The sequence below is a fragment of the Pseudomonas sp. Pseusp15 genome (assembly GCF_059492165.1).
In genome coordinates, this window is record NZ_CP168523.1 from 566768 (window position 1) to 624438 (window position 57671).

At 59.2% G+C, this 57671-nt stretch carries 48 protein-coding genes (2 of these 48 running past the window's edge); 26 read left to right on the forward strand and 22 right to left on the reverse strand.

What is annotated here, in order from left to right:
- The 4 genes from hrpA to ACEN8R_RS02775 all read left to right on the forward strand — a co-directional run.
- Positions 1 to 2444: the 3' portion of an ATP-dependent RNA helicase HrpA gene (hrpA, locus tag ACEN8R_RS02760; RefSeq protein ID WP_018926739.1), read on the forward strand. It extends 1468 nt beyond the left edge of the window; only the last 2444 of its 3912 coding nucleotides appear in the window; its start codon lies beyond the left edge, outside the window; its stop codon occupies positions 2442 to 2444.
- Between the two features lie 228 nt (positions 2445 to 2672).
- Positions 2673 to 3794 (forward strand): beta-ketoacyl-ACP synthase III, encoded by a 1122-nt coding sequence (locus ACEN8R_RS02765; RefSeq protein ID WP_018926738.1) that lies wholly within the window; start codon positions 2673 to 2675, stop codon positions 3792 to 3794.
- A 155-nt stretch (positions 3795 to 3949) separates the two neighbouring features.
- Entirely contained in the window at positions 3950 to 4561 is a 612-nt protein-coding gene (locus tag ACEN8R_RS02770; protein WP_018926737.1) for an RNA polymerase sigma factor, read from the forward strand.
- Complete coding sequence (locus ACEN8R_RS02775) at positions 4555 to 4791, forward strand: anti-sigma factor family protein (protein WP_007934080.1); 237 nt, start codon at positions 4555 to 4557, stop codon at positions 4789 to 4791. Before ACEN8R_RS02770 ends, ACEN8R_RS02775 begins: the two co-directional genes overlap by 7 nt.
- 131 nt (positions 4792 to 4922) lie before the next feature.
- Here ACEN8R_RS02775 and ACEN8R_RS02780 read toward each other — a convergent pair whose 3' ends face one another.
- A complete protein-coding gene (locus tag ACEN8R_RS02780; RefSeq protein ID WP_018926736.1) occupies positions 4923 to 6245 on the reverse strand; it encodes a putative porin in 1323 nt (440 codons plus the stop codon).
- A 278-nt stretch (positions 6246 to 6523) separates the two neighbouring features.
- Here ACEN8R_RS02780 and ACEN8R_RS02785 point away from each other — a divergent pair, with 278 nt between their 5' ends.
- A complete protein-coding gene (locus ACEN8R_RS02785; RefSeq protein WP_018926735.1) occupies positions 6524 to 7648 on the forward strand; it encodes a GNAT family N-acetyltransferase in 1125 nt (374 codons plus the stop codon).
- A 34-nt stretch (positions 7649 to 7682) separates the two neighbouring features.
- On the opposite strand, the gene aqpZ is transcribed toward ACEN8R_RS02785, so the two are convergent.
- The 5 genes from aqpZ to ACEN8R_RS02810 form a co-directional block, all read right to left on the reverse strand.
- Complete coding sequence (aqpZ, locus tag ACEN8R_RS02790; RefSeq protein ID WP_018926734.1) at positions 7683 to 8381, reverse strand: aquaporin Z; 699 nt, start codon at positions 8379 to 8381, stop codon at positions 7683 to 7685.
- A gap of 196 nt (positions 8382 to 8577) precedes the next feature.
- Positions 8578 to 10410: an ABC transporter ATP-binding protein gene (locus tag ACEN8R_RS02795; RefSeq protein WP_018926733.1), complete on the reverse strand. Its 1833-nt coding sequence runs from the start codon at positions 10408 to 10410 to the stop codon at positions 8578 to 8580.
- Positions 10411 to 10498: 88 nt separating this feature from the next.
- Positions 10499 to 11062 carry a peptidylprolyl isomerase A gene (locus tag ACEN8R_RS02800; protein WP_007934039.1) on the reverse strand — a complete coding sequence of 188 codons (564 nt, stop codon included), beginning with the start codon at positions 11060 to 11062 and terminating at the stop codon, positions 10499 to 10501.
- A gap of 3 nt (positions 11063 to 11065) precedes the next feature.
- Positions 11066 to 11869: an alpha/beta fold hydrolase gene (locus ACEN8R_RS02805; protein WP_018926732.1), complete on the reverse strand. Its 804-nt coding sequence runs from the start codon at positions 11867 to 11869 to the stop codon at positions 11066 to 11068.
- A 14-nt stretch (positions 11870 to 11883) separates the two neighbouring features.
- Positions 11884 to 12807, reverse strand: coding sequence for a PA3225 family LysR-type transcriptional regulator (locus ACEN8R_RS02810; protein ID WP_018926731.1), 924 nt, complete (start codon positions 12805 to 12807; stop codon positions 11884 to 11886).
- 49 nt (positions 12808 to 12856) lie between these two features.
- Between ACEN8R_RS02810 and ACEN8R_RS02815 the strand changes: the two genes are divergently transcribed.
- From ACEN8R_RS02815 to ACEN8R_RS02825, 3 genes are all read left to right on the forward strand, one after another.
- Entirely contained in the window at positions 12857 to 13186 is a 330-nt protein-coding gene (locus tag ACEN8R_RS02815; protein ID WP_007934049.1) for a hypothetical protein, read from the forward strand.
- 150 nt (positions 13187 to 13336) lie between these two features.
- A complete protein-coding gene (locus tag ACEN8R_RS02820; RefSeq protein ID WP_018926730.1) occupies positions 13337 to 13936 on the forward strand; it encodes an FMN-dependent NADH-azoreductase in 600 nt (199 codons plus the stop codon).
- 260 nt (positions 13937 to 14196) lie between these two features.
- The gene (locus ACEN8R_RS02825; RefSeq protein ID WP_018926729.1) at positions 14197 to 15063 is read left to right on the forward strand and encodes a carboxylate/amino acid/amine transporter; all 867 of its coding nucleotides are present in this window, start codon (positions 14197 to 14199) and stop codon (positions 15061 to 15063) included.
- Positions 15064 to 15069: 6 nt separating this feature from the next.
- Here the strand turns inward: ACEN8R_RS02825 and ACEN8R_RS02830 are convergent, their stop codons facing one another.
- Positions 15070 to 15957: a LysR family transcriptional regulator gene (locus ACEN8R_RS02830; protein WP_026286472.1), complete on the reverse strand. Its 888-nt coding sequence runs from the start codon at positions 15955 to 15957 to the stop codon at positions 15070 to 15072.
- Between the two features lie 157 nt (positions 15958 to 16114).
- On the opposite strand from ACEN8R_RS02830, the gene ACEN8R_RS02835 reads away from it, so the two are divergent.
- The gene (locus ACEN8R_RS02835) at positions 16115 to 16759 is read left to right on the forward strand and encodes a hydrolase (RefSeq protein ID WP_007934054.1); all 645 of its coding nucleotides are present in this window, start codon (positions 16115 to 16117) and stop codon (positions 16757 to 16759) included.
- A gap of 125 nt (positions 16760 to 16884) precedes the next feature.
- Here ACEN8R_RS02835 and ACEN8R_RS02840 read toward each other — a convergent pair whose 3' ends face one another.
- Positions 16885 to 18183: a mechanosensitive ion channel family protein gene (locus tag ACEN8R_RS02840; RefSeq protein WP_018926727.1), complete on the reverse strand. Its 1299-nt coding sequence runs from the start codon at positions 18181 to 18183 to the stop codon at positions 16885 to 16887.
- A 193-nt stretch (positions 18184 to 18376) separates the two neighbouring features.
- On the opposite strand from ACEN8R_RS02840, the gene ACEN8R_RS02845 reads away from it, so the two are divergent.
- A complete protein-coding gene (locus tag ACEN8R_RS02845; protein WP_007934066.1) occupies positions 18377 to 19723 on the forward strand; it encodes a DEAD/DEAH box helicase in 1347 nt (448 codons plus the stop codon).
- 68 nt (positions 19724 to 19791) lie between these two features.
- On the opposite strand, the gene ACEN8R_RS02850 is transcribed toward ACEN8R_RS02845, so the two are convergent.
- Positions 19792 to 20067, reverse strand: coding sequence for a hypothetical protein (locus tag ACEN8R_RS02850; protein WP_018926726.1), 276 nt, complete (start codon positions 20065 to 20067; stop codon positions 19792 to 19794).
- Between the two features lie 246 nt (positions 20068 to 20313).
- Between ACEN8R_RS02850 and ACEN8R_RS02855 the strand changes: the two genes are divergently transcribed.
- The 8 genes from ACEN8R_RS02855 to ACEN8R_RS02890 all read left to right on the forward strand — a co-directional run bounded on the left by ACEN8R_RS02855 (position 20314) and on the right by ACEN8R_RS02890 (position 36616).
- Entirely contained in the window at positions 20314 to 22020 is a 1707-nt protein-coding gene (locus ACEN8R_RS02855) for a ShlB/FhaC/HecB family hemolysin secretion/activation protein (protein ID WP_495624566.1), read from the forward strand.
- Positions 22021 to 22044: 24 nt separating this feature from the next.
- Positions 22045 to 33174 (forward strand): two-partner secretion domain-containing protein, encoded by an 11130-nt coding sequence (locus tag ACEN8R_RS02860; RefSeq protein ID WP_495624567.1) that lies wholly within the window; start codon positions 22045 to 22047, stop codon positions 33172 to 33174.
- Positions 33175 to 33181: 7 nt separating this feature from the next.
- Positions 33182 to 33586 carry a hypothetical protein gene (locus tag ACEN8R_RS02865; protein ID WP_018929889.1) on the forward strand — a complete coding sequence of 135 codons (405 nt, stop codon included), beginning with the start codon at positions 33182 to 33184 and terminating at the stop codon, positions 33584 to 33586.
- Positions 33587 to 34118: 532 nt separating this feature from the next.
- A complete protein-coding gene (locus ACEN8R_RS02870) occupies positions 34119 to 34502 on the forward strand; it encodes a hypothetical protein (RefSeq protein WP_495624568.1) in 384 nt (127 codons plus the stop codon).
- A gap of 13 nt (positions 34503 to 34515) precedes the next feature.
- Positions 34516 to 34995: a Cdi1I family immunity protein gene (locus tag ACEN8R_RS02875; RefSeq protein WP_018929891.1), complete on the forward strand. Its 480-nt coding sequence runs from the start codon at positions 34516 to 34518 to the stop codon at positions 34993 to 34995.
- Positions 34996 to 35081: 86 nt separating this feature from the next.
- Positions 35082 to 35510, forward strand: coding sequence for an Sbal_3080 family lipoprotein (locus ACEN8R_RS02880; RefSeq protein WP_018929892.1), 429 nt, complete (start codon positions 35082 to 35084; stop codon positions 35508 to 35510).
- Positions 35511 to 35518: 8 nt separating this feature from the next.
- Positions 35519 to 35938 carry a DUF2846 domain-containing protein gene (locus ACEN8R_RS02885; RefSeq protein ID WP_018929893.1) on the forward strand — a complete coding sequence of 140 codons (420 nt, stop codon included), beginning with the start codon at positions 35519 to 35521 and terminating at the stop codon, positions 35936 to 35938.
- A gap of 117 nt (positions 35939 to 36055) precedes the next feature.
- Complete coding sequence (locus ACEN8R_RS02890; protein ID WP_018929894.1) at positions 36056 to 36616, forward strand: hypothetical protein; 561 nt, start codon at positions 36056 to 36058, stop codon at positions 36614 to 36616.
- Positions 36617 to 36769: 153 nt separating this feature from the next.
- Here ACEN8R_RS02890 and ACEN8R_RS02895 read toward each other — a convergent pair whose 3' ends face one another.
- On the reverse strand, positions 36770 to 37510 hold the full coding sequence (locus tag ACEN8R_RS02895) for a DUF899 domain-containing protein (RefSeq protein WP_018929895.1): 741 nt from the start codon (positions 37508 to 37510) through the stop codon (positions 36770 to 36772).
- A 201-nt stretch (positions 37511 to 37711) separates the two neighbouring features.
- Here ACEN8R_RS02895 and ACEN8R_RS02900 point away from each other — a divergent pair, with 201 nt between their 5' ends.
- Positions 37712 to 38104: a hypothetical protein gene (locus ACEN8R_RS02900; RefSeq protein WP_018929896.1), complete on the forward strand. Its 393-nt coding sequence runs from the start codon at positions 37712 to 37714 to the stop codon at positions 38102 to 38104.
- Positions 38105 to 38122: 18 nt separating this feature from the next.
- Here ACEN8R_RS02900 and ACEN8R_RS02905 read toward each other — a convergent pair whose 3' ends face one another.
- The 3 genes from ACEN8R_RS02905 to ACEN8R_RS02915 all read right to left on the reverse strand — a co-directional run bounded on the left by ACEN8R_RS02905 (position 38123) and on the right by ACEN8R_RS02915 (position 40184).
- Positions 38123 to 38992 (reverse strand): DUF6279 family lipoprotein, encoded by an 870-nt coding sequence (locus ACEN8R_RS02905; protein WP_018929897.1) that lies wholly within the window; start codon positions 38990 to 38992, stop codon positions 38123 to 38125.
- A 77-nt stretch (positions 38993 to 39069) separates the two neighbouring features.
- Entirely contained in the window at positions 39070 to 39786 is a 717-nt protein-coding gene (locus ACEN8R_RS02910; protein WP_018929898.1) for a TorF family putative porin, read from the reverse strand.
- A gap of 209 nt (positions 39787 to 39995) precedes the next feature.
- On the reverse strand, positions 39996 to 40184 hold the full coding sequence (locus ACEN8R_RS02915; protein WP_017337097.1) for a PFL_1563 family small protein: 189 nt from the start codon (positions 40182 to 40184) through the stop codon (positions 39996 to 39998).
- A gap of 351 nt (positions 40185 to 40535) precedes the next feature.
- Here ACEN8R_RS02915 and ACEN8R_RS02920 point away from each other — a divergent pair, with 351 nt between their 5' ends.
- From ACEN8R_RS02920 to ACEN8R_RS02930, 3 genes are all read left to right on the forward strand, one after another.
- Positions 40536 to 41372, forward strand: coding sequence for a CvfB family protein (locus ACEN8R_RS02920; RefSeq protein ID WP_007942143.1), 837 nt, complete (start codon positions 40536 to 40538; stop codon positions 41370 to 41372).
- Positions 41373 to 41706: 334 nt separating this feature from the next.
- Entirely contained in the window at positions 41707 to 43152 is a 1446-nt protein-coding gene (locus ACEN8R_RS02925; RefSeq protein WP_018929899.1) for an NCS1 family nucleobase:cation symporter-1, read from the forward strand.
- A 165-nt stretch (positions 43153 to 43317) separates the two neighbouring features.
- Positions 43318 to 44250: a DMT family transporter gene (locus ACEN8R_RS02930; RefSeq protein WP_018929900.1), complete on the forward strand. Its 933-nt coding sequence runs from the start codon at positions 43318 to 43320 to the stop codon at positions 44248 to 44250.
- Here ACEN8R_RS02930 and ACEN8R_RS02935 read toward each other — a convergent pair.
- A complete protein-coding gene (locus tag ACEN8R_RS02935; protein ID WP_018929901.1) occupies positions 44186 to 45376 on the reverse strand; it encodes an MFS transporter in 1191 nt (396 codons plus the stop codon). The two genes, ACEN8R_RS02930 and ACEN8R_RS02935, sit on opposite strands and share 65 nt — an antisense overlap.
- Positions 45377 to 45480: 104 nt before the next feature.
- Between ACEN8R_RS02935 and ptrR the strand changes: the two genes are divergently transcribed.
- Both ptrR and ACEN8R_RS02945 read left to right on the forward strand, forming a co-directional pair.
- The gene (gene ptrR, locus ACEN8R_RS02940) at positions 45481 to 46374 is read left to right on the forward strand and encodes a putrescine utilization regulator PtrR (RefSeq protein WP_018929902.1); all 894 of its coding nucleotides are present in this window, start codon (positions 45481 to 45483) and stop codon (positions 46372 to 46374) included.
- Positions 46375 to 46514: 140 nt separating this feature from the next.
- A complete protein-coding gene (locus ACEN8R_RS02945) occupies positions 46515 to 46643 on the forward strand; it encodes a PA1414 family protein (protein ID WP_007914492.1) in 129 nt (42 codons plus the stop codon).
- A gap of 186 nt (positions 46644 to 46829) precedes the next feature.
- Here ACEN8R_RS02945 and ACEN8R_RS02950 read toward each other — a convergent pair whose 3' ends face one another.
- The 5 genes from ACEN8R_RS02950 to speB form a co-directional block, all read right to left on the reverse strand.
- Positions 46830 to 47081: an acyl carrier protein gene (locus ACEN8R_RS02950; RefSeq protein ID WP_026286702.1), complete on the reverse strand. Its 252-nt coding sequence runs from the start codon at positions 47079 to 47081 to the stop codon at positions 46830 to 46832.
- A gap of 247 nt (positions 47082 to 47328) precedes the next feature.
- A complete protein-coding gene (locus ACEN8R_RS02955; RefSeq protein ID WP_018929904.1) occupies positions 47329 to 48708 on the reverse strand; it encodes a sodium:solute symporter family protein in 1380 nt (459 codons plus the stop codon).
- A gap of 227 nt (positions 48709 to 48935) precedes the next feature.
- Positions 48936 to 50447: a purine-cytosine permease family protein gene (locus tag ACEN8R_RS02960; protein WP_018929905.1), complete on the reverse strand. Its 1512-nt coding sequence runs from the start codon at positions 50445 to 50447 to the stop codon at positions 48936 to 48938.
- A 54-nt stretch (positions 50448 to 50501) separates the two neighbouring features.
- Entirely contained in the window at positions 50502 to 50924 is a 423-nt protein-coding gene (locus ACEN8R_RS02965; protein WP_018929906.1) for a YybH family protein, read from the reverse strand.
- A gap of 9 nt (positions 50925 to 50933) precedes the next feature.
- Complete coding sequence (gene speB / locus ACEN8R_RS02970; protein ID WP_007942156.1) at positions 50934 to 51884, reverse strand: agmatinase; 951 nt, start codon at positions 51882 to 51884, stop codon at positions 50934 to 50936.
- 357 nt (positions 51885 to 52241) lie between these two features.
- Here speB and ACEN8R_RS02975 point away from each other — a divergent pair, with 357 nt between their 5' ends.
- Both ACEN8R_RS02975 and ACEN8R_RS02980 read left to right on the forward strand, forming a co-directional pair.
- Positions 52242 to 53135 (forward strand): LysR family transcriptional regulator, encoded by an 894-nt coding sequence (locus tag ACEN8R_RS02975; protein ID WP_007938472.1) that lies wholly within the window; start codon positions 52242 to 52244, stop codon positions 53133 to 53135.
- Positions 53136 to 53139: 4 nt separating this feature from the next.
- Positions 53140 to 53733, forward strand: a complete 594-nt coding sequence (locus tag ACEN8R_RS02980) for a tRNA-uridine aminocarboxypropyltransferase (protein WP_026286703.1) — start codon at positions 53140 to 53142, stop codon at positions 53731 to 53733.
- A gap of 152 nt (positions 53734 to 53885) precedes the next feature.
- On the opposite strand, the gene ACEN8R_RS02985 is transcribed toward ACEN8R_RS02980, so the two are convergent.
- The 3 genes in view from ACEN8R_RS02985 to ACEN8R_RS02995 are tightly spaced (at most 26 nt apart) and all read right to left on the reverse strand, a layout consistent with a single transcriptional unit that may run on beyond the window.
- A complete protein-coding gene (locus ACEN8R_RS02985) occupies positions 53886 to 55253 on the reverse strand; it encodes an HlyD family type I secretion periplasmic adaptor subunit (protein WP_018929909.1) in 1368 nt (455 codons plus the stop codon).
- A gap of 9 nt (positions 55254 to 55262) precedes the next feature.
- Positions 55263 to 57422, reverse strand: a complete 2160-nt coding sequence (locus tag ACEN8R_RS02990; RefSeq protein WP_018929910.1) for a type I secretion system permease/ATPase — start codon at positions 57420 to 57422, stop codon at positions 55263 to 55265.
- Between the two features lie 26 nt (positions 57423 to 57448).
- Positions 57449 to 57671, reverse strand: the 3' end of a protein-coding gene (locus ACEN8R_RS02995) for a TolC family outer membrane protein (protein WP_019648053.1). The gene runs 1136 nt beyond the window's last position; 223 of the gene's 1359 nt are visible here — the last part of the coding sequence; the start codon falls outside the window, past its right edge; its stop codon occupies positions 57449 to 57451.

The window sequence follows — 57671 nt, forward strand, 5'->3', positions numbered from 1 at the left end:
CGCTCGGCCGGCAACTGGCGCGGCTGCCGGTGGACCCGCGCATGGGCCGAATGCTGCTGGAAGCGGCCAAACTCGGCAGCTTGCAGGAAGTGCTGATTGTCGCCAGCGCCATGTCGATCCAGGACCCGCGCGAGCGTCCGCCGGAGCGTCAGCAAGCCGCCGATCAGGCCCACGCCCAGTGGAAAGACGTGGACTCGGACTTCGCCGGGCTGGTCAATCTGTGGCGGGGTTTTGAAGAACAGCGCCAGGCACTGACGGCCAGTCCGCTGCGTAACTGGTGCCGCAAGAACTTCCTCAATTACCTGCGCCTGCGCGAGTGGCGCGATTCCCATCGCCAGTTGAGCCTGATCTGCCGCGACATGCAGCTGAGCCTCAACAAAGAGCCGGCGGATTACCCGAAGCTGCACAAAGCCGTGCTGTCGGGGTTGCTCAGCCAGATCGGCCAGAAAACCGAAGACGGCGATTACCTCGGCGCCCGTCAGCGACGCTTCTGGATTCACCCGTCGTCGGGCCTGGGCAAGAAACGCCCGCAATGGCTGATGACCGCCGAACTGGTGGAAACCACCAAGCTGTACGCGCGGATGGTCGCCAAGATCGACGCCGACTGGATCGAGCCGCTGGCCGGGCACCTGATCAAGAAAAACCACTTCGAACCTCATTGGGAGAAGAGGCGTGGGCAGGTCGTGGCCTTCGAGCAAATCACCCTGTTCGGGCTGATCGTAGTCGGACGCCGGCCGGTGCATTACGGGCCGGTCGACCCGGTGGTGTCCCGCGAATTGTTTATTCGCGAAGCCTTGGTGCGTGGCGAGATTCAATCCAAAGCCAAGTGCCTGACGGCCAACAAGCAACTGCTGGAACAGCTCGACGAACTGGAAGCCAAGGCGCGTCGCCGAGACATTCTGGCCGACGAAGAAACCCTGTTCGCCTTCTACGATGCGCGCTTGCCGGCGGAGATCCACCAGACCGCGACCTTCGACAGTTGGTACCGGATCAACAGCCAGAAAGACCCGCAGCTGCTGATCATGCGCGAAGAAGACGTGCTGGCCCGCGAAGCCAGTGAAGTCACCGCCGCGCATTACCCCGACACCCTGCACATCGGCGACCTGGAACTGGCGCTGAGTTATCACTTCGAGCCCAACCATCCGCGTGACGGCGTGACCTTGCGCGTGCCAGCACCGCTGTTGCCGATGCTGCCGCCGGAACGCCTGGAATGGCTAGTGCCAGGCGTGATCGAGGCCAAGTGCATTGCGCTGGTGCGCAACCTGCCCAAGGCCCTGCGCAAGAATTTCGTGCCGGTGCCGGATTTCGTCAAAGCCGCGATGCAGCGCATGACTTTCGGCGAGGGCTCATTGCCTCTGGCGCTGGGCCGCGAGTTATTGCGCATGACCGGCGCACGGGTCAGCGATGAGGCCTGGGCCGAAGCGTCGCAGCAGGTCGAAAGCCATTTGCGGATGAATCTGGAAATCGTCGACGGCCAGGGCAAGTTCCTTGGCGAAGGGCGTGATTTGGCAGAGTTGACCGCACGCTTTGCCGAGGCCAGCCAGGCCGCCTTGGCCGTGCCGCAAACCGCGAAAAGCCAGCAACCGGTGGAGGCGAAAGTCTTTGCCGCCGTCGCCGAGAAAACCCAACAGAAGATCGCCGGGCTGTCGATGACGGTGTATCCGGCGCTGGTGGAAGAGGCCGGGACGGTCAAGGAAGGACGTTTCTCGACCCCGGCCGAAGCCGAGTTCCAGCATCGCCGGGCCTTGCAGCGCTTGCTGATGCAACAACTGGCGGAGCCGGCGAAGTTCTTGCGCGGCAAGTTGCCGGGGCTGACCGAGTTGGGCCTGATGTACCGCGAGCTGGGGCGCATCGACAGCCTGGTGGAAGACATTCTGCTGGCCAGTCTGGACAGTTGCATCCTCGACGGCGAAGACCCGTTGCCACGCGATGGTGCCGCACTGGCGTCCCTGGCCGAACGTAAACGCGGTGCCTGGACCGAGCACGCCGAGCGTCTGGCCAGGCTGACCCTGGAGATTCTCAAGCACTGGCACGGCCTGCAAAAACGCTTCAAGGGCAAGATCGACCTGGCGCAAGCCGTGGCCTTGAACGACATCAAGCAGCAGCTCAGCCATCTGGTGTACCCGGGGTTCGTGCGGGAAACGCCGATGCCGTGGCTCAAGGAACTGCCGCGTTACCTGAAAGCAGTCGAGCAGCGTTTCGAGAAACTCGGTGCTCAGGTGCAGAAGGACCGGGTCTGGAGCGGAGAATTGTCTGGCCTTTGGACCCAATACCAGACCCGCGCCAACAAACACGCCCAGGAAGGCAAGCGCGATCCGCAGCTGGAGCTTTATCGCTGGTGGCTGGAGGAATACCGGGTTTCGCTGTTCGCACAGCAATTGGGAACCAAGGTGCCGATCTCCGACAAGCGCTTGAGCAAGCAATGGACACAAGTCGAGCCCTGAACCCTGTGGGAGCGGGTATGAGTTCGACTCAGCAAAAGGCGCCAAAAGCCAGCGTTTATGGCAAACTTCGCGCCTATAAACGCCGGCCCCGCGGTTTTCAGCCTCCACGGGCCCAGGCGGATCGGAATAAAGCGATGCCAGGTTTGCGTCCGGAACCTGGAATAGACCCTTTGTGTGTTGGTACGTCGGTGCCAGCGCTTTCTGCCTGAACGGATTAGAGAAACGACCATGCATAACGTCGTCATCAGCGGCACCGGCTTGTACACCCCGGCCAACAGCATCTCCAACGAAGAGCTGGTGCAGTCTTTCAACGCTTACGTCGCGCAGTTCAACGCCGACAACGCCGAGGCCATTGAGCGCGGCGAAATCCAGGCATTGACCGAATCCAGCGCAGCGTTTATCGAAAAAGCCTCCGGCATCAAAAGCCGCTTTGTCATGGACAAAGAGGGTATCCTCGACCCGCAACGCATGACGCCACGCTTGCCCGAGCGCTCCAACGACGAGTGGTCGGTGCTGTGCCAGATGGCCATTGGCGCGGCCGAGCAAGCCTTGCAGCGTGCCGGCAAGACCGCCGCTGACATCGACGGTGTGATCGTCGCCTGCTCCAACCTGCAACGCGCCTACCCGGCCATCGCCATCGAAGTTCAGGAAGCGCTGGGTATCCAGGGTTTCGGTTACGACATGAACGTGGCGTGCTCCTCGGCTACCTTCGGTATCCAGGCCGCCGCCAACAGTGTGCAACTGGGCCAGGCCCGGGCGATCCTGATGGTTAACCCGGAAGTCTGCACCGGTCACCTGAATTTCCGTGACCGCGACAGCCACTTCATCTTCGGCGACGCCGCCACCGCGGTGATCATCGAGCGCGCCGATCTGGCGACCTCCAAGTACCAGTTCGACGTGGTCAGCACCAAACTGCTGACCAAGTTCTCCAACAACATCCGCAACAACTTCGGCTTCCTCAACCGCGCCGCGGAAGAGGGCATCGGTGCCCCCGACAAGCTGTTCGTCCAGGAAGGCCGCAAGGTGTTCCGCGATGTCTGCCCGATGGTTGCCGAGCTGATCGCCACGCACCTGGAAGAAAACCAGCTCAACGTCAGTGACGTGAAGCGTTTCTGGCTGCACCAGGCCAACCTCAGCATGAACCACCTGATCGTCAAGAAGCTGCTGGGCCGCGAAGCCACTGAAGCAGAAGCCCCGGTGATTCTCGACACCTACGCCAACACCAGCTCCGCCGGTTCGGTGATTTCGTTCCACAAGAATCAGGACGATCTGGTCAGCGGTTCGCTGGCTGTGCTCAGTTCGTTCGGCGCCGGTTATTCGATTGGCAGCGTGATATTGCGCAAACGTTGATCGAAGGGGTTGTTGTTCTTTCCTCTGGCTTGTGATGACTTTTCCTACATTCGAAATAGTCGGAAGGCTGTAATTTTCGGAAATTCCAGCAGGACGATGCCTACAGGCGAAGTCCTGCTGTTTTCATTTTCGAGGTCAGAACAAGGGGGTTGTTAATGGCGGCTGACGACGCGCAACTGCTTGAGCGCTTGCTGGCAGGTGAACAAAAGGCTTTCAAAGAGTTGGTCAGCACTTATCAGAGCGCCATGCGTGCGGTGGCCTACGCTATTGTGGGCAACCGGCATGCCGACGAAATCGTTCAGGATGCCTGGCTATCGGTTGTGCGTAACCTGAGCGGATTCGAGGGACGTTCGAGCCTCAAGACCTGGCTGCTGACTATCACCGCCAACTCGGCCAAGAGCCGCTACAAGCAAAACCGCCGGGAAGTGTTGCTCGATGACCTGCCGTCGCCCCATGGCACGATCGATGATGATCGTTTTTCATCGAGCGATGGTCATTGGCTGGTGGCGCCGTTTGCCTGGCATCAGGACACGCCAGAGGCGCTGTTGACTGAAAACGAACTGCGCGAATGCCTGGAGCACACGCTGCTCAGCCTGTCGGAACTGCAAAGCAGTGTTTTACTGTTGCGCGAGCGACAGGGGCTGGAGTTGGAGGAGATCTGTAATCTTCTGGAAATCTCGCTCTCCAATGTTCGTGTGCTGCTGCATCGGGCACGGTTGAAGGTCTTTGCGACCGTAGAACATTTTGAGGAAACCGGCGAATGCTGACCTGTAAGGAACAAGTGGCGCGCTCCAGTGATTATCTCGATGGCCAGTTGAGTTTTCGCGAGCGTCTGATGATGCGGCATCACTTGATGTTTTGCCCCAATTGTCGGCGATTCATTCGGCAGATGCGGTTGATGCAGGCGACCTTGCGGGTGATGCCGCAGAAGCCGGTCGAGGATGTGGAGGCGCTGGCCGAGCGGCTGGCGGCGCAGCGGCGTAAAGATCGTTCCTGAAGGAAAGCACAGGCCGGCGCGGGTGAAACGAACGGATGATGGGGGTCGTTGCCCCGCGCCAGACTGTTGAACCTCTTCAAACGACACGACCGTATGTAAACCGCATCGTTTGAAGTGTGTGGCTTCGCAGCTTAGAACTTCGCTTCCGCGTCCAGTTGCAGCGTGTTGGTGTTGGCATCACGCTGGGTACGGCTGGAGAAGTCGGCTTTAGTCAGGAAGTAAGTGGCACCGAGGGCGAAGTTCTTGTCGATGTCGTAACCGACTTTGAACTTGTGACCGCGAGAACCGGTGGTGCCGTTGGCGAAGTCCGAGTCGGTGAAGGCGCCGACCACGGCGTTACGCTGCACGTCGCGGTAGTTGTAGTCGAGGTTGAAACCGAAGACTTTCGACTTGGCACCGACCAGCCAGGCAGTGTCCTGATCGGTCACGGCATCGTTGTTCTTCACGTATTGGCCGTAGAACGACAGCGGCATCGGCAGGCCGCCGATATCGATCTGGCTGAAGCCTTCGTACAGGCGGAACTCGTTGTTGGCCGAGTTGCCGTTGACGGCCAGGGCGCAAGGTGTGGATGTGCCGGTGCAACGGCTGTCTTCGTCGTTCTGGTAGGCATAGACGCTGCCGCCGACGGTCAGTTTCAGGTTGTCGGTGATGGCGAAACGGCTGCCCAACTGGCCGGCGGTCAGACGCAGGTCGTGACGAAATTGCACGCCTTCGCCGTCGACGTTGTCCTTGAGGTTGTAGTTGCCCAGGCTACCGAACAGTTCGGCACTGCTGCCCAGCGGGTATTTGTAGGTCACTGCCAGACCTTCCGGGTTGATATCACTGTCCCAGATCACATCACCCATGCTGACCCACGGTTGCAGCATCTTGCCGCCGATCACATGCAGGTTTTTGATGGCGTCCGGGTGGTAGTCGATGTAGCCCAGATCCAGCCAGATCTGCTTCTTGTCGAAGTAGTTGTCCATGTCCTGGTTGGTCGAGCGAGCATCGTCACCGCCGCCGGTGGCAATGCGGATGCCGGTGTCCACTTGCGGGTTGATTTCGCTGTAGGCACCCAGACGGGCGCGGATGCGTTGACGATCCTTGTCACGGCCACCGTTGTTGGGTTCGCCGTCGATCTTGACCGTTTCCTGGCGTACGCGAACGTCGCCCTTGAACTGGGTCTTGGCGGCCCAGGCCAGCTTCTGGTCGAAGGCACTCAGCTCGTTGGCTTTCTTCGCGGCGACCGCTATTTGTTCGTTGGTCTCTTGCTGCGCCTGCTGCGCGATTTGCTGAGCCTTCTGATCCTTGGCCAGTTCGGCTTGCAGTTCAACGTACTGCGCCTGGGAAATAGAACCGTTAGCCTTGAGCATGTCGAGCAGTTTGGCGTCGACTGCGGCACTGGCTGGAACACTCATGGCCAGCAGCAGGCCACCACACAAGGCCGCCGCAGTTTTCGTGGAAGCAAGACGCATAGCAATCTCCGAAGATGAGAGGGATGGCTGAACCATCCTGGACACAACCGACAGTTGAAGGTCGGAAAACAGTGGCCGGGTAGAACCCGGCGCTCTAAAAACAGGCGCCAGTATCGCGATGGTTTATGACAGGTCAGTGGCGAAGTGATGGCAGGTCGATGACGATACAAACGTTTCCGAAATGCCCGATTCAGAGCCTTGTATCGGATTGACGCGTGTGGATCGCCCTGCGATCGGCGATACTCGCGGAGCTGTCACGCCAAGATGTGGAGAGGAAAATGCCGCTGCAACGTCTGCATACACTGTCGCAAATCGCAGCCCGTACCTGGGATGCCCTGGTGCCGGAGAATCAGCCGTTTCTGCGCCACGCGTTCCTCGGTTCACTGGAAGACAGCGGCAGCCTGGGCCCGCATTCCGGCTGGCAGCCCGAGCATCTGCTGCATGTCGAAGGCGAGCGCCTGATCGCCGCGCTGCCCAGTTACCGTAAATGGCACTCCTACGGCGAATACGTGTTCGACCATGCCTGGGCCGATGCCTGTGAGCGTGCGGGCATCGACTACTACCCCAAACTGTTGACGGCGGTGCCGTTCAGTCCGGTCAGCGGGCCGCGATTGCTGGCGGCGACGATCGAGGACGGTTTCGAACTCTTGCAGAGCCTGCCGGGTTATCTGGAGATAGAAAAACTTTCCAGTGCCCACATCAATTTCACCGATCCGTTCACCGACGCTGCATTGGCCGAACAGCCAGGCTGGTTGCAGCGCATTGGCTGTCAGTACCACTGGCAGAATCGTGATTACCGGGATTTTCAGGACTTTCTCGACGCCCTCAGTTCGCGTAAGCGCAAGCAAATGCGCAAGGAGCGTGAGCAAGTGGCGGGGCAGGGCATCGACTTCGAATGGCTGGAAGGCCGGCAGCTGACCCAGGCGCAGTGGGACTTTGTGTACGCCTGCTACGCCAATACCTACGCGGTGCGTCGGCAGACGCCTTACCTGACGCGGGAATTTTTCAGTCTGCTGGCCGAGCGCATGCCGGAGTCGATTCGCGTGGTGCTGGCCAAACAAGGTTCACGGCCGGTGGCCATGGCCTTCAGCCTGGTCGGCGGCGACAGCTTTTATGGCCGTTACTGGGGTTGCCTGGCGGAGTTCGATCGCCTGCACTTCGAGACCTGTTTCTATCAGGGTATGGATTACGCCATTGCCAACGGCTTTCAGCGTTTCGACGCCGGCGCCCAGGGCGAACACAAACTGATTCGTGGCTTTGAACCGGTGATCACCCATTCCTGGCATTACCTGCGCCATCCGGGCTTGAAGTCGGCGGTGAAAGACTTCCTCGAGCGCGAACGCGTCGGGGTGCTGGGGTATGCAGAAGAGGCGAAGACCGCCTTGCCTTACCGACAAGGTTGATCTTCGCCGTTGATTGCAGGCTCAGTCGCGCAGATTAACTGTCTTCTTTGCCCAGCCAGCGGTACATCACACCACCGATGACCGCCCCCAGAATCGGCGCCAGCCAGAATAGCCATAGCTGTTGAATCGCCCAGCCCCCGACAATAAGCGCCGGTCCGGTACTGCGGGCCGGGTTGACCGAGGTGTTGGTGACCGGAATCGAGATCAGATGGATCAGGGTCAGCGCCAGGCCGATGGCGATGGGCGCCAGCCCGGCCGGGGCGCGTTTATCGGTGGCGCCGAGAATGATCAGGATGAACATGGCGGTCATCACCAGTTCACTGACAAACCCCGCCGCCATCGAGTAGCCGCCTGGCGAGTGTTCGCCATAGCCATTGGACGCCAGGCCGCTGGCCAGTTCGAAGCCGGGTTTGCCACTGGCGATGAAGTACAGCAAGGCCGCTGCGATGATCCCGCCAATCACCTGGGCGATGATGTAGGCGGGCAGTTCTTTGGCAGGGAAGCGTCCGCCGACGACCAGTCCGACTGAAACCGCAGGGTTGAGATGACAACCCGAGATGTGGCCGATGGCGAAGGCCATCGTCAGTACCGTCAAACCGAATGCCAGGGACACCCCCAGTAAACCGATCCCCACGTTTGGAAACGCTGCCGCCAGGACCGCACTGCCGCACCCTCCCAATACCAGCCAGAACGTACCTACCAATTCTGTAGCCGAACGTTTGAACAAAGACATAGCGAGTTTCCCTATCGAGATAACACTGTCGTTGTGCATCCAGCAGATGGACTACGGAACCTCCAGTACCTTGGCTGAGTACAGCAGGATTTTTACGGAATTCCAGTGACTATAAAAAACCGCCAGAGCCCGTGGTTAGCGGGCTCTGGCGGTTTCTGGTGTTCTTCTGTGTGGCTGATGGCGCCAAGATCGCGGCTCAATCGATCCCGACAAACCCGCCGGTCTGGTGTTGCCATAACCGTGCATACAAACCGCCATGGGCCAGCAGTTCGGCGTGGCTGCCGGTTTCGGCGATCTTGCCGTTTTCCAGCACCACCAACCGGTCCATCCGGGCAATGGTCGAGAGACGGTGAGCGATGGCGATCACGGTTTTGCCCTGCATCAGGGTTTCGAGGCTTTCCTGGATTGCTGCTTCGACTTCCGAGTCCAGTGCCGAGGTCGCTTCGTCCATGATCAGGATCGGCGCGTCCTTGAGCAGCACCCGGGCGATGGCAATCCGCTGACGCTGGCCACCGGAGAGTTTCACCCCGCGCTCACCGACATGGGCATCGAATCCGGTGCGGCCTTCGGAGTCCGACAGCAGCGGGATGAACTCGTCGGCACGGGCCTTGCGCACCGCTTCCCAGAGTTCGGCGTCGGTGGCGTCGGGTTTGCCATACAGCAGATTGTCGCGGATCGAGCGGTGCAGCAGTGAGGTGTCCTGGGTGATCATGCCGATGCGTTCGCGCAGGCTTTCCTGCCCGACTTCGGCGATGTTCTGGCCGTCGATGAGGATCCGCCCGCCCTGCACGTCATACAGGCGCAGCAGCAGGTTGACCAACGTCGATTTGCCGGCGCCGGAGGGGCCGATCAGGCCGATTTTTTCGCCGGGCTTAATGGTCAGGTTGAGGCCGCCGATGATCCCGCTCTTCTTGCCGTAGTGGAAATCGACGTGTTCGAAACGCACCTCGCCACGGGCCACCGCCAAGGGTTTTGCCTGTTCGCGGTCGGTGACGCTGACCGGTTGGGCGATGGTCTGCAAACCGTCCTGGACCATGCCGATGTTTTCGAAAATGCCGTTGACCACCCACATGATCCAGCCGGACATGTTGACGATGCGGATCACCAGCCCGGTGGCCAAGGCAATCGCGCCCACGCTGATCAGTGACTGCGTCCACAGCCACAGGGCCAGCCCGGTGGTGCCGACGATCAAGAGGCCGTTCATGCTGGTGATGACCACGTCCATGCTGGTGACCACACGGCCGGCCAGTTGGGCTTTTTCGGTCTGTTCCGCAATGGCTTCGCGGGCGTACTGCTGTTCGAAGTTGGTGTGGGCGAACAGCTTGAGGGTAGTGATGTTGGTGTAGCCGTCGACGATCCGCCCCATGAGTTTGGAGCGCGCATCGGAGGACACCACCGAACGCTCTTTCACCCGCGGCACGAAGTAGTAGAGCGCGCCGATGTAGGCGGCGATCCAGATCAGCAGCGGGATCATCAGTCGCCAGTCGGCTTCGGCGAACAGCACCAGCGAGCTGATCGCATAGATCAGCACGTGCCACAGCGCATCCACCGCTTGCACGGCAGAGTCGCGCAGGGAGTTGCCGGTTTGCATGATGCGTTGGGCGATGCGCCCGGCGAAGTCGTTCTGGAAGAAATTCAGGCTCTGTTTGAGCACGTAACTGTGGTTCTGCCAGCGGATCAGGCTGGTCATGCCCGGACTCAAGGTCTGGTGCACCAGCATGTCATGCAGGGCGAGGAACAAGGGGCGCAGAATCAGCGCCACCGCTGCCATCCAGGCCAATTCCACGCCGTGGACCTTGAAGAAGTCGACGTTGGATGTGCTCTGGGTCAGGTCGATGATGCGACTCAGGTAGCTGAACAGCGCCACTTCGATCAGCGCGCCGAACAGGCCGACGACCAACAAAACGGCGAAGATTGGCCAGACCTGCTTGAGGTAGTAGGTATAGAAGGAGAGAACCCGACTCGGTGGAGCCGCCGTCGGGGCGTCGCGGAAAATGTCGATCAGTTTTTCGAAACGGCGATAAAGCATCGGTTCTCCGCCCGTGTACGGGCTCTCCTTTAAACGATATGAGCGGCGCCGGATATCGACCGGCAACCGCTCAAGACTGCCGGTGTACTCAGTCGATGCGCTTGGCCGACTTGATCAGCACCGGGTCGACAGGCACGTTCTGCATGCCTTGTTTGGTGGTGGTCTGAGAGTTGACGATGATGTCCACCACGTCCATGCCCTTGACCACTTTGGCGAAGACGGCGTAACCGGCGTCGCGACCCGGATCGAGGAAGGCGTTGTCGGCCACGTTGATGAAGAACTGGCTGGTGGCCGAATCCGGGTTTGAAGTACGCGCCATCGACAGCGTGCCACGCACGTTATGCAGGCCGTTGCTGGCTTCGTTTTTGATCGGTGCCTTGGTTTCCTTCTGTTGCATCTGTGCAGTGAAACCACCGCCCTGAGCCATGAAACCTGGAATCACACGGTGAAAAATCGTGTTGTTGTAGAAGCCACTGTCGACGTACTCAAGGAAGTTCTTGGTACTGATCGGCGCCTTGACCGGGTCCAGTTCGATTTCGATCTGGCCGTTGGTGGTCTCCAGCAGCACGTGGGGTGCCTTGGCCGGCGTAGCGGCCATCAGGTTGGCGGCAAACAGAACGGAGCCGGCGACGAGGGCGATTTTTTTCAGCATGGGTCAGTGATCCTGAGTGGTGGTGTCGACTGCGGTGAGAAACTCGAGCAGCGTTTGGTTGAAGCGTTCGGGTTGATCCAGCGGGGTGGCGTGGCGCGAATCGGCGATCACCACCAGCCGCGCATCGGGCAGCAGTTTTACATAGGTTTCTTTCAGCGCGACCGGGGTGTAGTCACGGTCGGCGCTGACGACGAGGGTTGGACAGGAAACCCTGGAAAGTCGTTCCTGAACCCCCCAGCCAACGATGGCATCGAAGCTGGCGAGATAAGCATGTTTGTCGTTTCTTGCCCAGCGCGCCGCTATTTTTTGTCGTAACGAAGCTTGTTCCGGCTTGGGAAACAGTTTGGCGCCCAGGGCCTTGCCGATGGTGCCCATGCTCAGCACGCGCATCAGGCTCCAGCGTTTGAACCACTGCCAATAGTCGTTGCGGCTGCGCCGTTTGACCTCGGGCGCGCTGTTGACGATGCACAGACTCTTGAGCAGTTGCGGCTGGTCCACTGCCAGTTGAAAAGCGATCATGCCGCCCATCGAAAGCCCCACAAGATGAGCAGGGCCAAGGTTCAAGTGTTCGATCAGCGCGATCAGGTCGGCGCTGAACCCGGCGATGCTGTAACGCTCGCGGGGCTTGTCGGAGCGCCCGTGGCCGCGCACATCCGGCACGATCACCCGATGGTGGGCGGCGAGCGCCGGGATCTGCATTTCCCAGTCCTGGGTGCTGGAGCCCAACCCGTGAACCAGCAGCAACGGAGTGCCGTGGCCATATTCCTCATAGTGCAGGTTGCAACCTTCATGTTCGAAATAGGCCATGGGTACACTCCGTGTCAGGCTTGTTCGGGCGCGGCGAAGGGCGCATCCAGCGGCGCGGTGTCAAAGGTGCGCAGCAGTTCGATGAGAATCTGCGTGGCCGGGCCCAAGGGTTTGTCCTTGTTCGAATACAGATAGAAACTCGGGTTGCGGCTTCCGCCCTGATCCAACGGTAGCACTTTGAGCGTGCCTTCTTTGAGTTCGCGCTCGATCATGTGCCGGGGTAGCCAGGCGAAGCCCAGACCGCTGCTGACGAAGGTCGCGGCAGTGGCCAGGCTGCCGACGGTCCAGCGCTGTTCGGCACCGAGCCAGCCGACATCTCGCGGTTGCTGACGGCCGGAGTCGCGGATCACCACTTGCATCTGGCTTTCCAGGTCCTGGAAGCTCAGCTCGCGATTCAGACGATGCAGGGCATGTTCGGGGTGGGCGACCGCGATGAATTCGACATCGCTCAGCTCCGCGCCCAGGTAGCCGGGAATACTGAAACTGGTAATGGCCAGATCGGCCACGCCTTCGAGCAATACTTCTTCCACCCCCGATAACACTTCTTCACGCAGCCGCACCCGGCAACCGCGACTTTGCGGCATGAACGCGGTCAAGGCGCGGACGAGGCGGGCGCTCGGGTATGCGGCGTCGACCACCAGCCGTACTTCCGCTTCCCAGCCTTGTTCCATGTGGTGGGCCAGGTCTTCAAGTTGGCTGGCCTGTTTCACCAGTTGCCGGGAGCGGCGCAGCAGCACGCCGCCGGCCTCGGTGAGCACCGCTTTGCGGCCATCGATGCGCAACAGCGGTACGCCGAGTTGGTCCTGCATGCGCGCTACGGTGTAGCTGACCGACGATTGCGAACGGTGCAGCACTTCGGCGGCCTGGGCGAAACCGCCGTGATCGACCACGGCCTGCAACGTTCGCCATTGATCAAGGGTCACGCGGGGCGCTTTCATGTTGAGCTCCTCTTGTCCTAAGCTGGCAGCTCTTATTGGAGACTGCCGAATGAAAAAAATCTGTTGTGTGATGGCGGGGTGTGCGGTGTTGGCGATGTTGCCTCTGACTGCGTTTGCCTATCCGATCGATGTCAATAAACAGCTCAACGGTTTGAAGGTCGACTACAACGCCTATGACACGGACGCCGACATCGGCTCCATTCAGGTCAACAACTACGGCGACACCGACGTCACTTGCAAAGTGGTTTTCAATAACGGTCCGGAAGCGCCACGCACCCGCAAGATCGACGTACCCGCCGGCAAACACAAAAACGCCACGGCCAAGTTCACCCGCACCATCATCAAGCTGCGTATCGACCTGACTTGCACCCCGAAATGACCTCAAGCGGAGCATGTCGCCTGGGCATGCTTCGCTTATAAACGAATTTATCGATGCTTTATAGCAGTTATTTGCGCTTTTTCATCGATATGACTCTGTTTAACCTTCACTCCATCGACCTACAGCATTCTCAGATGGAGGCTACATCCCATGTCCCGCGTTCTGATCATCGAAAGCAGCGCCCGTCAGCAAGACTCGGTTTCCCGCCAGCTGACCCAGACCTTCATCAGTCAGTGGAAAGCCGCACACCCGGCCGACCAGATCACCGTCCGTGACCTGGCCGTCAACCCGGTGCCGCACCTGGACATCAACCTGCTGGGCGGCTGGATGAAACCTGTCGATCAACGCAACGAGATCGAACAGGCCTCGCTGGAACGCTCCAACCAATTGACCGACGAACTGCTGGCCGCCGACGTGCTGGTGATGGCAGCGCCCATGTACAACTTCGCGATTCCGAGCACCCTGAAAGCCTGGCTTGACCACGTGCTGCGTGCCGGCGTGACTTTCAAATACACCGAGACCGGTCCGCAAGGTTTGCTCAGCGGCAAGCGCGCCTACGTGCTGACCGCTCGCGGCGGGATCTACGCCGGCAGCACCGCGGATCACCAGGAACCCTACCTGCGTCAGGTCATGGGCTTCATCGGCATCCACGACGTCACGTTCATTCACGCCGAAGGCATGAACCTGGGCGGCGACTTCCAGGAGAAAGGCCTGAACCAGGCCAACGCCAAACTGGCCCAGGTCGCCTGAGTCGTTAATCGCCAGATAATCGCTGGATGGTCTAGTGACCTGGCGCGACCCTTCAAGCCTGCACGCGCATCGAACCTCCCTTTGCACTTATTGCTCCTGAGTGCTCTAGCCCGATTGAACGCTTTAGCGAGATCGGGCTTTTTTTTGCCTGGGATTTAGTGGGCGCTGATGATTCTGTGGGACCGGGCTTGTTGTTGGCTGAGCGTTCGCGATAACGGGCAAAAACCGCTATCGTCGCCGCCATTCAAAACGAGGCGAGCATGGGCTATCTACTTTTTGTCACGCTGATCCAGGCGTTTTCCTTCAGTTTGATCGGCGAGTACCTGGCCGGTCATGTCGACAGCTACTTCGCGGTGCTTGTGCGAGTGCTGCTGGCGGGGCTGGTGTTCATTCCGCTGACACGCTGGCGTTCGGTCGAGCCGGTATTCATGCGCGGGATGTTGTTGATCGGCGCGCTGCAGTTCGGTGTGACCTATGTCTGTTTGTATTTGAGCTTCCGCGTGCTGACGGTGCCGGAAGTGCTGCTGTTCACCATCCTCACGCCGCTGCACGTGACCCTGATCGAAGACGCGCTGAACCGGCGCTTCAATCCGTGGGCCTTGATCGCGGCATTGGTGGCCGTGGCGGGTGCGGCAGTGATTCGCTACGACCGGATCAATCCGGACTTCTTCATGGGCTTTCTGTTGCTGCAACTGGCCAACTTCACCTACGCCGCCGGGCAGGTGCTCTATAAACATCTGGTGGCCCGCCATCCGAGCGATCTGCCGCATTATCGGCGATTCGGCTACTTCTATCTGGGCGCATTGGCGGTGGCGTTGCCGGCATTTCTGCTGTTCGGCAAACAAAACTTCCTGCCCGAAGCGCCGCTGCAATGGGGCGTGCTGCTGTTCCTCGGTCTGGTCTCGACCGCGCTGGGCTTGTACTGGTGGAACAAGGGCGCGTGCCTGGTGAATGGCGGGACGCTGGCGGTGATGAATAATCTGCATGTGCCGGTGGGGTTGCTGATCAATTTGCTGATCTGGAATCAGCATGAAGAGTTGGGGCGGTTGTTGTTGGGTGGATCGGTCATTCTGGCGGCGGTGTGGATCAGCCGGTTGGGTGTACGCCAACCCGTCATTGCACACTAAACCGGGTTAATTCGGCGCCAACTGCGCCACCATAAACTCAATAAACGCCCGGGTCTTTTGTGGTACGCGACGCGAGGAAGGGTAAACCGCGTTGATGGTAATCGCTGGTGCCTGCCACTCGCACAGCACCGGCACCAGGCGGCCTGCCGCCAACGCGCCTTCCACAATGAAATCAGGCAACAGGGCGATGCCCATCCCGGCTTCGGCGGCCTGAGCGAGCAAGTCGCCGTTGTTGGCGTGCAACGGGCCGGAAACGTTGACCCGTTGCGTCTCCTTGCCATTGCACAACTGCAGGCTCACGCCGCTTTGCAGATACCCGTAATTCAGGCATTGATGCGCGCGCAAGTCTTGCGGGGTCCGCGGTATGCCTGCACGCGCCAGATAGGCGGGGGAGGCCACCATGATCCGCGGTGCCGGTGCCAGTTGCCGGGCGATCATGGTCGAGTCTGGCATGCTGGCGATGCGAATCGTCACATCGAAGCCGCCACGCACTGGATCGACCTGTTGATCGCTGAGCACCAGTTGAAGCTCGATGTTCGGATGCTGCTCATGGAACAGCGGAATCAACCGTCCAAGGCGATGCAGGCCGAACGACATCGGCGCATTCACCCGCAACACCCCACGTAGCTCGCCGATGCCGTCTCGAGCGCGCTGCTCGGCCTCGTCCAGCGCGGACAACACCTCCCGCGCCGCCTCGAAATACTCGGCGCCAGCCTCGGTCAAGTGCAGGCTGCGCGTAGTGCGCTGCAGTAATTGCACGCCGATTGCTTCCTCCAACGCCTGAATCTGTTTACTCACCTTTGATCGCGGCACGTCCATCGCGCGAGCGGCAGCTGCGAAGCCGTTCTCGCCAACCGTCACGACAAAGGCGCGCATGCATTCGATCCGATCCACGATTGTCCCTTTTTTAGAATCAATTATTCTCGATTTTAGGGAATTGTCCCTTTTTTATCTAGCCCGTAAAGTTACTTCCAAGCCAGCAAGCAAACAGCTTGAGGCAAGTGACTCACCCAATACTCATTAAACAAATCGACATCAAAAGGAACGCGCCATGTCTAACCGTGAATTGCTCAACCCAACCAACTCCGCCCTGATCCTGATCGACCACCAGCCGCAAATGGCGTTCGGCGTGCAGTCGATCGACCGTCAGACCCTGAAGAACAACACCGTGGGTCTGGCGAAGGCCGCGAAGATTTTCAACGTGCCGACGATCTACACCTCAGTTGAAACCGAAAGCTTCAGCGGCTTCATCTGGCCGGAGTTGCTGGCTGTTCACCCAGAGCAGAAGCCGATCGAGCGCACCTCGATGAACTCCTGGGAAGACAAGGCGCTGGTTGACGCGGTGAAAGCCACCGGCCGCAAGAAGCTGATCATTGCCGCGCTCTGGACTGAAGTCTGCCTGACCTTCCCGGCGCTGGAAGCCCTGGCTGAGGGCTACGAGGTGTACATCGTGACCGACGCGTCTGGCGGCACCACCAAAGAAGCTCACGACATGTCGGTGCAGCGGATGATTCAGGCAGGCGCGGTGCCGGTCACCTGGCAACAAGTGCTGCTGGAATACCAGCGTGACTGGGCACACAAAGACACTTACGAGGCGGTGATGGAACTGGTGCTGGAGCACAGCGGCGCGTATGGCATGGGCGTGGATTACGCCTACACCATGGTGCACAAGGCGCCGCAGCGTCAGGTCAAATAACACCGTTACCCTTGTAGGCGCATGGCTTGCCCGCGAAGGCGGAGTATCAGTCGATAACTATGTTGACTGACACTCCGCCTTCGCGGGCAAGTCGGATCGCCGCACCGCTCGCTCAGGGGCGGTGTTTACATGATGTGTTTTTCCGGCTCCGGAATGTGGCTCGCGCCTAACATGGCCGGAAGCAATCCGGCCCTTAAATCCCCGCCACTCGGCTGCTGATAAAGACTCAATCCGAACTCCGGCAGTACCGCCAGCAGATAATCGAAAATATCCCCCTGAATCCGCTCGTAATCCGCCCACGCCGTGGTGCGGGTGAAACAATAGATTTCCAGCGGAATCCCCTGCGCCGTCGTCTGCATCTGCCGCACCATGCAGGTCATGTTCTGCTGAACCTCCGGGTGACTTTTCAGATACGCCAGCGCATAGGCGCGGAAGGTGCCGATGTTGGTCATCCGCCGACGGTTGGCCGCCATCGCCGCGACGTTGCCCTGGGCTTCGTTCCAGGCCTTGAGCTCGGCTGTCTTGCGGCTCATGTAGTCGGTCAGCAAATGCACCTGGGACAGTTTCTGCTCTTCATCATCGCGAATGAACCGCACGCCGCTGGCGTCGATGAACAGGCTGCGCTTGATCCGCCGTCCTCCGGACTGCTGCATGCCGCGCCAGTTCTTGAACGACTCGGACATCAGGCGCCAGGTCGGGATCGACACAATTGTCTTGTCGAAATTCTGCACCTTGACCGTGTGCAAAGTGATGTCCACCACGTCACCGTCGGCACCGACTTGCGGCATCTCGATCCAGTCGCCGACCCGCAGCATGTCGTTGCTGGTCAGTTGCACGCTGGCGACGAATGACAACAGGGTGTCCTTGTAGACCAACAGAATCACCGCCGACATGGCGCCCAGACCCGACAGCAGCAACAGTGGCGAACGGTCGATCAACGTGGCGACGATGATGATCGCGCCAAACACGAACAACACCATTTTCGCCAGTTGCACATAGCCTTTGATCGAGCGGGTGCGGGCGTGTTCGGTGCGGGCATAGATGTCCAGCAGGGCATTGAGCAACGCGCTGATGGACAGCACCAGGAACAGGATGGTGAACGCCAGCGCCACGTTGCCGAGGAAGTTCATGCTGGTCTTGCCCAACTCCGGCACCAGGTGCAGGCCGAACTGGATGACCAGCGATGGCGTCATTTGCGCCAGGCGATGAAACACTTTGTTGTGGCGAAAATCGTTGACCCAGTGCAACGCCGGCTGGCGGCCGAGCATTTTGGTCGCATGAAGAATGAGGTAACGCGCCACTCGTCCGAGCACCAGCGCCACCACCAGCAGCAACATCAGCGCGAGTGTGGAATGCAGGAGCGGGTGCTGATCAAGGGCACCCCAGAGGTCTTGGGCGTTGAGCCAGAGCTGTTTGATATCCATGAGTGAAAACGCTTCTTCTGTAGGGCGCGACGGGGCGATTAGAGCATTTAAGAGGTTGCGGATGACGTTTTGAGACAAATCAGGCAACAAAAAAGCCACTGTTTGCAGCCGTTTGTATAAAGAAACTCGGCCTTAGCGCTCGAAACCGTTACCCTATGCAGCTGTTTTTTTGTATTTCTTCGAGGTAGCACCCGTGTTTTCCCAATTCGCCCTGCACGAACGTCTGCTCAAAGCCGTGGCCGAGCTTAAATTTGTCGAGCCAACGCCTGTGCAAGCAGCGGCTATTCCGCTGGCGCTCCAAGGGCGTGATCTGCGGGTGACAGCGCAAACCGGCAGCGGCAAAACCGCAGCCTTCGTTTTGCCGATCCTCAACCGCTTGATCGGCCCGGCCAAAGTCCGCGTCAGCATCAAGACCCTGATCCTGCTGCCGACCCGCGAGCTGGCCCAGCAAACCATCAAGGAAGTCGAGCGCTTCGCGCAGTTCACTTTCATCAAGTCCGGTTTGATTACCGGCGGTGAAGACTTCAAGGTCCAGGCCGCCATGCTGCGCAAGGTGCCGGACATCCTGATCGGTACACCGGGCCGGATGATCGAGCAACTGAACGCCGGCAACCTCGACCTCAAGGAAGTCGAAGTGCTGGTGCTCGACGAAGCCGACCGCATGCTCGACATGGGTTTTGCCGAAGATGTGCAGCGTCTGGTGGATGAGTGCACCAACCGCCAGCAGACCATGCTGTTCTCCGCCACCACCGGCGGTTCGGGCCTGCGCGAGATGATCGCCAAGGTCCTGAACAACCCTGAGCACTTGCAGCTCAACGCGGTCAGCCAGCTGAACGACACCACGCGTCAGCAAATCATTACCGCTGACCACAACCAGCACAAAGAACAGATCGTGAACTGGCTGCTGGCCAACGAGACCTATCAGAAGGCCATCGTGTTCACCAACACCCGGGCCATGGCCGACCGTATCTACGGCCGCCTGGTGGCACAGGAATACAAAGCGTTCGTCCTGCACGGCGAGAAAGACCAGAAAGACCGCAAACTGGCCATCGACCGCCTGAAGCAGGGCGGGGTGAAAATCCTCGTGGCCACCGACGTCGCCGCCCGCGGTCTGGACGTGGAAGGCCTGGACTTGGTGATCAACTTCGACATGCCGCGCAGCGGCGACGAATACGTTCACCGCATCGGTCGCACCGGCCGCGCCGGCAACGATGGCCTGGCCATCTCGCTGATCTGCCACGGCGACTGGAACCTGATGTCGAGCATCGAACGCTACCTCAAGCAGAGCTTCGAGCGCCGCACCATCAAGGAAGTCAAAGGCACCTACGGCGGACCGAAAAAGGTCAAGGCCTCGGGCAAAGCCGTTGGCGTGAAGAAGAAAAAGGTCGACGCCAAGGGCGACAAGAAGAAAACCGGCGCCAAGGCCCCGACCAAGCGCAAGATCGCCAACCGCCCGAAGACCGACGCCCTGTCGCTGGTCAGCAAGGACGGCATGGCGCCTTTGAAACGTCGCAAGCCGGAAGCGCCGGCGGCTGAATAAAGCGTCGTAGCGATCCAATAAAAACCCGGACAGTGTCCGGGTTTTTTTACGTCAAAAGATCTTGCCATCTAACCCCCGGCTTTGTTCTTCGCCGATTCCAACTCCTTCAAACGCTGATCGATCACCTGGCACTTGTCCGGCAAATCCTTGCTGGCCGTCTCCAGGTCCATCTTCTGCAACTCGTCATTGATCTCCTTGGCCTTGGCCGGGTTCTGCTCAGTGATCTTGGCGACTTCCTTGGCCAGTTGTTCACGCTTGGCGGTGGCTTCCTCGGGAGGGCACGCCCAGACGGGGAGGGAGCAGGTGAGGGTGGCGGCGAGGGTGATTTTTAGCAGAGTTTTCATAGGTTGTGCCTCAGTTTCCGGTTAAGGCGGGTTATCCGGTTGAGGGGCGAGGGGTGTGAAAAGTTCAGCTTCCGAGAGCTACAGGCATGTTTGCGGGGTTGGCATAGGAGATTTACTAATGCTTATCGCCACCCCTACCGTTCGTCGGCCTCCCCACCAGAATGGATCCATTTATTGACGCCAAAATAGTGGCCATCTAATATCGCGCCACTATTGTGCTATCACTCTCCATTCGAGGGATCGAACATGTATCCACCCGCCCTCGTGGCGAGGTTGTGCCTGGCTTTGCTGTGCCTTTCTCCGCTGAATCTTGCTCACGCCGCCCCCACCCCCGGTGAAACCGATCTGATCCGCGAACGTCAGGACCGCTTGCTCGACGAGCAGCGTCGGCGTCTCGAGGAGCTCAAGGAATTACCCGGCAAGGCAGCCCAACCCGCGCCACCGACGGCCCCGGCCGACGCCCGTTGTTTCCCCATCAAGGACATCGAACTCAAAGGCGCCGACAGTCTTTCGGACAGCGAGAAAAATCGTCTGCTCAAGCCTTACATCGGTCAGTGCCTGGGCGTTACGCAGCTCAACGAGTTGCTGAAAGTCATCACCGATCTGTACATCGAGAAGGGCTTGGTCACCAGCCGGGCCTACTTGCCGCAGCAGGATTTGTCCGCTGGGCATCTGAAGGTGCTGGTGGTCGAGGGTCGGCTCGAAGGGTTGAAGGGCGCGCAGGATAGCAAGCTGTCGGACCGCGAATTGGCGATGGCTTTCCCCGGTAAGAGCGGGGAGCTGGTCAACCTGCGGGAAATCGAGCAGATGGTGGATCAGCTCAACCGTTTGCCGTCGAATCAGGCGCAGATGGAGTTGTCCCCGGGCAAGAACGTCGGTGGCAGCGAAGTGCTGGTCAAGAACACGCCGCAGAAGCCGTGGCGTGCCGGGTTGTCCCGCAGTAACGACGGCCAGCGCAGCACCGGCGAGCAGCAGTGGGGCACGACGTTCGATTGGGACAGCCCGCTGGGCCTGGCCGACCAGTTGATGCTGCGCGGCGGTCACGATGCGATGAGCGATCACCAGCACACCTCCAACAACGCCATGCTCAATTACAGCCTGCCGTGGGGCTGGTGGAACTTCAGTTACACCTACAGCCAGAGCGAATACCGCTCGCAAGCCCAGGCCAATGGTTTCAATTTCAAGCAGACCGGCGACAGCGAAAACCATCAGCTGCGCGCCGAGCGGGTGATCCATCGTGACGCCCTGAGCAAGACGTCTCTCAGCACCGGCCTCTCGTATCTGCGCACCAACAACTTCATCGAAGACAGCAAGCTCAGGTTGAGCAGCAACCGCATCAGCGAAGCGCAGTTCGGCATCAACCACGGTCGGCGCATCGGCACGGCCTTCGTCAACCTCGACCTGGGCATGCAGCAAGGCATCGGCGCGTTCGACGCCCAGGGTAACGGTGATCCGGGCCCCGGCGAGCCGAACGCCCGTTACCGCAAATACACCGCCACCGCGAGTTATCTGCAGCCGTTCAAGCTGTGGGGCGAGTCCTTCAGTTTCAGCAGCCTGATGACCGGCCAGCGCAGTGAAGACGTGCTGTTCAGCCCACAGCGCACCAGCCTCGGCGGGCAGTCGTCGATTCGCGGTTACAAGGACCAGTCCTTGTCCGGCGACAGCGGCGGCTACTGGCGCAACGACCTGCGCTGGAGCCGTCCGGTGACCCTGGAATGGCTGCGCCCGGTGTTCGCCGAATACGGCACCAGCCTCGGTTACGACCAGGGTGTGATCCGTGGCGACCGCTATAACGGCGATCAGCACGGGCGCATGTCCAGCGATTCCGTGGAGCTGTTTGCCCGGGGTCAGCATGTGGCCGCCAGCGTGACTTTTGCCCATTCCCTGGAACGCCCTGACGTGCTGACCGAGCGCGAAGCGCCGATCTACTTCCGCGTGGATTTCTTCCTCTAATTACGCCTCTTTGAGAACACTGACATGGACGTTCGCCATTACGCCTTCCTCGCTAGCCAGCCCTCGGCTGCGGTCAAAAATCGCGAGCACTTCTGGGGCATGCCCAAGCGCGGGTTGGCGTTCCTGTTGGCCAACGTCATGTTCTGGCAACCGATGTGGGCTCAGGCCGACGGGATCGTGGTGGCCACGCCCGGCACCAGCCTCGGCCAGGCGGGCAACGGCGTGCCGATCATCCAGATCGCCACGCCCAACGGCACGGGCCTGTCGCATAACCAGTTCCACGATTACAACGTCGGCAGCCAGGGGGTGATCCTCAACAACGTCGCCGCGCAGACCGGCGCGACGCAACTGGGCGGGATCATTGTCGGCAACCCGAACCTGACCAACGGGATCGCGGCGCAAACCATCCTCAACGAAGTGGTCGGCGGCAGTCCCAGCCAGTTGCGCGGCTACACCGAAGTGGCGGGGCAGTCGGCACGGGTCATCGTCGCCAACCCCTACGGCATCAGCTGCAACGGCTGCGGCTTCATCAATACCCCGCGCGTGACGTTGACCACCGGCAAGCCGGTGCTCGACGGTAGCGGTCGCCTCGATCGCTTCCAGGTCGATCAGGGCAGCGTCACCATCGACGGCGCCGGGCTGAACGCCAACAACGTCGACCAGTTTGAAATCATCACCCGCAGCGCGAAGATCAACGCCGAGATCCAGGCGAAAAACCTGACCATCGTTGCCGGTCGCAACGACGTCAATGCCGACAACCTCAACGCCACTGCTCGCGCCGATGACGGCAGCGCCAAACCACAACTGGCGATCGACTCTTCGGCCCTGGGCGGGATGTACGCCGGGGCGATCAAACTGGTCGGCACCGAAGCCGGGGTCGGGGTGAAACTCGACGGCAACCTGGCCGCCAGCGGTGGCGATATCCAGCTCGACGCCAACGGCCATCTCAGCCTGGCGCAAACCTCGGCCGCAGGCGCCGTCAATGTCAAAGCGGCCAGCCTCGATGCGCGCGGCCCGGTCTACGCCGGCACCGCCGTCAACGTGCAAACCCAGGGCAACCTGACCAACCAGCAAACCCTCGCGGCCCGGGACAGCATCGCGCTGACGGCCGGCGGTGTGCTGACCAACAACGGCATCATCGAAGCCGGGGTCAACGCCGACACCAGCCGCAATGCCAGCGGCGATGTGAATCTGAATGCGCAGAATTTCACCAACACCGGCAAGAGCGTGGTGGCTAGCCGCAACCTGACGGTCAATACCGCGCAGACGTTGAATAACCAGGGCGGCACTTTAAGCGGGCAGAAAAAAACCAGCATCACTGCTACTACGCTGGATAACCAGAACAAGGGCCGAGTATTGGGCAGCGGCACTCTGGAGCTGAAAGCCACGCAGGTTCTCAACACCCAGGGCGTCATTACCAGCAACGGCAACCTCACGGCCAATCTCGGCCACCTGAACAACCACAATGGTGAAGTTTCCAGCGCCGGCACCACCACCGTCACCGCCACAACACTGGACAACAGTGACGGCCAGGTCACGGGCGACGTAGCCCTGAACATTGGCTTGATCGGCGCCCTGAATAACCAGAACGGTGTGCTGGGCTCCGGCCAAAGCGTGAGCATCAGCGCCGCCAGCCTGGATAACAGTCATGGCGGCAGCCTGGTTAGCGACGGCAGCTTCACCGCACGCATCAATGGCTTGTTCGATAACCAAAATGGCGACCTGAGTGCCAAAGGCGTGGTCGACCTGCAAACCGGCAGCCTCGACAACCGCAATGGCAGCCTGACCGGCAAGGATCGCCTGACCCTGCGCAGCGATTCGCTGGACAACCGCACCGGCAAAGTACGCGCAGGCAAAGACCTGCAACTGACCGTCGGACAACTCGATAACCGCCAGCAAGGTCTGCTCAACAGCCAGGCGGCCATCAACTTCAATGGCACTCATCTGGATAACCGCGGCGGCTTGCTCAGCGCGGCGGGGGCGGTGCAACTGCAGGCGGCCAGCGTCGACAACAGCGGCGGTCGTATCTCCAGCACAACCGATCTGACGGCCAAGGTTGCGCAATTCACCAACCAAGGCGGCGAGCTAGTCGCTCAAGGAACGTTGAGCCTCAATGGCAACGGACTCGATAACCGCAACGGCGGACTGGTAGGCGCGACAAAAGCGCTGAAACTCAATGTCGATGAGGTGGACAACCGCGGCGGCGAAATCTCCAGCACCGTTGATGTGGCCATCGAAGGCCAAAGCCTGAACAACAGTGACAACGGCAAGATTCTGGCTGGCACCGAGCTGGGCCTGAAAGTGGCGCAGATCATCAACCAGACCAAGGGGCTGTTGTTCGGCAAGGGCGCCACGACGGTAACGGGGCAGAACCTGGACAACAGCGGTGGCAGCCTGGTCACTCAGCTTGGGCTGGATATCCGCCTCGACAACGCGCTAAGCAACATCGAAGGCCTGATCAGCAGCGAAGGCACCCTGACAGTTAACGCGGTCAGCCTCGACAATACCCGCGGCAGCGTGTCGAGCGCCGGTGCGTTGGCGCTAACGACGACGGGAGTGTTGAACAATCAGGGCGGGTCGATCACCACCGACAGCGGCCTGACCCTCAACAGTCAAAGCCTGAACAACAGCCAGAACGGCCTGATCAGTGGCAAGAGCGCGACCGCCGTCACCACGGGTACGTTCGACAACACTCAGGGCGGCCAATTGATCAGTGGCGATACGCTCGACCTGACCGCGACTCAAGTCAGCAACGGTGTTGCCAGCCGAATCGCCAGCGATAAGGCCCTGACTGCCAGTGTCACCGGTTTCGACCAACAGGGCGGTCAGCTGTTCAGCAAAACCGCCCTGAGCCTGGACTTGAATCACGGCCAACTGAACAACCAGAACGGGTTGATCAATGCACCGTTGCTGATGTTGAAAAACCTCACGGACGTCAACAACCGCAACGGTGAAATCTCCAGCGCCCAGGCCTTCACACTGGCCGCCCGGAACCTGGATAACGGTAACGGCAAGCTGATCAGTAATCAGGGTTTAACGCTGCACATCGATCAACTGCTCGCCAGCATCAAGGGCCTGATTTCCGCACAGACCCTGGAGGTGCACAGCGCGCGTCTGGACAACACCGGCGGCTTGATCAGCAGTCATGGCACCCTCGGGATGACGGTGGACGGTCAGATCGTCAATCAGGATGGCACTTTCATCGCTGACGGTGATGTGCATCTCAGCGCCGATAGCCTGGACAACACCCATGGCCAGATTGCCGGTAAAGCCGATGTCACGGCCAACGTTGCGACCCTGAACAATCAGGGCGGTCAACTGATTGCCACCGGTGGCCTGACACTGACCGGTACCAGCCTCGACAATCGCAACAGCGGACTAGTCGGCGCGACCAATGCGCTGCAACTGAACGTCGAATCGGTCGATAACCGCGGTGGTGAGTTGTCGAGCAAGTCAGATGTCACCCTGATCGGCAACCGTCTGGACAACAGCGATGGCGGCCAGGTATTCGCTGAAGGCGCACTGTCCCTGACAGTCGAAAACATCATCAACCGCGCCAAAGGCCTGCTCTCGGGCAAGGCCGACCTGACATTGACCGGACGCGATCTCGACAACAGTGGCGGCTCGCTGTTGAGTCAGAAAAACCTGAAGCTCGATCTCAAGGGTGATCTCAATAACAGCCAAGGCTTGCTCAGCGCTGAAGGCTCACTCGGGGTCACGGCCGCGAGCCTGACCAACACCCTGGGCAGTGTTTCCGCGGCAGGGCCGCTGACGTTGACCACCACCGGCGCCATTCTCAACCAGGGCGGCGAGATCGTCACGGATGCTGGCATCACACTCAACAGTGCCAGCCTCGACAACCGCAATAACGGCAGCATCAGTGGCAAGGGGGCGGTGATCGTCAACACCGGCGCACTGGATAACAGCCACGCCGGTCGCTTGAACAGCGGCGCCAGTCTGGACCTGACCACCACCCAACTGACCAACCAGGATGGCGGTCGTATCGCCAGCGTTGGTGCCCTGACTGCCAGCGTCACCGGCCTGGATCAGCAAGGCGGGCAACTGTTCAGCAACACGTCTCTGACACTGGATCTGAACCAGGGTCAGCTGAACAACCAGAATGGTCTGATCAGCGCGCCGTTGTTGATGCTCAAAAACCTCACCGACGTTCATAACAACGGCGGCGAAATCTCCAGCGCCGAGGCTTTCACCATCGCTGCTCGCAGCCTGGACAACAGCAACGGCAAACTGCTGAGCAATCAGCCCCTGACCCTGCGCATCGATCAGGCACTGACCAACCTCAAAGGCTTGATCGCCGCTGCAGCACTCGACGTCAAAGCCGCCAGCCTGGACAACAGCGGCGGCACGCTGACCAGCCGCGCCAACCTCGATCTGAACCTCGACGGGCTGCTGACGAACCAGAGCCAGGGACTGATCAACGCCACCACGGGGCTGACAATCAACAGCAGCGGTCTGAATAACCAGAACGGTTCTTTGCTGGGCAGCGCCATTGCCATCGACTTCGGGGCGGCTACCGGCGACCTGAACAACGGTGCCGGCCTGATCACCACCACGGGTTTGCTGAGTCTCAAGCACCTGCGTGACCTGAACAATCGGAACGGCGAAATCTCCAGCAGCCAGAGCCTCGATCTGACGGCCCGCGCACTGGATAACAACAACGGCAAATTGATCAGCAATAACCTGCTGACGGTCAACGCCGACACGGTACTCAACCAGGGCGGTCTGATCTCCGGCTGGCAAGGCCTGAGCCTCACCAGCAACAGCCTGGACAACCGCAACAAAGGCACGCTGTCGAGTCATGACAGCGATGTGGCCGTCACCGTAAGTGGTGCCATTCTCAACAGCGGCGAAGGTGCACTGGTCAGCCGGAAAACCCTGAGCGTCAACGCGTCGAGCCTGGACAACAGCAACGGCGGCATTCTCTCCAGCGGCGGCAATCAGACCCTGACCCTCAGCGGCCTGCTGAACAATGCTCAGGGCGGCTTGATCGACAGCGGCGCAACCCTGGCGATGCAGGCGATGACCCTGGGTAATGCCGGCGGTACCGTCAACGCAAAACAGGACCTCAGTTTCACCGGCACCACACTGGATAACACCGGCGGCAATCTGATCGGCAACGGTGCCGTGACCCTCGACCTGCTCGGCGCCCTGACCAACACCAACGGCAAACTGGCCAGCGCCGGCCCACTGCTGGTGCAACGCGCCACGCAGATCAATAACCAGGGCGGTCAAATCGCCAGCCAAGGCTTGATGACGTTGCTCACTGGTGGCCTGGACAACCGCAATCTCGGCACCATCGCGGCCAATGATCTACTGACCATCACCACGGGCGGCACGCTACAGAACAGCGCCGACGGCCAGATCTACAGCCAGAATGGCGACCTGCAAATCCAGGCCGCCAGCCTCGTCAACGCCAAGGGCACTCTGCAAAGCCAGGGCGCTTTGAACCTCACCATTGGCGGCGATATTGACAACCAGAGCGGCCGCATTGTCGCCAAGGACGGTGACCTGTCGATCAAGGCCGGCAATCTCGATAACCGCGGCGGGGTGCTCGCCAGCCTGCAAGCTGCGTTCACGGCCAACCTGACGGGTGTGTTGAAAAACGGCTATGACCTGAACAACAACCGCCGCAGCGGCGTCACCCAGGCCCAGCGCCTGAACCTGACTGCGCTGGCCGGTATCGACAACTACGGCGGGCGTATCGCTGCGCAAAGCGGCGACGCGATCATTGCCACCGGTAACTTCGACAACCGCAATGGCGGCCTCTATGCCAAAGGCAAGGTCAGCGTCACCGGCAACAACTTTGACAACAGCGGCGACAACGACGGCCAGATTGCCGGCCAACAGATCGACCTCACCCTCAGCGGTGCCCTGAACAACCGACTGGGCATCATCGAGAGCGACAGCACCCTGTCGATCAAGGCTGCCAGCCTCGACAACCAGACCGGCCAACTGCGCGCCCTCGGCGACAAAGGCAAAACCAGCTTCCAGATCGGTGGCCTGTTCGACAACCGCAACGGCACCCTGGAAAGCGCCAACACCGACCTGACCATGGCGGTGGGCGGCTTCCTCAACGGTGGCGGCAGTCTGCTGCACGTGGGCAACGGTACTTTCGACATTTCCACCGCCAACGTCACCGGCGCCGGCGGCACCATCGTTACTCGCGGCGGCCTGACCCTCAACGCCGACAGCTGGACCAACAGCAACGTCATCCAGGCTGGGCGCCTGACCGTTAACGTCAATAGTTTCACCCAGACGGCGAGTGGTCAGTTGCTGGCCTCGGATAGCCTCGTCGGTACCGGTGTCAACTGGTTCAACGAAGGATTGATTGCCAGTGACGGCAGCATGAACGTGGGGCTGAGCGGTGCTTACTGGGGGGCTGGTCGTCTTAGCAGCCAAGGGGCCCTTGGCCTGAATGCCGCGCAAGTGAGCCTCAATAGCGTCACCTCCAGCATCGCTGGCGGTGGCAACACCACGCTCAATGTCAGTGGTCAACTGGATAACGCCGGTCGCCTCACTTCGGGCGCCAACCTGACGGTTAACGCCGGCGGGATCAACAACTTCGGGACGCTGGCCAGCGCTCAACAACTGACCGTCACCACCGGTTCGCTGGTCAACAGTAACGGGCTGATCTTCAGTGGCGGCAACATGGGCCTGCGGGTCAATGCGCTGAACAACAGCTACGCCAACATCTACAGCCTGGGCAACCTGACGATCGACCGTAACGGTCAAGGCGCCCAGGCCGCCAGCATCGTCAACAGTTCGGCGTCGATTCAAAGCGACGGCAGCATGAGCCTGGCGGCGAGCACGATTCAGAACATCCGCGCGGTGCTGACCACCAATAACCAGGGTATCTACTACGCCCGAATCGGCGAAATCACCTGTATCGAAGGGGTGAACGCGGGCGACTGCAGCGGCAAGCAAAACCATGTTTGGGAGATCGTGCAGCGCGACAAATTTGAAGTCACTGATGCCAGTGCCGCGTCCAGCATCACGGCGGGCGGGGACCTTACCCTGACCGGTGGTGACCTGCTGAACCAGAGCAGCACCATAGCCACCGGCGGCAATCTGAGCGCCTCGCTGGTCAACCTGACCAACAGCGGCATCGAGACCGGCGAAACCGAGACCACCCGGGTATTTCGCTCCGAACGAACTCGCAACGCAGGCGGATGGTACAACGCGGCCAGTAATTTCACCGACAAGTACTGGTTCGAAAGCGCGGGCTACACCCCCAACGACCTGGGGGGGCTTGAGGCCGGGATGGCCAACTTTATCGGCATGACCGAAGCTGAACTGCCTCAGTTCGGTACGACCACAAAAATCTCGTCCAGCGACCAAAGTTACGCCGCCGTGATCCAGGCTGCTGGCGCGGTCAACATCAACGCCCAGAACAATATCGATAACAGTGTCGTACGCCCTGGCTACACCTACGTGGGCAGTGGTCCGCGCACGGGCACCGGTGCTGCGGGCAGCCAGTTCTCCACCCGCATCACCCTCAATCAACAATTGCCACCCAACCTGGCCCAACAGCAAGTCAACCCGCTGGCCTTGCCCGGCTTCGCTCTGCCCACCGGGCAAAACGGCCTGTTCCGCCTGAGCGGCCAAGACAGCAGCACTCCAGTGGCCAGCGGTCCGCAAAGCTGGACCATGGGCGGCGGCAGCGTCAGCACGACCCAGCGTCAGCAACCGCTGCAAAGCGTCCAGCCACGGAACATTCTACCGGTCAGCAACACTCAGGCCTCCGCCAGCAGCGTTGACCTGAAGCCCGTTGATTATGTGGTGTCGAACGTGGGCGCCGGTGCCAGCGCGATCAACGTCAGTGCACCGGCTGCCAATTCAACCGGCTCGGCACTGCCGGGTCGTTCTACGGCCTTTACCATCAATCGCGTCCAAGGGTTGCCGGCCAGCAGCGGCCAGTCCAAACCCCAGAAATACCTGATCGAAACCAACCCGGTACTCACCGACCTCAAGCAATTCATGAGCTCGGACTACCTGTTGTCGAACCTGGGTTACGACCCCGACCAAAGTGCCAAGCGTCTGGGCGATGGCCTTTATGAACAACGCCTGATCCAGCAAGCAGTAGTGGCCCGTACCGGTCAGCGCTTTATCGATGGCCAGACCAGCGACGAAGGCTTGTTCAAATACTTGATGAACAACGCCGTCGCCAGCAAAACAGAACTCAACCTGTCGCTGGGCGTCAGCCTGACCTCCGAACAAGTCGCGGCCCTGACCCACGACATTGTCTGGATGGAAAATGCCGAGGTAAATGGCGAGCAAGTACTGGTGCCGGTGCTGTACCTGGCCAACGCCAACAATCGCCTGGCCGCCAACGGTGCCTTGATCCAGGGCAGCGACGTGACCCTGATCGCCGGCAAAGACCTGAACAACGCCGGCACCTTGCGCGCCTCCAACAACCTGTCGGCCACCGCCACCAACGACCTGGTCAACAGCGGCCTGGTGGAAGCCGGCAATCGCCTCGATCTGAAAGCCGGCAACAACATAGTCAACAAGGCCGGCGGCATCATCGCCGGCCGTGACGTCACGTTGACCACCACCCGGGGCGACGTGATCAACGAACGCACCGTCACCACTCATGAAAGTGGCAGCGGTTATCGCAACGAGCGCACGGACTTCGTCGACAACGCCGCTCGCATCGAAGCCGGAAACTCGCTCACTCTCAATGCCGGACGCGATATCAACAACGTTGGCGGCGTGCTGAAAAGCGGTACTGATACCACGATCAAGGCCGGTCGCGATGTCAACCTCACTTCAGCCGAACAGATCGTCAGTGGTGAGCGGGGGCTGCATCGGGATCAGACCATTACCCAATATGGCTCAGACGTAGATGTGGGGCAGAGCCTGAAGGTCAATGCCGGACGGGATATCACCGCTATCGCCAGTCAGATCGACGCCAAACGCGATGTGAGCATGAGCGCTGTCGGCGACTTGACCCTGGCCTCGGCGGCGGATGAGCAGCACTCGTATGGCAAGAGCAAGAAGGTTACCAGTCAGGAAGATCATGTCCATCAGGTAGCCACCACCGTTACAGCAGGCGGCAATGTTGCGCTGAGCGCGGGTAACGACCTGACGCTTATCTCCAGCAAGATCGCCGCGGGGGACGAAGCCTACCTGGTGGCCGGCGATAAACTTCAGTTGCTGGCCGCGCAAGACAGCGATTATTCGCTGTACGACATGAAGAAAAAGGGTGGTTTCGGTAGCCTGAAGACCCAGCATGATGAAGTCACTGACGTAAAAAACGTGGGTAGTGAGATCCAGACCGGCGGTTCTTTGGCTCTGATCAGCGTTGGCGACCAGCGGTACCAAGGCGCCAAGCTCAACAGCGGTGGAGACCTGAACCTGAGCAGTGGAGGGAGCATCACCTTCGAAGCCGTCAAGGACCTGCATGACGAAAGCCACACCAAAAGTGATAACAACGCGTTCTGGGTATCAGCCAAAGGCAAAGGCAACACTGACGAGACCTTGCGCCAGAGTGAGTTGACCGCACAGGGGCAGGTGACGATTAACGCTGTCAACGGCCTGCACATCGACCTCAAGCAGATCGATCAAGACACGGTTGCACAAAGCATCGATGCGATGGTCAAGGCTGATCCGAGTCTGGCCTGGATAAAAGACGCCGAACAACGCGGCGATGTCGACTGGCGCCAGGTCAAGGAAATCCACGAGTCCTTTAAGTACAACACTTCGGGTCTTGGACCCGCATCGAAGGTGATCATCGCGATCCTCATGTCAGCCATTCTCGGCCCTGCCGGGCTGGGCCTGGGCGGGGTAGAGGGGGCGGCAGAGATCAGCCTGGCCACTACGGCAGTCACCAGTCTTATCGATGAAAAAGGCAATCTGGGCAGTGCGCTGAAGGACACCTTCAGCTCGGGTAGTTTGAAAAACGCGGCAGTCGCTGGCATTACCGCCGGAGTACTGGATTATGCCGACACCAACTGGTTCGGAGATGCCGGGGGCTCCACCGTCACCAGCGCCGGACCGCTTCAAGACGCCAATTACACAAGTGACATGCTCAGTTGGAGCAATGCTGAGCAGGCCTTACTGCGCGCTGGTGGGCATGCCCTGATCAACGGTGGGATTTCTACGGTGATCAATGGCGGAAGCTTCGGTAAGAATCTGAGTAGCGCGGCCTTGGGAGAGGCCATTAATCTTGGTGCGGCAGCCGGTAACAAAGCCATCGGCGATATAACGAATGACATCTCGAGCAAATTGATCATGCATGCCTTGCTCGGTGGCTTGCTATCGAAAGCTGCAGGTCAGGATTTTGCCAGTGGTGTTGTCGCTGGCGGCGTGGCCGAAGGCCTGACACCACTGGTCAATGCCGCGTTGTCCAACTATGTCAGCAAGATTTTTGACGCGAACAACCTGAGCCTCCAGGGTAGCCAGGCCAAAATCACCACGGCGCAATTGATTGGCTTGGTTTCGGGGGCTATGGCCGGCGGTGATCCCAATATCGGCGCGTTGATCGGTGGGACGGCGGAGAAGTACAACGATCAAGGGCACCCGTTTACCGATCCTACAGTGCTGTTTGGTGATGACGGCGCGCCTCTGCAAGGCGGCATGACTGCGCTGGATAAGGCTAAGGCACAGTTGTCATTGGCGATCTTGTTTACGTTGGCTCCGGAGCTTTTTTCGGAAGGGTTTATAGCCAAGATTGGCACAATGTTCAACGAGATGGGGGAGGGTGCGGGTGTAGGGGTAACGGCGTCGGGTGGGGGGGCTGTTGACGCGGGTGTGGGTGCAACGGCGTCGGGAGGTGGAGCGGGTGGGGCTGCTGTTGACGCGGGTGCAGGTGCAACGGCGTCGGGAGGTGGAGCGGGTGGGGCTGTCGTTGACGCGGGTGCTGGTGTAACAGGCAGTCTTCCAGAAATTAAGGTGGTTGATGGCTTCTACGAAGCGGAAGGAACTCCATTCAAATTTTCTGAGTATTACTATAATCGCTTATGGACAACTGGGCGTGGGGCACCCTTTGTTCAGGCGGATGAGGTCTTAAAAACAGCAACGACGGTGACCCCGGATAGGATGGCTGGATTCTATCGTTATACGAATGGTTCGATGGAGATGGTTTATAATCCTGTAACTAAAGAAGTTTGGCATATTCAGCCTTTAAGGTAGTTTATAAATGTGTGAAATCACCCTGCAGATTATTTATTTCTTGTTTTTGCATCAAAAAGGAAGGCGGCTTCCTGTTTTAGAATTCTGCATAAATTATATCGATGGGAGCTTCGTTTTTTCGGAGGATTTTGTACGTAACGAGCGTGCCATGTACCAGGAGCTTTTCTCTTCAGAGTGCAACGGTTATGTACTAAATTTGCTGAAAAATCTGATGGCGGAGATGAAGGTGTTAACTTTTGAAGGTTCAGAAGATATTTTAGATGGGCTGGAGTTTATTCAGAATGTTGGCGCAACGGCGTTGTGGAAGTTTAATTGTGATATGGCTTCTGAGATGGAGAATTTTGTCAGGGAGTTCGACCGGTTGGATGTCATTGGGGAAAGAGAAAGATTGTATTTGTTAACGCAATCTTAATGATGCAAAGACTAAAGGGGGTGGAATTATTTGAGTGCGCATTGAGGGCTCCCAAGTAAATCTGCCTACTTTGTAATACGCCTTTTACAGGAAGATGGAGCCCGCTTTTTGGCGAAGCTGGGTTGTTCAAATGGCGGATTGAATGGGGGGGTCAGAAATTTTGGGGGAGAAACGGGGACAGACCACGTTTATCCTGAGAATGGCAGAAAATGGGGGCAGACTACGTTTTCTGTGTCGCACTTTAGCGATATGAAATAGCGAGAAAAGGGGACGGATTTATTTGTCTGGTTCATGCGGTGGTGGCCAAAAAATTATGTTGTCTCGCTATTTATAAAGTCTATTGAGGTTAGGGTTCGTTTATGCGCGCTTTGTTAAATGGGTTCATTGTTTTATGTTGATCACATCTTCTCTCTCAGGCTGTTCTTCGCATAAAAAGTAGCTTCCCACAAAGACGGATGAAGAACCCATTGCGCTAATCGCGAACGAACATAATTCAAAGGTTATTTTCAAAGCGGTTAGCACCGAATCACCGGTGAGCTTCAAGATTGGGAAGCCCGGTAATCTGATCGCTGTAGGTGTTGTATATAACGATGCCCAAGAGCAGCAAATGCCTGCGTTTGCCAGGGGGTTGTACAAAGGGGTCATCAGGGGGATCTATGGCGCCAGGCCGAGCCGCGAAATTCTAGTGCCAGCAAGCCAACTGATTGAGGTCGAGGGTCAAGCAAATTGGCGCAACGACCGCGGAACGAGTTACCGAGTAGAAAAATGTGGCCCGCTGTCCCACACCTTCCTTGCGCAAGCCAATAAGACATATTTGGTTGAGTTCGATTTGCAGAGTTTCACCGTGTGCGACCAAAAGATTTTCGATATCACCAACGAAGGGCAGAAAGACCAAATTTCGCCGGCTATTCTTTAGTGCGGAGGTAGACGTGGCTGGCTTGCTGGAGTTTGTATTCGAGCTTGTGGATAAGGGATCGGTCTTGCCACTGCTGACGGAAGTAATCAATGGCGCCGATTCGGTAGTGAGTGCTCAATGTTCAGAAACGTTTCCGGTCTGGCGTGATTGTCAGATACAGCTCGATGCAATAAGTGCAGCAATGAGCTTTGAAGGTGAAGTTTGTGTGTTGGTTAATGTCCGTAATCTGAAAATTATGGAGCTAATAATTGGTTCTGTTCTTGTTAGGATTTTGAAATATGACGGAGTGTTCGATATTGATTTTAGCTTTGATGAGATCGATGTTGTATTAAGGGGCCAAGCAGCGGTCGACGTTCTGCTCACATACTCAAAAGAAATGGCTGATAAGTTTGAGGTTGCCGACTGTTTTTATGGAGCTGAGCCGGCTTCGGATGAAGATACTCGGTTTTCTACGAGCGGCGAGCTTGGGCCATTTGCGAGAAAATCGTTCTGAAAGCAAACCAATCAATTGACCGTAAAACGGGCCTGATCTAGCATGTGGCCATCATATTGATATCATTTTTGATTCAAGGATAGGACATGCTGTTTAGAGCTCTTGCGATAAGCGTTTTACTGACACTGACCGGGTGTACCAACATTAAAGTTGAGCCGGTGGACCGCCAATACCAAATCTCGAAACTCTGCATCGAAGAGAACCCGAAAGTGGTCGTTGGTGATTTCGTCGATGGTCTGCAATCCCTCCTGCGTAAGCACGGTATCGAGAGTCGCCTTTACGCCACGCCTGTGCCGAGTAGCTGTGAGTACCGGCTGAGCTACAACGCGACTCGCTCGTGGGACATTTCCGCATACATATCCGACGCCAGTGTCTGGCTCTACAAGGGCGATCAAAAAATCGGCTTTGCGCAATACCATCTGACGGCGGAGGGGGGACTCGATATGTCCAAATTGGCGACGGTCGAGGAAAAAATGGGGCCGGTGATCAACCAATTGTTGGGGCAAAGCAAATGAGTGCGGTGATGAAAAGTATTCCAGCTCTGTTGCTTATGCTGTTATTGGCCGGCTGCAGCCACACCTCTTCCAGCCAGCCCTATTTCGAGCCACCAGCGCCACCTCAAGGCAAGGCGTTGGTTTACATGATGCGAACCCAGGTTATTCAAGGCAGCTTTTATGACAGCGTGTTCAGCATCAATGACAGTGCGGTGGTGGGGCTCAATGAACATACCTACTCCTGGGTCTTTGTGAGCCCCGGCCTGCACAAGATATCTGCCGGGCAGCACGTCCATCCCAGAAACGTATACCTGAACCTGCAGGTCGAGCAGGGTAAAGCGTACTTCGTTGAATACACTCAGCAGAACATGGTTGAGTTGATCCGGGTACGGGATGCCAGGGAAGGGAAAGCAATGGTGACGGGATACTCTTACATCCCAGTCAAGTAGTGCATCCCTGTTTTTGCGGCCTGACTGTTCCCCTATAGCGAGCTCAGCATTTATGAAACGCCGCTTTGACAGATATTTTCTCATCAACTGAACATACGCTTTAAAGGATATTCAGACGTGAAAAAAACCACACTACTAGCACTGACCCTGATTCTGGCATTACCAGGCTGCCATTCCAACGTCCGGGACTCTTCCCCCAGCCTGTTGAAGGACGGTATTCAGCTGCACCAGAACAAGGTGGCTGTCGATGCGCAACATGCCAAGATCATCATGAAAGCATCAGGTAGTACTACCCCGGTAGAGTTCTCGATTCTTCGCGCAGCGGATCCCGACAAGCGTATGGAGGTGCTTGGAACCGTGGTGGATTCAGGTCAGGGCAAGGTCTTCGGCTGGATCGCCAAACTCAACGAAGCGGCCAACAGCGCCACGCTTAAACGCTTCCCGCAGCTGGAAGTGCAGGCGGATGTCGATCAGCCATTCCAGGTGTCGGGTTATTCGAATGGCGCGGGTGTTGGGAGTATCTATAGCTGCGGCCCGATCAAAACCACTTTCACACCAGAAAGAAGCAAGGTCTATTTGGTGGAGTTCCAGTTTGTTGGTAGCCGCTGTGAACAGCATGTCTACGATATAACTCAGCCTCAGGAACGCATTCCTGTGACGAGCGTGCCTTCTGCGTAAAGGACGCTCAGTTATTTGTAATCACTATGCAAATCGGGCGACCCATATATCTATCCATGGGTGGAATCTCTGTCATAGATAGGGACTCTTTGTGGTTGGGTTGCCAAACCCGGTCGCCTTTTGGGCTACCGGGCTGACTATAGTCTTCATCCTTCAAGCATTCCCCCCATGGCAGCAACTAGCTGACACCTTGTCTTCATACCGATCGTGATGCCTCACCCATTCCATGATTTCCTCTTCATTACGGCCCTTGGGCGTTAGGTCGAGGTAGTTGTAGGCACCGACCAGCAGATCCAGGCCTCTCGCATACGTTGAATAGGTGTGAAAAATCTCCCCCGCTTCATTGCGATAAAACACGCTGAGCCCTGGGAGTTCTTCCTCAACGCCGTCAGTTTTTTCGTAGTTGTAGGTAGCTTTTCCGGCGGCGACGTCTTCGGCCCGGGCGCAGACGCCGAAGTCGTAGTTGAAGTCGCAGCCTTCAGATGAGACCCAATCGAATTTCCAGCCCATGCGCTGTTTGAACGGTTGGAATTCGGCGAACGGTGCGTGGGAAACCGCGACCACGGCGACGTCGTGGTGGGCCAGGTGTTGGTTGGCGCCGTCGATGTGGTCGGAGAGGAACGAGCAGCCTGGGCAGCCTTCGTCCCAGCCAGCGGCGAACATGAAGTGGTAGACGATCAACTGGCTGCGGCCGCCGAACAGGTCGGTCAGGCTCAGTTCGCCGTTGGTGCCCTGAAAGCGGTAGGGTTTGTCGATTTTTACCCAGGGCAGGGCGCGGCGTTCGGCGCTGAGTTTGTCTCGTTCTTTGGTGAAGGCTTTTTCGTGGGCCAGGTGTTGTTTGCGGGCCGCGACCCATTCTTCCCGGGACACGACCGGATGATTCTGTATGTTCATGCTGATTTCTCCTGCTTGCTGTGGCGAAAGTCGATCCGCGCAGAGGGGTAAACCGTCTTACACAGCCTAGTCGTTTGGCCTGCGCTCAAATCGACAGGCCGCCGGTCGGTTGGGGGAGAGACCTCGGCTGAACGGCTGCACTCCCTGTCGGTCACAACCTATGAAGGCCATTTCACTCGTGGGCACTGGAGGTTGATCAGGATGACGACTTATAACTGGGATTTGATCGAGCATTTACTGCACGAAGTGCAGAACAGTGCTGGCCGCAGTTTCACTCCACGGCCTTATGCCGAGCAGTATGCGGCGGCGAAAGCCTCCGCGGGCGAGCCGTTCGAGAATCTGGATCGCCTGAAAACGATGGCCGGTGAGTACGAAAAAATACTGCTGTTGCGGGGGTATATCGAGCCTCGGCCGGAGGATCAGGGTGGCAATGGCGAGAATTACATATTGACACCCCGGGGCTCGAGTTTGTTGAGCCTGATCGACAGCAGCATCCCGGGAAATGAGCATCCGCGCCAGGTGCTGGATGAGCAGGAAGATGCGCTGGATGAATTGACGTTTGATGAAGTGGCGTCGAAGGCTCAGATTGCGTGAAGCTTGCAGCTTTAGAACCTATCCTCGTTGCGCCGCTTTCAGGCATTTCAAATCAGTGAAGTCCTTGCGCATGTCTTCAATCTTATGCAGCAACCGTTGACGCTGAAACGGCGTGCTCTCGGCCATCAAGTCCACCAGCAATGCCCGAGCCTGGGCTTCGGTGTTGGCATAGGCCACACGGTAAGCGGGGGTCCATAAACTCTCGCGATCAACCAGAAGTGTCTCGATTTGCTGTAGGAATTGCGGACTCTGACGTTGCGCGACCGCCGCGCTGAATTGCTGTTGCCAATGGACGCGGTTGGCAATCCATTCTTTGTTCTGATCCCCCAGGGCGTTCGACCAGGCCATCACCCGTTGCTGTTGGGTTGGGCTGAGTGGTCCGAGCCAGGCATTCAGGCGTTTTTCCATGCGCTTGCTTCGCTCTTTGATCTGTTGCTCGAGAGGTGGCTTCAGATATTCCTCCTGGCGTTTGCGCAGGTCCTTGGCGAAAGCGTCGTTCATTTCCGCGACTTGCTTGTCATCCAGCCCTTGCAACAGTTCGATGGCCGATGGGGTGATTTCCCGGGCGGTTTCGGCGATGGCTTGTTTGGCTTCCTGGGTACGGGCTTGCAGCTCGGCGTCGGTGATCTGGTTGGTCTCGATCATGGTCTGTAACCGATTCAGCCAGTCGAGGTAACCGGGCAGTTGCGTGGTGCAGTGCCAGCGCAGGTGTTCCTTGAGCCGCTCGTTCAACCAGTCTTTTTGCTGGCGGTTCATGTCCAGGTAGTCGCTGAGCGTCCAGGGAATGATCACGTCGAGGTTGCGGTAAGCCAGGCCCACGCGGGTGCAGGCGGCGATGGTGAGGCTGAGCGTGAGGATGACGGTGATCTGTTTCAACCAATGCGACATGGCAAGCCCTTGCGAAGACCTGGTTTTTTATTGGGTTCTTTTATGTGAACGCAGGACGAGCCTGGCAGTTCAGCCGATTAATAGAAGGCGCGTACAGCCTTGAGAGTGACCAGGCCGTCGCATTCGCTATTGTGGCCGGAATAGGCGGAGCAATCGCTGCCGCTCAGGCTTGAGTCACTGTAGATCAAGTCCAGGTCGATACCCATGAACGGCCGGGACAATTTCACCGACCAGTCGGTAAAACTGCCTACATATCCACCGTCAACGGACACCGGCGTATTGAGCTGGTGAGTGGTGTATTTCAGGCTGACCCCGATGCCGAACGGCTGATTGCCACTTAGGTCGGCGAACAGGGTGCTGTTCTGTTTGTCCGGGTCGTTGCTGAAGGCAGCGCCGAAGCGGCTGCCCAGCAGGGTCAGGCCGCCGAACAACTCCTGGCTGTCGAGGGTATCCACTTTGGGATAGCTGTAATGGATCATGCCCACTTCGTAGCCGAGGGAGTGATCGAAGGGCTGTTTAAAGCCCATGTAGGAGTCGACTTCAAGGTTGCTCGAAGGACTAAGCCCCATGCTGGGGGACCATTGGCCCACGTAGAAGCCGCTGTCGTGGCTCAGGTCGAGGCCACCGTGGAACGAGCCGGTCGTCGAGGGTTTGACCAACCCTTGGGCCATGCTGCGGCTGGGGGTGGTGGCGAGTTTGAGATCGAAGTCGCCCAATTCGCGCTGGAAGACTTGCGCATGGGCGAGCGAACACCACAACAGGCTGGCGAGCAGGAGAAAAGGGGGCTTGAGCATGCGTCACTCCATGAGCTGCGAGGAGCAGGTGGTGAAAACATGCTGAAACGCTTGATCCAGACACGTGCAAGCATACCGGCGAATGTTCGGCATCGAGGGCCGTTCGTCGATTGTTGAAATATTGATTTGTTTTATGGGGTGTTGCTGGAGGGTTCCAGTCCAAGCGCTTCGAAGCTCAAAGCGCTTAGGGACCAGTTAAAGCGGGGGAATTACTTTTTGCCCAGCGTGATCTGCTTGGACGGGCCGAACGTCTGGCCGCTGACGCCTTTGGCAATTTGCTGGATCTCGCCACCGGACTTGAGGAACGCAGCGATCTGATTGTTGATCGATTCGCTGGTTTCAACGGCTGGAGCTGGCTTTGCTTTGCTGTTGGATGCTTTTACACGCATGGCGGCCATTAACCTGTAGAAATTAACTTGGCCAGGCATCGTACAGGAAATACTTGACAATTGCTTGGTAAATATCCTTCCGAAATACACGCGGCAGGTGCGCGAATAATCGCAAGTTATTATTTGGAATAGTCCCCTAAGCTGCTGTTTTAACTAAAAACCTCAGTGGGGAAATAGTGCTTTTCGGATCGGCTGGCCACGGTCCAGACCGCCCGAACGGCCTGACGAGCGGCCAAACACGCCCGCCAAACCCAGGGAAATTAGGGCCTTGCGCGGATTTTCTCGCGCCACCGAGCCGGCCCGCCGAACGCAGCCCGCAAAACCGGGTAGAATGCCGCCCACGCAATGAGGGTATTGGACATGGCTTTAGTCGGGCGTTACAACAGTTTGCAAGTGGTTAAACACACTAACTTCGGTTTATATCTGGACGGTGGCGCGGATGGCGAAATCCTTCTGCCTAATCGTTATATTCCCAAAGATATTCCCAGCGAAGATGAAGATTGGCTCAACGTTTTTATTTATCTGGACAGCGATGACAAACTTATCGCCACCACCGAAAAGCCGAAAGTTCAGGTCGGTGAATTCGCCAGTTTGAAAGTCGTTGAAGTCAACAGCATCGGCGTGTTCCTGGATTGGGGGTTGCCGAAGGATCTGCTGCTGCCGTATTCCGAAGAAAAGCGCCAGATGACTGCCGGCGAGTATGTCGTGGTGCACGTCTACCTCGACAAACACACCCGGCGCATCACCGCGACGGCACGTCTGGACCGTTATCTGGACAAGACCCCGGCCAACTACACCCCGGGCCAGGAAGTTGATTTGCTGGTAGCCGAAGCGACCGATATGGGCTTCAAGGCAATCATCAACAACAAGCACTGGGGCTTGATCCACAAGAACGAAATCTTCAAGTTCATGCGCGCCGGTAAAGAAGAGAAGGGCTTTATCAAAGAAGTCCGTGCCGACGGCAAGATCAGCTTGAGCCTGCAGCCGGTGGGCGAAGCCGCTGCCACCAGTCTGAACTCGAAGATTCTCGCCAAGTTGCGCGACAACAACGGCACCCTGCCAGTCAGCGACAAGAGCGACCCGACACTGATCAGCAGTATGTTCGGCGTCAGCAAGGGCAACTTCAAAAAGGCCATCGGTGCGTTGTACAAGAACGGCCAGATCGTCATTCACGCTGATCGTATCGAACTCAGCTGACCTGCATCGGCCCCGGTAGGCGCTACCGCAGGTTGTGATCAAAAAAGGATCCAGCCTACGGTAGCCTTCTGCGCAGCAGTCACCCATCTCTTTGTATACATAACGCCCTGCACCGTTTGCAGGCGCGGACGCCCTGTTCATGGGCATTATCACCCCCTCTACGACTTGAAGGCTGTGCTCTGAACAGGGTCGAAAGCCAGATTTGTCACACCTTTAGATCGTATGGCACGCATTCTGCGTAGTAACTCGTATACAAACCATGCCGGCTCCCGTACGCAGTGTGGTCGCCGCATCAATCTCGGGGGCCGCGCCTGTACTTTCGAGGAGCCCCGCGATGACCGAACAATTGCCCAATGGCTACAGCCCGCGCCTGTATAACCAGGACCTGGGGCCACTGCCGCAGACATGGAATTGGTACAACATCTTTGCCTTCTGGATGAGCGACGTGCACAGCGTCGGCGGCTATGTGTTCGCCGCCAGCCTGTTTGCGCTTGGGCTGGCCAGTTGGCAGGTGTTGATTGCCTTGCTCGGCGGGATTTGCATCGTGCAGTTGATCGCCAACCTGGTGGCCAAGCCGAGTCAGCAAGCCGCAGTGCCTTACCCGGTGATCTGCCGACTGGCGTTCGGGGTGTTCGGGGCGAATATTCCTGCGGTTATTCGCGGCCTGATTGCGGTGGCCTGGTACGGGATTCAAACGTACCTGGCGTCCAGTGCACTCATTATCGTCGTGCTGCGGTTTTTTCCTTCGATGGCGACCTACGCCGAACCGCACTTTGCCGGTTTGTCCTACCTCGGCTGGTTCGGTTTCCTCAGCCTGTGGTTCGTCCAGGCGCTGGTGTTCTGGACCGGCATGGAGTCGATCCGCCGCTTCATCGACTGGGCCGGCCCCGTGGTGTACGGCGTGATGTTCCTGCTCGCCGGCTGGATCGTTTGGCAGGCCGGCTGGAGCAATATCAGCTTCACCCTGGCGGAGAAATCCCTGTCTGGCTGGGAAGCCTTCGGCCAGGTGATCGTGGCAACGGCATTGGTGGTGTCGTACTTTTCCGGTCCGACCCTGAACTTCGGTGATTTCAGTCGCTACTGCCGCAGCATGAATGACGTGCGTCGCGGCAATTTCTGGGGGCTGCCAGTAAACTTTCTGGCGTTCTCGCTGGTGACCGTGGTGATCGTTTCCGGCACCTTGCCGGTGTTTGGTGAAATGCTTCACGACCCGATCGCCACCGTGGCGCGCATCGACAACAGTGTGGCGGTGCTGCTCGGCGCCTTTGCCTTCGTTACCGCGACCGTCGGCATCAACATCGTCGCCAACTTCGTGTCCCCTGCATTCGACTTCGCCAACGTCGCCCCAAGCAAAATCAGTTGGCGTGCGGGTGGCATGATCGCCGCCATGGCGTCGATCTTCATCACCCCGTGGAACCTCTTCAACAACCCCGAAGTGATTCACTACACCCTCGACGTGCTGGCGGCGTTCATTGGCCCGCTGTTCGGGATTCTGCTGGTGGATTACTACCTGATCAAAAAGCAGCACATCGATGTCGATGCGCTGTTCAATGACGGCCCGAGCGGGCGTTATTACTACAGCGGCGGAATCAACTGGACGGCGGTCAAGGCGTTGATTCCTGCCACCCTGATGGGCGTTGCGATCACTTTCATCCCAGTGTTACAGCCGATGGCCAACTTCGCCTGGTTCACCGGTTGCTTCCTCGGCGGTGTCCTGTACTTCGCATTGGCCAGGCGCGAGCAGGCGCAGCAATCGGCGGCACTGGTTATCGCGGGATGACGCAAGCGGCGATTTAAAGGTCTTTTGCAGGCACCTTTTTCTGTCCATCCGGTTAATAATCGACAGCATAATTTTTCGCCCCGGCGCCCTCTGTTCAGCAGGAGGGCCGGGGCTTTGCTTTTACTGTCGAGTCACTGCCATGAATTGTGTTATCGAGGTGTTCCGGTGAGCGCCACCCGGCGTAGCGCCGATGGGTTTGCCCTGCAAGTGATGGTCGGGCTGTGCCTGATCTGGGGTGTGCAGCAGGTGATGATCAAATGGGCCGCGCCCGACATCGCACCGGTCATGCAGGCGGCGGGGCGCTCAGGTATTTCCGCGTTGCTCGTAGGATTGTTGATTTGCTGGAAGGGCGGTTGGGATCAGGTCGGCGCTACCTGGCGCGGTGGCTTGCTGGCCGGCGCGTTGTTTGGCCTGGAGTTCTTCTTCATTGCCGAAGGCCTGCAACTGACCACGGCGGCGCACATGTCGGTGTTTCTCTACACCGCGCCGATCTTTACCGCGTTGGGTGTGCACTGGCTGCTGCCGAGTGAGCGTTTAAGACCGGTGCAGTGGCTGGGGATTTTTCTGGCGTTCATTGGCATCGCCATTGCGTTTGCCGGTGGTGTGTCCTGGGACAACCTTGACCACCGCATGTTGCTGGGCGATGCCCTGGGTGTGCTGGCCGGCGCGTCGTGGGGCGCGACCACTGTGGTGGTACGCGCCTCGCGTCTGTCGGAAGCGCCGGTGACCCTGACGCTGTTTTATCAACTGATCGTCGGCTTTGTCGGTCTGCTGCTGATCGCGATCCTCAGCGGCCAGGTCACCCATGTCAGCCTGACCACGGTGGCGGTGGCCAGCGTGCTGTTTCAGGGATTGGTGGTGTCGTTCTTCAGCTACCTGACGTGGTTCTGGCTACTGCGCCGTTACCTGGCGGCGAACCTCGCGGTGTTTTCGTTCATGACGCCGTTGTTCGGCGTCACGTTCGGCGTGGTGCTGCTGGGTGAAGAGCTGAGCCTGAACTTTGTGATCGGCGCGGTACTGGTTTTGCTCGGGATCACTTTTGTGAGCGCAGAGCAGTGGGTGCGCCGTCGTTTGCGCAAAGCACTTGGGCAACCCTGATCGGGCGCAGCAGCAAACCTGCGGCAATGATAAAACCGCCGCCGGCGATCACCAGCGCGGGTTGCAAGCCACCGCTGAAATGGCTGCTCAACGCGGCTAGCAACGGCCCGCTGAGCTGACCCACGGCGAAGCACGCGGTCAGCAGCCCGGCATTGCGCTGGGTGGCGTGGGGCGCCAGTTCCCGGGAGCGCTGCATCACCAGTTGCATGCAGGCCAGGAACGGCCCACCACACAGGATCACCCCCAGCGCCAGGCCGGCACCGCTGCCCAACAGGCAAGCAAACACCCCGGCGGCCTGTAGCCATAGCGTCGCCATCAGCCAATGACGAGTTGCGTTCGGGTTGTGCCGACGCAGGCTCACCAACACGACCCCGGTCGCCGCCGCCAGACCAAAGCACGGCCAGAACAGATCGGCTTGCCATTGCCCATGGAACTGCGCGCTGGCCATTTGTGAGAGGAAAGTGGCCGGGATGATGTAGCCCAGACCGTACAACCCATAGATTACCGGTAAGCGTCCGACGCCTTGGGCGGCCGACTTGGTGGCAAGCGGTATCACCGTTGAAGTGTCGGCCGGCTGCGGCAGGAACGGCAGAATCGCCAGCAGCATCACCAGGCCGACAGCGGCATACACCAGCCACAAGGTTGCGGACGTCTGCCCCAGCAGGTTCGAGCCCAAGGCCAACAACCCTGTCAGAAAAATCCCCAGACCCGGTCCGGCAAACACCAAGGCGCCGAGTCGCGGACGACCGGCCGCCGCTGCCAGCGGTTGGCTCAACGCGGTAATCATCACCAGCACCCAGGCACTGGCCACGCCCGTGCCGAAACGCAGCGCCAGATGCGCCCAGAACCCGTTGGCCCAGAACGAGGCCAGGGTCAGCAATACACACAACCACAAACCGCCGAGCAGGCGCCTGCGAACCTGATCGGGGCGACGGGCGAACATCGCATCCACCGCGCCGACGAAGTAACCAAGGTAGTTGGCGGCGGCAATCAGACCAGCGGCAGTCAGGTCGATCTGACCTTCGCTGAGCAAGTGCGGCAGTTGTGGGGTGAGGGCGAAACGCCCGATGCCCATGGCCATCATCAGGGCGACAAAGCTGGCGGTTAAGCGAATCAGCGGGGACATGGTCTGAGTTCCGTTTCGAGGATCAATGACCGTCAGGCTAGGACTGATTGACTTTCTTTAAAAATGAATAATAGTGAGAAACTTGTTCTTATTTGGAGAATGGCGTGGAATTCAGCCAATTGCGGATCTTCCAAGCGGTGGCGGAGGAGGGTTCCATCACCCGAGCCGCCGAACGCCTGCATCGCGTGCCCTCCAACCTGTCGACCCGGCTTAAACAGCTCGAAGAGCAACTGGGTGTCGAACTGTTCGTGCGTGAGCGTCAGCGTTTGCAGTTATCACCTGCGGGAAAAGTCCTGTTGGACTACACGGCCAAGCTGTTCGCCTTGCATGACGAAGCTCACGCGGCGGTGCAGGGCGGGCAACCGGCCGGGGATTTCGTACTGGGCACCATGTACAGCACCGCCGCAATTCACTTGCCAGAGCTGTTGGCGCGTTATCACCGCCGCTACCCGGCGGTGAACCTGCAAGTGCAGTCGGGGCCCAGCGGTGAATTGCTCGAAGGGTTGCTCACCGGGCGCCTCGATGCGGCGCTGGTGGACGGCCCGCTGGAACTGGCCGGGCTCGACGGCGTGCCGTTGTGCGACGAACGGCTGGTGTTGATCAGCGAGGCCGATCATCCGCCGGTGCGCAGTGCGCTGGATGTCGAAGGGCGTTCGGTGTTCACGTTTCGCCAGGGCTGCTCCTACCGGATGCGCCTGGAAGCCTGGTTTGCCCATGACCATGCGGCTATGGGCCGACCCATGGAGATCGAGTCTTATCCGGGAATGCTGGCCTGCGTGATTGCCGGCTCTGGCGTGGCGCTGATGTCGGAGTCGATGCTCGCCAGTCTGCCGGGGCGTGAAAGCGTGGCGGTGCACCCGTTGGCCGAGCCGTTTGCCAGCGCGACCACCTGGCTGATGTGGCGCAAAGGCATGGTCGGGGCCAACCTGAATGCGTGGATCGAGCAGCAGCAGGCGGTGTATCCGTCGACCATGGTCCAGGCCCAGGCAATTTCTTGAACTAACGTCCAAGGATTTGGATCAATTCAGTAACAGATCATTGCGATCTTGAGCGAGCATTGCGTAGGACTTCGGACTATTATCAGTGCGAAGGGGCTACAGAACTTCGGCCGCTCGGCACGACCCTGAAGGGGGGCATCATGAAAGAGAAAATCCAAAACTGGCTGCATGACCTGGGTGTCGCACTCGGTTTGATTGAACCGCCTCTGCAACCGGTGCCAATTCGCACTGATGACGAACAACGTCGCCGCCAGCAGCGCCGTCGGTAAGTCTGGCAAATCACCTGTGGCGAGGGAGCTTGCTCCCGCTGGGGCGCGCAGCGGCCCCATTCATCGCCACTCAGGTGGGTCAGCTTGAGCGCGAGTGCAGCTTGCGATTGCTGCGCAATCGAGCGGGAGCAAGCTCCCTCGCCACAGAGGTTCGTTCGGCCCATCGGATGTATTTAGCAATCCGTTTCAATACCGCCCAATCTCAATCAAAAACCGGGTCAAGTCATTCGCCGTCCTGGCAGTCTTGAGCATCCGGTCTTCTTCGGCGGTAAACGCCGTCAACCCCAACTGATCCTCCAGGCGGAAGATCAGCTCTTCAATATCCTCTTTGTCCAATCCCAACTGCATCAGGTTGGTGTTGTCGTCGAAGTCATCCTGGTTTTCCAGCAGGCGGCGGATGCGACGATGCACGGCGGCACGAACGGCGGCTCTTGTCATGAGGTCCTTCTTCGAGAACGTTATGAGGTCCTTGACGCTGAGTACAGCAGGCTTCAGGCGTGTCGGCGCTGCCACTCGTCAATCATCGAGCGCAGATACTCTCCGGAAGGCTACCGAAATGTGTTCGATCTTGAACCACTGATCGCGGCTGACGATCTTCATGGGCAAATTCCTTCAGGCGAAAAAAAACGGGTGTGGCAACCGACGCCACACCCGCCGAAGAAAGCATCAGGTCGTTATAGAAATCTTAGGCAGCGCTCGCCACTACGGCCGGGCGACGGGACAGAAGGCTGACCACCACGAAACTCACCAGGCCCACGCCGAGGCTGTAGTAGATCGGAGTATTGGCGTCCATACCGTCCTTGATCATGAACAGCAGCGCAGTGGCAAAGCCCAGGCCCATGCTGGCGATGGCGCCGGCGGTGTTTGCGCGTTTCCAGAAGATCGCGCCGATCAGCGGGATCAGCATGCCGCCCACCAACAGGTTGTAAGCCAGGGTCAGCGCGCTGATCACGTCATGTACGACCAGAGCGATGCCGAGTACGACGATGCCGGTCAACAGGGTGAACAGGCGGTTCATGCCCAGGCTCGACTGTTTGCCTCCACGCAGTTTCGGCAGCAGGTCTTCGGTCAGTGTGGTGGCAGCGGCGAGCAGGCCGGCGCTGGCGGTGGACATCATGGCCGCCAGGGCCGCGGCGATCACCAGACCACGGATACCGTCCGGCAGGGACAGTTTGACGATGGCGGCGAAAGCGTTGTTGACGTTGTCCAGGTCCGGGATCAGCACGTGAGCGGCCATGCCGATCAGGGCGCAGGCCAGGCCGTAAAGGATGCAGTAGAAGCCTGCGAAGGTACCGGCGACCTGAGCCACTTTGGCGCTCTTGACGGTGAACACACGCTGCCAGATGTCTTGGCCGATCAGGATCCCGAAGAAGTAGATCATGAAGTAGGTGATGATGGTGTCCCAGCCAATCGTGGTGAAGCTGAAGGCAGTGGCCGGCAGTTTCAACACCAATTCATCCCAGCCGCCAACGCGGTACAGGCAGATCGGCAACAGGATGAACATCAGGCCCACGGTCTTGATCACGAACTGGACGATGTCGGTCAAGGTCAGGGACCACATGCCGCCGATCGCAGAGTAGATCACCACCACGCCACCGCCGAGCAATACCGAGACCCAGAACGGCAGGCCGAACAGCACTTGCAGTACGGTGCCGATTGCCAGGATAGAAACTACGCCGATCATCAGTGCATACGCCAGCATGATCACCGCGCTCGCGGAGCGGGCCATCGGGTTGTAGCGTTTTTCCAGCACTTGGGTAACGGTGTAGATTTTCAGTTTCAGCAGCGGTTTGGCGAGGAACAGGTTCAGCGCCACGATCCCGCAGCCGAGTGCCGCGCACAGCCAGAAACCGGAGATGCCATGGACGTAGCCCAGGCGCACGGTGCCGACGGTGGACGCGCCGCCCAGAACGGTGGCGGCCATGGTGCCCATGTACATGCTCGGGCCGAGGTTGCGACCGGCGACCAAAAAGTCTTCGTTGGTCTTGGCCTTGCGCATGCCGTAATAGCCGAGCATCAGCATCGCGGCGGCGTAGATGAGTACGACGAATAAATCCAAAGCCATGATGGCGTGTCTCCGATTGTCTTTTTTATGGTGAGGCTGAATAGCAATATGGCCATGAGACCGCTTTTTGTGGCGAGGGAGCTTGCTCCCGCTGGGCTGCGAAGCATCCCCAAATCCTGCAACCAGGTTTCTTCTGGAGAACGCCATTAACCTGTTTTGCGACTGCTGCGCAGTCGAGCGGGAGCAAGCTCCCTCGCCACGGAAGTTCTGTTGACCACCGTGTTGAATCAGGCGGCTTGTCGCATCGCCGGTTTACCGAGCGAATCCGTGCCCTTGCTGCGTGCATCGTTGGGGCCGAACACCGCAGCCGACTCCGGGAACAGGCTCAGCAGCGTCAGGTACACCAGCGAAGCCAGGCCGAGGGTTACCGGCAGGCTGATGTCGATCCCGCCGGCCAGATTGCCGAGCGGCCCGACAAACTGCCCCGGCAGGTTCACGAAGCACAAACCGACCGCGGCACTCGGGATCCAGGCGCCCAGACCACGCCAGTTCCAGCCGTGGGTGAACCAGTAGCGGCCACCTTTTTCGCCACGGGTGAACACTTGCAGGTCATCCGGGCAGTAGAAGCCGCGACGCACCAGCAGGCCGATGATCATGATCACCATCCATGGGGTGGTGCAGGTGATGATCAGCACGGCGAAGGTCGACACGCTCTGCACCAGGTTCGCTGCAAAGCGCCCGATGAAGATGAAGGCAATCGACATCACGCCGATCAGCAGCGTCGCTTTAACCCGCGACAGGACCCGTGGAAACACACTGGACATGTCCAGCCCGGTGCCATACAGCGACGTGGTGCCGGTGGACATGCCGCCAATCACCGCAATCAGGCACACCGGCAGGAAGAACCAGCTCGGCGATACCGCCAGCAGGCCGCCGACGTAGTTGTTGGCCGCGATGTAGTCCGGTGCCTTGATCGCTACGATGGTGGCGGTGGCCAGGCCGAACAGGAACGGGATGAAGGTCGCGATCTGCGAGATCACCACGGCAGCCATGATCCGGCGCTTGGAGGTGTCACGCGGGATGTAGCGCGACCAGTCGCCGAGGAACGCCCCGAAGGAAATCGGGTTACTCATCGCCACCAGCGCAGCGCCGATGAAAGCCGCCCAGAAACCCGGTTGACCGAGGCTGACGCTGCCGGCGTAGTTCACATCGAAAGGACCGGCGAAGGCGAAGACGCCCAGCAGAAACAGCAGGCTGGCGCTCCACACGGCGATCTTGTTGACCCACAGCAGGAAGCGGAAGCCGTAGATGCACACTGTCAGCACCAGGATCGCGAACAGACCGTAGGCCAGGCCCAGGGTCAGGTCGGTTTCCGGCAGGCCGATCAGGCGTTTCGCACCACCGATCAGCGCATCACCCGAACTCCATACCGAGAGCGAGAAGAAGGCGATAGCGGTCAACAGCGACAGGAACGAACCGACGATCCGCCCGTGCACGCCGAAGTGCGCACCGGACGACACGGCGTTGTTGGTGCCATTGAGTGGACCGAACAGGCCCATCGGCGCGAGGATCAGCGAGCCCAGCAACACGCCCAGCACAATCGCCCAGACGCCCGCCTGAAAAGACAGGCCGAACAGTACCGGGAAACTGCCGAGCACGGCGGTGGCGAAGGTGTTGGAACCGCCGAAGATCATCCGGAACAAGTCCGTCGGGCCTGCGGTGCGTTCGTTGTCCGGGATCTGCTCGACCCCGTAGGTTTCAATTTGCGTAAGGCTTTGGTCTTTGTTGTTGTTATTCATGATCTGCTCCGATCATAAAGGCGCGCTCATCGTGCGTGAGCGTCACCTGTTTGGCTAAGGGGGTGGCAGCCCTTCCGGCATTGCGGACAAATGTTCATGGCAGGCCAGCCAAAGGCCTTGTTGTTCTTGGCCAGACGCCTGTTTCTTGAAAACAATCGTCTCGCGTTCCTGGCTGAAGTGTTGCTCCCCTTGCATGCGCAGCTCGGTGGCCACGTCATGGATGAAAATCGCCACGTCACCCTGCAGGCTGACGAAGGCGTTGCTCGAGGTGCACGACAGCACCTCGAAGCCGTCCTCGGCACGCCAGCTGTCCCACAACGCCTGGTAGGCATCGCGCGACAGCAGGGGCTGCTCGAGGGTGTAGAACACGAAGCTGGCGTCGATGCTGAATGCGCCGAAGTAGGCTTCGCGATCGTTTCGGGCAAAGGCCGACACCAGTTCGGCGGCGGCATTGAGTACCTGATCACGTTCGTTCATGACCGATCCTCAGCGATGGACCACGCCTGGCAGTACGCAGAGCATTTCGTACAACAGGTTGGCGCCCAGCAGCGAGGTGTTGCCGGTGGTGTCGTACGCTGGCGAGACTTCTACCAAATCGCAGCCGACCAGGTCGAGGCCTTGGCAACCGCGCACGATTTCAATCGCCTGAATGGTCGTCAGACCGCCGATTTCCGGGGTGCCGGTGCCAGGTGCCCAGGCCGGATCGATGCCGTCGATATCGAAACTCAGGTACACCGGACCGTCGCCGACTTTCTCGCGAACTTCGGCCATCAGCGGCGCCAGGGATTTGTGCCAGCATTCTTCAGCCTGAACCACACGGAAGCCTTGATTGCGGCTCCAGTTGAAGTCATCAGCGGTGTAGCCCTGAGCCCGCAGGCCAATTTGCACTACACGGTCGCAATCCAGAAGACCTTCTTCTACCGCGCGACGGAAGGTGGTGCCGTGGGCGATTTTCTCGCCGAACATGTGATCGTTCACATCCGCGTGAGCGTCGATGTGCACCAGGCCGACCTTGCCGTGCTTTTTATGGATGGCACGCAGGATCGGCAGGGTGATGGTGTGGTCGCCGCCCAGCGTCAGGGGGATCACATCGTGTTCGAGGATATTGTCGTAGGCCTCTTCGATGATCCGCACGGCGTCCAGCAGGTTGAAGGTGTTGATCGCCACGTCACCGATGTCGGCAACCGACAGCGAATCGAACGGCGCAGCGCCGGTGGCCATGTTGTACGGACGGATCATCACCGATTCAGCGCGGATTTCACGCGGCCCGAAACGGGTGCCGGGGCGCAGGGACGTGCCGATGTCCAGCGGGATGCCGATAAAGGCAGCGTCCAGGCCGGCAGCGGATGGCAAATGGGGGAGTCGCAGCATGGTGGCGATGCCGCCGAAGCGCGGCATTTCATTGCCGCCCAGTGGTTGGTGAAGAATCTTGTCCACGGGTAAGGCCTCATCGTCGTTGTTTTATTTATGCAGGTAAGCCGCTCGGGGAGAGACGGGCACCGCTGTGGGCCGATTCTGCGAAATGCAGTGGCCGGGAAGAATCGCTACGGGCAAATACTTAGTTCAGATTTTTCTAAACTAATGGCGGGCGGGAAGATAGACTCCCCACCATGCACCGAACCCTTGTGGCGAGGGGGCTTGCTCCCGCTGGGCTGCGAAGCGGCCCCAAAACCATTAAGCCCGGTTGCATCGGGCAGACCGCATGAGTCGGGTTTACGACTGCTTCGCAGCCGAGCGGGAGCAAGCTCCCTCGCCACAAAAGCAACATGCACTACCTTGCAATGGAGCCCCCCCATGGCCAACGCTTTACCCGACCTGAAACTATTGCGCATCTTCGTCAGCGTGGTCCGCCATCAGGGGTTCGCCAACGCCCAGCACGAGCTCAATCTCTCGACGTCGGCCATCAGCACCTATATGAGCCAGCTCGAAGCGGCCCTCGGCCTGGTGCTGTGCCATCGTGGTCGCGGCGGTTTCAGCCTGACCAGCAAGGGCGAGCTGTTCCATCAGGAAACCCTGCGTCTGTTGGCCGAACTCGAAGGTTTCGAACAATACGCCGCCGCCCTCAAAGGCGAATTGCGCGGCACGTTGAACCTGGGGGTGATCGATTCCACCGTCAGCGACAAGGCCTTGCCGTTCGCCGAAGCCATCGGCGCCTACAGCCAGGAACACCCGGCGGTGCACTTGCATCTCTCGGTCATGAGCCCATACGAACTGCAACTCGGCGTGCAGGACAACCGCCTCGACCTGGCCATCGGTGCCTTTTCCACGCGCATGAGCGGTCTGGTCTACATGCCGCTCTACCGCGAACAGCACTGGCTGTATTGCAGCAGCCGTCATCCGCTGTTCAACGAGCGGCGCATCCCCGAACAGGTCATCACCCAACAACGCATGGTCGGTCGCGGCTATTGGAGCCAGGCCGAACTGGCGCGTCATGGTTTCAAGCACAGCGCGGCGACCGTGGAAAGTATGGAGGCCCAATTGATTCTGGTGCTGTCCGGCGCCTACATCGGTTACCTGCCGGAGCACTACGCCCAGGCCTGGGCCGACAAGGGGGATTTGCGCGTGCTGCTGCCGGCGACGTTCGGTTATCAGGCGCCATTCTCGATGATCGTGCGCCGTGGCCGTAGCCGCGAGCCGCTGATCCAGACCTTCCGTGATTTGCTCAAAGCACAGCTCAATCAGGCTTAAGAAAATGTCCAGAATCCAGTGCCCGCGCTGCCTGCGCCCGCAAACCCATTGTCTGTGCCCACTGATCCCAAGCCTGGATAGCCGCACGCGGGTGTTGCTGTTGCAGCATCCGAGTGAAGTGAACCATGCATTGAATACCGCACGATTGGCTGCGTTGGGACTCAAGAATGCCGAGTTGATCGTGGGCGAGGTGTTTGAGGATTTGCCGGCGTTGTTGCATCGGCCGGGCTATCAGGCGCGGCTGTTGTTTCCCGGTGAAGATGCGCAGCCGATGCAGGCGTACACCGCGAGTGATAAGCCGCTGCTGCTGGTGGTTCCGGACGGTACCTGGCGCAAGGCGCGCAAGATGCTGCACCTCAATCCGTTGCTGGCGGCGTTGCCGAGAGTGACCCTGGCTGAGGGCGGGGTGTCCCGTTATCGCTTGCGCAAGGCACCGGGGCCGGGGGCATTGTCGACGGTGGAGGCGATTGTGCAGGCGTTGCAGACCCTCGAAGCACCGAGCAGTTTCGAGCCGTTATTAAAGCCGTTCGAGGCGCTGATCGAGGGGCAGATCGCGGCGATGGGGGAGGAGACCTATCAGAAGAATCACGGCCGGTGATGACTTGTGGCGAGGGAGCTTGCTCCCGCTGGGCTGCGCAGCAGCCCCAAAACCATTCAGCCTGTGTGTCAGGGAAATCATGCTGACAGGTTTTGGGAGCGCTTCGCACTCCAGCGGGAGCAAGCTCCCTCGCCACAGGGACAGCGTGAGACTTAGCGTTCGCGCATCGCCTCGGTCCGTGCCTTCAACACCGGTTTAAGCAGGTAATCCAGCACGCTTTTCTCCCCGGTAATAATGTCCACCGTCGCCACCATCCCCGGAATGATCAGCAGCGGTTTCACATCCCCGCCCAAGTGATTCTTGTCGGTCCTGACTTGAATCAGATAAAAGCTGTTGCCCTTGTCATCGGTAATGGTGTCCGCCCCGATCAACTCAAGCCTGGCACTCAACCCGCCATAAATCGTGTAGTCATAAGCGCTGAACTTGACCATGGCTTTCTGGCCCGGGTGCAGGAACGCCACGTCCTGAGGGCGGACCTTGGCCTCGATCAGCAGATTGTCCTCCATGGGCACGATTTCCACCATGTCGCTGCCCGGCTGAACCACGCCGCCGATGGTATTGACCTTCAGCACTTTGATGATGCCGTGAACCGGCGACACCACGGTGGTGCGCGTTACCCGGTCGTCGATGGCAATGCTCGTGGCGGTGATTTTCGACAGGTCGGTGCGTTTTTCATTCAGCTCTTTCGCCGCGTCCGAGCGGAAGGATTGTTCGGACTCGTCGATCTTGCTTTTGATCTCATTGATCGCCGATTCCGCCCGGGGAATCGCCAGGGTCGTGGCGTTCAACGAGCCGCGGATTTCCACCGCGCTACGTTTGAGCCGCAGGATTTCCACCGGTGACACCGCCCCGGTGCCCACCAGCGGCGCCGACATGTTCATCTCTTGTTGCAGCAGCGCCAGGCTGGAGCTGAACTGCCCCTGTTTGGAACGGAATTCCGCCAGCTCCTGGGTTTTTTGCCGAAGTTGTTCGGTCAAGGTGCGCTGTTCGCTGGCCAGTCGGCGTTGGCGTTGTTCATACAGCGAGCGTTCGTCCTCGGCCACTTGCGGCGCCTTGGCGATCACTTCCTGCGACAGTGTGAATGGCCGGCCTTCCGCTTCGGCGGACAATCGTTCGACCTGCGCGATCAAGGCATAGCGGTCCGCTTCGCTTTCGCCCTTATTCGACAGGAATCGCGTGTCATCCAGGCGCAGCAAGGTGTCGCCCTTGTTCACCATTTGCCCTTCGCGAACGAAAATCTCGGTGACGATGCCGCCTTCCAGGTTCTGGATCACCTGTATCTTGCTCGACGGAATCGCCTTGCCTTCGCCCATGGTGACTTCCTGCAACACGGCGAATTTGGCCCAGACCAGCGCGCTGATCAGCAGCGCCGCCGCCAGCCACACGGTGATCCGCGACCAGCGCGGTGAATCCTGCAACGAGGCGCCGGCGGTTTCCGGCATGAACTCGCTCTCGGCACTTTTGCTGAAACTGCCGAAGTAGCTTCGGTCTTGCGCTGTGTCGGATGATGAACGGGCCATGGGGCGCTCCTAAACCGTCGCAGAGCCGACACGGCCCTTGCGCAATGCATCGATCACCGCTTCTTTCGGGCCGTCGGCGACGATCCGCCCGTTGTCCAGCACCACCAGCCGATCCACCAGGCTGAGCATCGAACTGCGGTGGGTGACCAACAGCACTGTTTTGCCCTGGACCCAGCCGTGGAGTTTCTGCCGCAGAAGGTCTTCGCTGCTGTTGTCCATGGCGCTGGTCGGTTCGTCGAGCAGCATGATTGGCGGATCAAGCAACAAGGCCCGCGCCAGCAACACCGCTTGCCGTTGCCCACCCGACAGCAGTTGACCACGCTCGCCCACCGGCCGATCAAACCCTTGTGGATGCTGACGCGCCAGTTCAGTCACGCCGGTCAGCTCAGCGACTTCAAGCATCCGGGCATCGCTGACATAACGGGCGCCGAGGGTCAGGTTGTCGCGCAGGCTGCCGGCCAACAAGGGCAGGTCGTGGGCGACGTAGCCGATCTGTTGACGCAGGTCGGCGACGTCCAGTTGCCGCAGGTCCAGGCCATCGAGCAGCAACTGGCCTTCTTCCGGCGCGTAGAAACCCATCACCAGCCGCGCCAAGGTGCTTTTGCCCGAGCCGCTACGGCCGATGATGCCGATCCGCTCGCCCGGTTTCATGCTGAAGCTGACGTTGGCCAGGGCCGGCGCGTTCTGGCCGTTGTAGTGGAACGTTACGCCGCAGACGTCCAGGGCGCCTTGCAGTTGCGTGCGCTCCAGTGGCCGCTGCCTGGCGTCGCGCTCTTGCGGCAACGACATCAGCGAATCGGTGCTTTTCATGGTCAGTTGCGCTTGCTGGTAACGGGTAATCAACCCGGCGATCTGCCCCAGCGGCGCGAGCACGCGGCTGCCGAGCATGTAGCTTGCCACCAGCGCACCGACGCTGAGGTTGCCGGCGATGATGCTATAGACCCCGGCGACGATGGTCGCCATGCCGGAAAACTGCTGAATGAACAGCGTGCCGTTGGTGGCCAGCGCGGAGAGGTTGCGCGCATGGCTGTCGAGGCGGGTGAGGGCGCCGTGGGTGCTTTCCCATTTGTGCTGGCGCTCGCTTTCAGCGCTGCAGGCCTTGAGGGTTTCCAGGCCGCCGAGGGTTTCGATCAGCAGGGCCTGGCGTTCGGCACCGAGGCTCAGACTCTTCTGCACGGTGTCGCGCAGGCGCGCCTGAATCACCATGGCGAAGAGAATCGTGATGGGGAAGGCCAGCAGTGGAATCACCACCAGCCAGCCGCCGAGCAGGCCGATGACTACCAGCATCAGCACAGCGAAGGGCATGTCGATCAGGCTGGTCAGCGTGACGGCGGTGAGAAACTCCCGCAGGCCCTGGAAGTCATGAATGCTCTGGGCGAAACCACCGATGGTCGCGGGTCGCGCTTTCATCGCCATGCCGGTGATGCGTTCGAACAGGGTCGCTGAAAGAATCACGTCGGTTTTCTTCCCGGCAGTGTCCAGCAAGTGCGCACGAACCACCCGCAGCACCAACTCAAAACCGGTGCCGATCAGCAGGCCGATCGACAGCACCCACAAGGTTGAAGTGGCCTGGTTCGGCACCACCCGGTCGTAGGTCTGCATCACGAACAGCGGCACCATCAGGCCCAGCAGGTTGATCAGGAAACTTGCCAGAATCGCATCGCTGTACAGCCATTTCGACAGCTTCAGCGTGTCGCGAAACCACGCCTCGACCCGCGGCACCAGCGGCGCGCGCAAGTCTTCGAGTTCATGCCGTGGCCGGGCGAACAAGGCCTGGCCGCTGTAGTTGGCGGCCAGCTCGTCCGTACTGACCCACTGTTCTCCGCCGTCGGCTTCGCTGGGCAGAATCAGCGCCTGACCATCGTCGCCCCAACGGCGCAAGACCGCGCAGCGGCCATGGTTGAGGATCAGCATCACCGGCAGGTTGAGCGCGGAAATATCCGCCAGTTCACGGCGCAGCACCCGCGCCTGCAAACTGGCCCGGGCCGCTGCGCGCGGCAGCAGGTCCAGGCTCAAGCGTTGGTGTGCCATTGGCAGCCCGGCACTCAGGCTGGCACGACTGACCGTCGCGCCGTGGAGTTTGCAGAGAATCAACAGGCCGTCCAGAAGCGGATCATCGAAACTAAGACGCGGATCGACACCCGTGTTGCCGGTTTCCATGCTGGTCACATTGATCGCTCCTACACGGCGTTACTTCATTTGAGTTCAGGCAAGCGCGCTTCGTTTTTCACTTCGGTGGCGGCGATCGCATCGGCGGGCAGCACCACCCGTTGCTTGCTCAACAACTGGCCCATGTTCGCCAGCACGCGGTACATCGAGAACTCCTCGGTGTAGCGCACTTCGGTGTAGCGGCGGTTGGCGTTGTAGAGCTCGTTCTCACTGTCGAGCAAGTCGAGCAGAGTCCGTTGGCCGAGACCG

Bases quoted from the DNA above. Each gene is read 5' to 3' on its own strand.
- ACEN8R_RS02765 (WP_018926738.1), top strand. From the start codon at position 2,673: ATGCATAACGTCGTCATCAGCGGCACCGGCTTGTACACCCCGGCCAAC.
- ACEN8R_RS02770 (WP_018926737.1), top strand. From the start codon at position 3,950: ATGGCGGCTGACGACGCGCAACTGCTTGAGCGCTTGCTGGCAGGTGAA.
- ACEN8R_RS02775 (WP_007934080.1), top strand. From the start codon at position 4,555: ATGCTGACCTGTAAGGAACAAGTGGCGCGCTCCAGTGATTATCTCGAT.
- ACEN8R_RS02780 (WP_018926736.1), bottom strand. From the start codon at position 6,245: ATGCGTCTTGCTTCCACGAAAACTGCGGCGGCCTTGTGTGGTGGCCTG.
- ACEN8R_RS02785 (WP_018926735.1), top strand. From the start codon at position 6,524: ATGCCGCTGCAACGTCTGCATACACTGTCGCAAATCGCAGCCCGTACC.
- aqpZ (WP_018926734.1), bottom strand. From the start codon at position 8,381: ATGTCTTTGTTCAAACGTTCGGCTACAGAATTGGTAGGTACGTTCTGG.
- ACEN8R_RS02795 (WP_018926733.1), bottom strand. From the start codon at position 10,410: ATGCTTTATCGCCGTTTCGAAAAACTGATCGACATTTTCCGCGACGCC.
- ACEN8R_RS02800 (WP_007934039.1), bottom strand. From the start codon at position 11,062: ATGCTGAAAAAAATCGCCCTCGTCGCCGGCTCCGTTCTGTTTGCCGCC.
- ACEN8R_RS02805 (WP_018926732.1), bottom strand. From the start codon at position 11,869: ATGGCCTATTTCGAACATGAAGGTTGCAACCTGCACTATGAGGAATAT.
- ACEN8R_RS02810 (WP_018926731.1), bottom strand. From the start codon at position 12,807: ATGAAAGCGCCCCGCGTGACCCTTGATCAATGGCGAACGTTGCAGGCC.
- ACEN8R_RS02815 (WP_007934049.1), top strand. From the start codon at position 12,857: ATGAAAAAAATCTGTTGTGTGATGGCGGGGTGTGCGGTGTTGGCGATG.
- ACEN8R_RS02820 (WP_018926730.1), top strand. From the start codon at position 13,337: ATGTCCCGCGTTCTGATCATCGAAAGCAGCGCCCGTCAGCAAGACTCG.
- ACEN8R_RS02825 (WP_018926729.1), top strand. From the start codon at position 14,197: ATGGGCTATCTACTTTTTGTCACGCTGATCCAGGCGTTTTCCTTCAGT.
- ACEN8R_RS02835 (WP_007934054.1), top strand. From the start codon at position 16,115: ATGTCTAACCGTGAATTGCTCAACCCAACCAACTCCGCCCTGATCCTG.
- ACEN8R_RS02840 (WP_018926727.1), bottom strand. From the start codon at position 18,183: ATGGATATCAAACAGCTCTGGCTCAACGCCCAAGACCTCTGGGGTGCC.
- ACEN8R_RS02850 (WP_018926726.1), bottom strand. From the start codon at position 20,067: ATGAAAACTCTGCTAAAAATCACCCTCGCCGCCACCCTCACCTGCTCC.
- ACEN8R_RS02855 (WP_495624566.1), top strand. From the start codon at position 20,314: ATGTATCCACCCGCCCTCGTGGCGAGGTTGTGCCTGGCTTTGCTGTGC.
- ACEN8R_RS02860 (WP_495624567.1), top strand. From the start codon at position 22,045: ATGGACGTTCGCCATTACGCCTTCCTCGCTAGCCAGCCCTCGGCTGCG.
- ACEN8R_RS02865 (WP_018929889.1), top strand. From the start codon at position 33,182: ATGTGTGAAATCACCCTGCAGATTATTTATTTCTTGTTTTTGCATCAA.
- ACEN8R_RS02880 (WP_018929892.1), top strand. From the start codon at position 35,082: ATGCTGTTTAGAGCTCTTGCGATAAGCGTTTTACTGACACTGACCGGG.
- ACEN8R_RS02885 (WP_018929893.1), top strand. From the start codon at position 35,519: ATGAAAAGTATTCCAGCTCTGTTGCTTATGCTGTTATTGGCCGGCTGC.
- ACEN8R_RS02895 (WP_018929895.1), bottom strand. From the start codon at position 37,510: ATGAACATACAGAATCATCCGGTCGTGTCCCGGGAAGAATGGGTCGCG.
- ACEN8R_RS02900 (WP_018929896.1), top strand. From the start codon at position 37,712: ATGACGACTTATAACTGGGATTTGATCGAGCATTTACTGCACGAAGTG.
- ACEN8R_RS02905 (WP_018929897.1), bottom strand. From the start codon at position 38,992: ATGTCGCATTGGTTGAAACAGATCACCGTCATCCTCACGCTCAGCCTC.
- ACEN8R_RS02910 (WP_018929898.1), bottom strand. From the start codon at position 39,786: ATGCTCAAGCCCCCTTTTCTCCTGCTCGCCAGCCTGTTGTGGTGTTCG.
- ACEN8R_RS02915 (WP_017337097.1), bottom strand. From the start codon at position 40,184: ATGGCCGCCATGCGTGTAAAAGCATCCAACAGCAAAGCAAAGCCAGCT.
- ACEN8R_RS02920 (WP_007942143.1), top strand. From the start codon at position 40,536: ATGGCTTTAGTCGGGCGTTACAACAGTTTGCAAGTGGTTAAACACACT.
- ACEN8R_RS02925 (WP_018929899.1), top strand. From the start codon at position 41,707: ATGACCGAACAATTGCCCAATGGCTACAGCCCGCGCCTGTATAACCAG.
- ACEN8R_RS02935 (WP_018929901.1), bottom strand. From the start codon at position 45,376: ATGTCCCCGCTGATTCGCTTAACCGCCAGCTTTGTCGCCCTGATGATG.
- ACEN8R_RS02945 (WP_007914492.1), top strand. From the start codon at position 46,515: ATGAAAGAGAAAATCCAAAACTGGCTGCATGACCTGGGTGTCGCACTC.
- ACEN8R_RS02950 (WP_026286702.1), bottom strand. From the start codon at position 47,081: ATGACAAGAGCCGCCGTTCGTGCCGCCGTGCATCGTCGCATCCGCCGC.
- ACEN8R_RS02955 (WP_018929904.1), bottom strand. From the start codon at position 48,708: ATGGCTTTGGATTTATTCGTCGTACTCATCTACGCCGCCGCGATGCTG.
- ACEN8R_RS02960 (WP_018929905.1), bottom strand. From the start codon at position 50,447: ATGAATAACAACAACAAAGACCAAAGCCTTACGCAAATTGAAACCTAC.
- ACEN8R_RS02965 (WP_018929906.1), bottom strand. From the start codon at position 50,924: ATGAACGAACGTGATCAGGTACTCAATGCCGCCGCCGAACTGGTGTCG.
- ACEN8R_RS02975 (WP_007938472.1), top strand. From the start codon at position 52,242: ATGGCCAACGCTTTACCCGACCTGAAACTATTGCGCATCTTCGTCAGC.
- ACEN8R_RS02980 (WP_026286703.1), top strand. From the start codon at position 53,140: ATGTCCAGAATCCAGTGCCCGCGCTGCCTGCGCCCGCAAACCCATTGT.
- ACEN8R_RS02985 (WP_018929909.1), bottom strand. From the start codon at position 55,253: ATGGCCCGTTCATCATCCGACACAGCGCAAGACCGAAGCTACTTCGGC.